Below are 57671 nucleotides of genomic sequence, written 5' to 3'. Positions count from 1 at the left end.
CCTGTTACGATTGGCGATAATGTCTGGATCGGTGCTGGTGTCATCATATTGCCAGGCGTAACGATTGGCGCAAATAGTGTAATCGGTGCAGGTAGTGTTGTTACTAAGGATATCCCACCGAGCACTTTGGCTGTCGGCAACCCTTGTACGGCGATCCGCTCACTTTAATTGTCACACAGACTTTATCATGCCGCATAAGGTGAAGTAGATACTTGTGATACGGCTCTCCGCGCTGTCTGTAACGGCAAGTTTTAGGGCCATCCTTTTGCGGGATGGCCCTATCCTTTTTCTCGACTTGTTCAACTATCGTACCCGTTAGCGGAACAATGTTCCCCTTTAAGTGAAAACGCTAATGGCGGAAATTGGCGCTATCATTTCATCCCACTCTTCATCGTAATCCACATCCTCAAGCTCAAAGCAAATCCCCGCAAAGCTCGTCAACGTCCGAGAGCGTATTTCCAATGCCAATTTTGTTATCGAATTGCCCGCAATGTCCAGTATTGAGCTTTTCAAAGTTCCATCCCAGTTGAAATATGCCTTATTCCTCCCCCAGGGACGATGTCTCCATGTTTCATAATATCCATTGGCATCACCCAGTTCGGTTTCATCGCTGATCTCTTGTACCCGATAGCTTAACGCCAAGTAGGGATAGCTTCCGCGGAGGACAACTGCTACTGAGTCATTGAACTAAAGTTCCTTCATCAGCTTAATTCTTCATTACCAAAGAAGCGTAAGTATGTATACATGCCATAAATTATTGCTTTCAAAGGAATAAATATTACTTCATCCCATGTGATGAGAGAAGCGACGACATGGCCTCGGCTGATTCTTGCATGCCACGACCAATCCATTCTTCGATCCAGCCATAAGTCCCGTAGGCGATAAAAGATGTAACATAGGCTGTCATATTGTCGTGCTCGGTTTTGGCTCCATATAGGTCGGTAAAAATGTTTAAAAACAGATAAAATAAATTTCTTTTTTTTAGTAAAAGATAAAAATCGCTATATTCTTTTAAGTGCTTAAACAAACTGCCGTATAGTTCTGCATTGGAATCATTATTTATTAGTTGATAATCCGCATCCCACTTTGAAATTAAATTCTTAATGTGCTTCAGTAAGATATCCTCTTTATCGACATAATTTCGGTAGAAAGAATTTCTGCTCACCTGCGCTTTCGCAGTGATTTGACTTATAGAGATTTGAGAAAGTTCGTATTTCATTAATAGCTTTAGGGTAGCTTCCGTAATTTGTTCTTTTACAAAAGTGTTTTTTTCTTCGTTATTCATGATGGTACATTTCCTCCTGATTTGTGCCATTTTTGTTGTAAATGTTGATCTTGCCAATAAGGGCTGGTACATTTGATACGTCGTTAGAGTACATCTGCTGCAGCAGATTGTCAAGGGCAAAGGATACGATTTTAAACCGCAGAGACAAAGGAGACACATATGACAAAACTTTTCACGATGAAACGAATCGTTATTCTCGCTGCAGTCATGATTATCGGGTTGATTTTAGGAAGACTGGCAGTGCGAATGCTTATTAATTTGATGGTTGGCGGATCATTGTTCGGAGGTAATTTTCTATGAGTAAAGGTAAACAGAAGGGAAACAAAACAGGCATGTTTATTCTGCTGTGTATAGGGGCGTTTATCGTTTCTTTTGCGGGGTCGGCTATCTTCAAAGTGACTTATACTTCTCCGGAATTAAAAAAATATTCGGTAGACTGGAACGATGAGATGGGAACGAGCTACACCGATATTGCTTACGGAGACGGCGAAGCCAATAAATTCGATTTATATGTACCGGCTGATCATACCAAAGAAGCCTATGGCCTTGTCGTATATCTCCATGCGGGAGGATTCACTACGGGTGATAAATCGGATGATGCAAGCATGCTGAAGTGGCTGGCTTCTAAAGGTTACGTGGCAGCAGGAATCAATTACACCCTTCGCGATGAAGTACACCCTGAGGCGAGCGTTTATTCACAGTCGATGGAAATTAAAAGCAGTATCCCCGCTGTTGTCGAAGAGGCTAAGAAGCTGGGATACAATCTTGATTCAATGGCCATATCCGGCGGTTCTGCAGGCGGGACGCTGGCGATGCTTTATGCATACCGGGATGCGGATGAATCACCCATTCCGGTGAAGATGCTGTTTGAAGCTGTAGGGCCGTCGAGCTTCTACCCGGAAGACTGGTCTGTATACGGTCTCGATCAAAACCCGGAGGCGGCAGCCAATTTGTTCTCAATCATGGCCGGTACTGACATTAAGGCAGATTTGCTCGGCACGGAAGCTTATGAAGAAGCAATCAAACCGATTTCAGCCTATATGTGGGTTAATGAACATTCGGTACCTACTGTCGCCGCCTATGGCGTATATGACAGAGTGTGCCCTTTTGATACTGTGAAGCATCTGATTAATGCCTTAGAAAAAAATAACGTAACCCATGAGTACATCGAATTCCCGCATTCGGGGCATGCACTTCAAAATGACAATGCTCTGTATGTAAAGTATATGGAAACAGTGGAAGAATATCTGGATACTTATCTACCAGTCGAATAATTTATCAAACAGAACAGCAATTCCGTTAGTCGCATGAAATTAGAGTGTGGAGGTAAATATAATGATGAAAACAATGACAGTGAATAATAGAAGTGAAAAAAGAAAAATTAGATGGTGGCGTATTCCAATTATTATTTTGGCAGTAGTAGGTGCAGGTTCACTTCTACTTAATGGGTGCGGGAAAGTTATGGAAAATATTCAGAGTGTCCCTGAAAATTACACGACAACAGTGAAAACAGCCGGTGAACTGGAAGCTAAATATATGGCTATGGGCAGCCATGAAGTAAGTTATTTTGAAAGCTATGCCATGATGTCGTTTCAAAAATACGAGATTTTTTACCCCTCAGACATTGCAGATATAGACAAGCAGCCTCCTGTGGTAGTTTTTGTCAATGGCACGGGAATCAAAGGTTCTAAGTATAAGGCTCTTCAAAAACATATGGCATCATGGGGATTCATCACAATTGCTACCGAAGAAGATTTCGCATGGAATGGTTTTTCCGCAGAAATGAGCGTCAGATTCCTTGAAAAGCTGAACAGTTCCGAACTATTCGACAACAAAGACAATGTTTTCTATCAAAAAATCAATTTAAATAACATTGGTATTACAGGACATTCACAAGGTGGTTACGGTGTTGTTAATGCAATTACCGTTCAAAAACATGCGGCAAGCTATAAGGCTGCTGTTATCCTCAGCTCAGACGCTTCTTTTAGCGGCAATGATTTTATGTGGGATGCTGATTCAACCCTTATTAAGACACCTTCGCTGATTGTTGGCTCTACAGGTGAATTTGATTCTGTTGTAGCATCTCTTGAAAATTTGCAGGGACTGTATTCAAATATACAGGATGGAACAACTAAAGTGTTGGCAAGAAGAAACGATGCCGATCATGGACAAATGCTCTACTATGCAGATGGATATGTTACTGCATGGTTTATGTATTATCTGCAGGATGATGAAGAAGCCAAAGCGGCATTCTTTACAAATGATGCTGAAATATTAACAAATCCACTTTACCAGAATCAGCAGATTTATCAGGCAAAATAACATAACTATTTGATGAAGAAAGAGCGGATATATATCAGCAGATATTAAAGGAAACGATACCGAAATTCAAAGAACAAGCTGGTGCACACTTGTTTATTTGGGATGGCTTACCATGGTACGATGATCCAAGAAATTTAACAATGCATACCATAATAGCAACACCTCATTTTCTTACCAAATTTGAAAATGTAAATATGTCCATATCCGAATGGGCAATGAATGCGGTTAATGGCAAGCTGGAAGATTACGGGCTGGATTTAGTTGACAAGACATACCCTTCGACTAATGAAGACTAAATAATGCAACAAGATATGTTTGTTTTTAGTCTTGCAGATATTTCTGCCGGGGTTTTCCAGACGTCTTTTGCAACATTATGCCAATCATCGTTTAAAAGTAAAGAAGCATCTACTAAAACTGTTTTACTTTTAGCTTTCGGATAGTAATTGGTAAATACATCATCGGCAAGTAAAGATGCTCCAAAGCCACCGGCACTATAACTTGTAACTACAACTGCCTCAGGGTTATCAATATTAGAACGCTCCATAACCTTTTGCATCACAGCACTATAGTTTTTATAACCGTAATGATAAAGTATCTTTTCTTTGCCACTTTTGTCTGTATACTTTAGCTCCCCGGTTCCTGCATGAAAATCACCTGTTGCATATGGAAATGCAATTACAGTCCAATCTTTGAAAGGATTTGAATCTGAATCAGTAGCAATCCCCCCCATATTCATAGTTAAATTTGCAAGCCTATCAATACCAATAACCTTTTTATTATACATATCTTCTTTAGCTGTTTCTGCACTAACGCTAACTCCACCACCTGCGAAATAAACAAGCACTTTATTTTCACTGCCTTTTTTGAAAAAGGCTCGATAGTGGCTACCATCCGATGATTTCATTTCACTACTAGTGACGCGATACCATTTACCAACTTCCGGGTTTTCTTTCAACTTTGGATATTGCAAAATAAATTTGTAAACCAAAAATAAAATAAGCAAAATAAAAATAATGATTATCCCTAAAATTTTCAAAACTTTTTTCATCCCTATTCCTCCACTATTTTTCTGTTGACATGTAACGGTCTAGATTTTCAGCCAACTATTAAGATCACCAGTGGCAGAATGAGTAGCCGATTCTATTCCATTCTCGCCAAAACCCTTTATTGACTATAACATCGCATATTGTTACACTTGTTTCGCCGATACAATCGTATCGGCGGATGGCATAACTGTCAACAGGAGGCGTGAAAATGGAACAAAACCTGCAAATTGTTTCACCGATGAGCAACCAAGGTCGAAACGCCTATGTCACTGAGCGTCTTACAAATACTCTTTTGGTCTTGTTACGGGATAAGCCCATTAGTGACATTTCCATCAGCGAACTGTGCGAAGGAGCCGGTGTAGGTAGAGTATCCTTTTATCGCAATTACACAGAAAAAGAGGATATTTTAAAAGCTTATATCGACCTGCTATTTCAGAGCTTTATGGATGAATATCATAATTACAGTGAGGGTATCGAGAGGCCGTTAAGTGATTTAATTCGCGCACTCTTCACACACATTGAAGACCATCTGGATTTTTACCGTTTGCTCAATGAAAGAGGACTTGTCTATCTCCTGAAGGATGTTGTCGTAGAAATCTGTGGATTGAAGCCTGAATCTTCTAAAATAGAGGCCTATTCAAAAGCCTTTGTTGCCTACACGTTATATGGTTGGGTCGAAGTATGGTTTCAAAGAGGAATGAAGGAATCTGCAACTGAAATGGCAGATATGTTTAAGAACTTAGGACTTTAAGAAAAATTCCAATCATCTTTTGAGGGATCTTACAGATCTATGGATGGCAAAGACTTTTCGCGTGCGGAAAGCATGATTTGGACAATCAAAAGAGCCAAGGAAACGGAGGGAACGTAAAAAAATGCGAACTCCGTTTTTTCGTGTTATGTATAGGAGCGTATAAACGGCAAGCAAGTCGGTGTGGCCACACTCCGAATTTTTTTGCTGGGTCAGATTCCACAAGTATACCATGCGGGGCATGCCTTGAACTTTTCAAGCTCGCTTCAACTTCAGTCTGTCGTCTTTTCATTTATGTTATAGAAAATATATGAGTGTCACTAATTACAATAAACGAACATTTATTACATTTTATTCTTTTTCCTACATCTCAGTTGCCCTTTTCGAGTCTATCTTCCCCATTTAATACTTGAAAGGAGATGGAATGATGCGAAATGGTAACAAAGATAAAGATGCAATACTAAAGGTATTTAGCAGCTATGTGAAAACATGCTTACGACGTTCAAGTGGAGATTACTTTAGAAAAAAATATACCATTCTTCGCATACGACTTTACTTGATGAAAAGAAAGCTCGAAATTATAGTTTCAGTGTAAATATTTAATTACCTTCTTTATTACAAGTTGAAGATAAACAAGCTATTTCGCAAATAATTCAAGAACTTAATTTAAGTCCTATAGAAAAGAAAATCTTGTTTCTAAAATATGTTAGGGATCAAACAGATACTGATATTGCTTACTTCCTCGGTATAACTAGACAAGCTGTGAGTAAAACCAAAGCTCATACACTGGTAAAAATAAAGAATCACTTCGACTTACACTTTTAAATCCAGATTGGCGAAAATTAATCTTCATAAGGGTGCCGAAGAATATCCTGATGCTTCTTCGTTTTTGAAGCATGGCCGTAGAGTTGGTCTGTTTTCAAATCCAATGTCACAAGCAGATGCTTGACTCCAAGCGGACGGTTGAAGGTCGCCCGCAGCCGGACCGGTCTTCGTTGTTGAAACCAACCCTTCCCGCGATAAGGTTGAAGAGAAAGCGGGCCAAATTCATCCATACAAATTACACGCCCATCCGTTGGTGGGTTCTGGTGGAGGCCTTCGATTCGTTTTTTTAGACTCAAAGTCTGGGTCATTTAAATCCTTCCATGTTTTTGTGTTTTGGTACGTAATCTTGGCTTCGCCTAGAATGACCCGGAGCATTTCAATGGAGATGGAAGATTTAGAAAAGCCCTTAAAAATTTTGAACAATTACATAATTTCCAAAATATAGTATTGCGTAACATAAAGAGCCATAAAACTATCCTCCCTCGCCATAATAATAAACCAGCCCATATTCGTCGAATTTCAATTAATCATTCACAGTAAAATTAAAACACGACAGCAATAAATTCTTGCTGTCGTGTATGTTAATAATATATCTAATTAAAATTTTGCAACGGAGGCGACTTTCACATCAATCCTCTATCCCCTTACCCGCACCGGCTATACCCGCAGTTGCTGCAGGTCTTGCAGCCTTCGATGTTGATCAGCGAGGCGCTGCCGCAGGATGGGCAGAGGTCGCGGGAGGCGGTGGCGTGGCTGTGCGCACTGTGGCCGCCGTGGCCGTCATCGGTGGAAGCTGCCGCCGGGACGCTGGATTTCAGCTCGGCGCTGAGCGCTTCGTTGAAATCCAGCTCCAGTGTGGCCGCGATTGGAGCGGGCACATGGTCGTCATGGGCGTTGTTCAGCACATGGGTTTCCAGGGCTTTCGCTACTGCGTCGGCAATGGACTCGACGCGGTTCGCGCCGAAGCCGATGGCGCCGGAGCCGCCGATACCCTTGAGATGCTTGATCAGCAGCTCAACCTTCTCGCCGTGGTCGCCGTAGCGCAGGAACAGCGAGCAGACACGGCCCAGCGCTTCGGCCATGGCGAAGACGTCGGAGCCGGCTTTGCCGACATTCAGGAAGATTTCGGCCGGAATGCCGTCCAGGTCATTGATGGTGATATACGCCATGCCGAACGGCGTGTTGATCTTATAGGTAGCGCCGCGCAGCACCTGCGGGCGTTTTTTGTATTGTTTGTCTACTGCGCTTCCCTGCGGCGCAGGAGCAGTGGCTGCAACCGCGCCAGCTGTTGCAGCCGGTTCAGCAGCCGGAGCTGCTCCTTCAGCTGCCGCTGCATCCTTCTTGTCTTCCTTCTTCGAGGTTTCCAGCACCTGTACGTCACGGCTGCCGTCACGGTAGATCGTTACGCCTTTGCAGCCCAGATCGAAGGCCATTTCATACAGCTCTGCCGTTTCCTCAACGGTGAAATCGGACGGGCAGTTCGCCGTTTTGGAGATCGAGCTGTCCACCCAGCGCTGGATTGCCGCCTGCGCCCGGATATGATCCTTGGCGGACAGATCCATCGAGGTCACGAAGTAATCCGGAAGCTCTTCACCGGGATGGGCTTCCAGCCATTCCTGGGCAATCGGCACGAATTGCTCGTCGTAGCCGAGACGGCTCTGACGGAAGTATTTGAAGGCAAAATAAGGCTCGATCCCGGTCGAGGTGCCGACCATGGTCCCCGTGCTGCCTGTAGGTGCCTGAGTAATAACGGTAACATTGCGCATGCCGTTCTTACGGATCGCTTCACCTACTTCAGGGTAGGTTTCGGTGATGTTTTTCATAAATCCGCTCAGCAGATATTTCTCTGTATCAAAGGCCTGGAAGGAACCCTTCTCACCGGCAATTTCGGACGAAGCCAGGTACGCTTCGCGGGCCATGAAGCCGTAGAGCTTGTCCAGGAACTCCAGCGATTCCGGGCTGCCATAGCGGATGTTCAGCTTGATCATCAGCTCGGCCAGACCCATGGTTCCCAGACCTACGCGGCGTTCCTTGCGCTGATTGGCTTCATTTTCCGGGAAGTGGTACGGTGTCTTGTCAATGACGTTGTCCAGAAAACGGACGGAATAGCGGGTAGTCGTCGCAAGATCAGCCCAATCCACATCATGATTCTCCGCATCATAGAATTTGGAGAGGTTGACGGCAGACAGATTGCACACGCCCCAGCCCGGCAGACCCTGCTCACCGCACGGATTCGTGCAGATAATCGGGTTGAAGTACCAGCTGTTGGACATCTGATTATAGTATTCCATAAATACGACGCCCGGCTCAGCCGATTTCCAGGCCGATTCAATAATGGTATGCCAGACATCGCGGGCCTTGACCGTGCGGTAAGGAATGACTGCGCGTCCGTCAGCCTTCCATTTATCCAGATCGCCGTCCCAGACTGCATCATAATCAGGATCGGTGGTATCCGGGAAGACCAGCTCCCAGTCCAGATCCTCCTTCACAGCCTTCATAAAAGAGTTGCTCACGCATACCGACAGGTTGGCATTTGTCACCTGACCCATGGTCTGCTTCACGGTGATGAAATCGACAACATCCGGATGCCAGTCATTGATCATCAGCATCAGCGCGCCGCGGCGGCTTCCGCCCTGCTCAATCAGTCCGGTTGTGTAGCTGAACAGTCCGCCCCAGGATACGGAGCCGCTGGATGAGCCGTTCACGCCTCTGACAATCGCGCGGCGCGGGCGCAGCGAGGACAGGTTAATGCCGACTCCGCCGCCGCGGGCCATGATTTCAGTCATTTCGGACAGCGTCTGCATGATGCCGCCCCGGCTGTCTTTTGGCGAAGGCACAACATAGCAGTTGAACAGTGTCAGTTCTTCGCTTGCTCCGGCACCTGCGGCAATCCGGCCGCCCGGAACAAGCTTCCAGTCATCCAGAATCGACCGGAATTTGCCTGTCCACTCTTCCTGAAGCTCAGGGGTAGACTCTACGGAAGCCATAGCGGAGGCAAGCCGGTCCCACATTTCTTCCGGGGTCTTCTCTATGTTAAGCGTCAGCTTCTCCACATCGGACTCTACAAGCTCGCCGCTGCGTGTTTTTACCGTTACGATACGCCCGGTACGTTCAACAATTTCTCCGACTTCCTTGGTAGGGAATTTCGGATCGTCTTTGGTCAGCACAAGCACCACATCGCCTACCTTGGCATTGTTGCTGTCCGCATCCTTCCAGGCGTAGCGGTCCAAAAATATTTTTTCGCTCAGACCCTCAAGACGCTGCTTGCGTTCCACTGTACTCAATAGAAAAACCTCCCGGATATTGTGATATGTAAACCATGAAATACAAGGATGCCTCATGGCGCTGATCTATAAATCCCTATATTTCAGCAGAAACTTTGCGGGAATCCGCCGCAGCCGGCGTGCACTCAGGAAGAATCCCTTGTCAATAAAAAATAACCGCAAAATGCCCGTTGTAATCAAAAATTTCAAGCATTTGTAACAATATATTGTGTCAGTCAGCTTTTCAACTATACCACATATTGTGTGGAAGGTCTTTTTCGAAAATAGGAGCATCTCGCCGAAATATCGGCAAAAGATGGCACTTTTACTCCCTCTTGCTCGCTATTTTACAACATCCGGCCGAAAATAGCAGGTTATGAATTCTCTCTTTTAAGAGCATACTACTGCTACGCGTTCGATATGAACCAAGCACCGGAGGAGGCTGCAACATGACGCAATTATTCCGCAATTCCCTGCCCGAAGAGGCGGGTACCTCGGCTCCCCTGCTTCCTGTTCCCCTGTCTTTTGAACGAAACTGGCTGAATGATTTAGAGTCAAGGCTGGACAAGGGCGGACCTTGGGGAGACTGGAGATTATCCAGGCTGGCCGTCGAGGGCGAGAAGTCCGGGCTTGTCACCAGCTTTGATGAGCTGCAGTGCATGAAGCATCTGTCCGGGCTGTCCCCGCTCCCCCACCAGCTTGATACCGCCCATAAGGTACTGTTCCAAATGTCAGGACGCGCCATTCTCGCCGACGAAGTCGGGCTTGGCAAGACGATAGAAGCCGGGCTTGTGCTGAAGGAATATCTGGTGCGGGGACTTGTGGCCAGAGTGCTCATTCTTGTTCCCGCTTCACTGGTGCTGCAATGGGTGCGCGAGCTGAATACCAAATTCGGGATCTCCGCTGTAGCCCAGAAGAAATCCTACTCCTGGAGCAATGACATTGTGGTCGCCTCTATGGATACCGCCAAGCGGGACCCGCATAAGGAAATGCTGCTGAACAATGAATACGACATGCTGGTTATCGATGAAGCCCATAAACTCAAAAACAAAAAATCCTCCAACTACCTGTTCGTTCAGCAGCTCCGCAAAAAATACTGCCTGCTGCTCACCGCGACTCCGGTTCAAAACGATCTCGGGGAGCTGTTCAATCTGATTACGCTGCTGAAGCCGGGCCAGCTTGGAAACCAGGGGGATTTTGCCACTAATTTCGTGGTGGACAAGCGCCAGCCGAAGAATGAAGTCCAGCTTCGGGATGAGCTCTCCAAAGTCATGATCCGCAACCGCCGCGGCGAAGGTCCGGTCACCTTCACGAAGCGCAAAGTGCGCAATATACCGCTCACGCTCTCACCGGAGGAAAAAGTATTATATGACGGTGTCACCGCTTTTGTCAAAGACCAATATCAGGAGGCTGGCGGCAATCTCAGCAGCATGCTCTCTCTGGTCACACTTCAGCGGGAGGTATGCAGCAGCCGGGATGCCGTATTCATCACTCTCGTCAATCTGATCAAAAAGCTTCCGGCCGATTCTCCCAAGCGCGACCGGATGATGGAGCTGCTTCAGACCATCCGCACGGTCAAAACCAACACGAAAGCGGAGAAGACCATGGAGCTGATCCGGGAAATGAACGAAAAGGTGATTGTGTTCACTGAATACCGGGCCACCCAGGAGTATCTCCTGCAGTATTTCCGCGATCACGGGCTCCAGTGCGTCACCTACTCCGGCGGCATGAACCGGGGCAAAAAGGACTGGATGATGGATCTCTTCCGCGGCCGCGCCCAGGTGATGATTGCCACGGAAGCCGGGGGCGAGGGCATCAACCTGCAGTTCTGTCACCATATGATCAATTTCGATCTGCCCTGGAACCCGATGCGGGTCGAGCAGCGCATCGGCCGGGTGCACCGGCTGGGCCAGGAGAATGATGTGGTCATCTACAATCTATCTACCGAAGGCACCATTGAGGAGCATATTCTCCATCTGCTGCATGAGAAGATCAACATGTTCGAGATGGTGATCGGCGGGCTAGACGTGATTCTGGAGCGCTTTGAGAAGAAGGAATCGCTGGAAAAAAGCCTCTATAAGATCATGCTCGAAGCCCGCAGTGACGAGGAGCTGCGCAGCGGCGTGGATCACATAGGCGACTCGCTGAGTGAGCTGACCCACGGGATGCGGGACGGACAGGAGGCAGAAGCATGACGCTCACCGCTCAGGAAATACGCAGGCATGTGATGGATTACCTGGAGGCGACGGAATGCTCGATTATCGAGGCGTCGCCGCTGCATGTAACGGTGAAGCTCTCGCCGCGTGCGGACCGGATGCTTACGGACCGGCCTTATTACTGGGGGTTTGTCGAGCGGACGGGCGTGGACCCGGAGACGCTGTCTTTCACCTTCGTCTTCGAGCCGGAGAAGTACGACAATCTGGCCGCTGCGGCGCAGGCGGCCCCTCCTTCCCGGCCGCTGCGCCCGGGGAACCCCGCAAGCGCTGCGGGTCTGCCGGCCGGAGCTGGAGCGGCCGGGATGGAAGCCGCCGCAGACACCGGCGGCATCACTGTTGGCGGCCCGCCAATGGGGCCGCCCGGGCTCCCGGCTGATCCGCAGGACAGCATTCTCGCCCGTTTTTTCGGGGTCGTTCCGGCGCTGCCCCGGATCGGTCCCGGCATGATCAGGCGCGAGGACATTATCTACGGCAGCAAGCGGCTGCGGCAGATCTGGGCAGCCGCCCGGGATGAAGGCAAATGCCTGCAGCTCTTTGAGGACCCGGGAAGCAGACAACGGATGACCTTATTCTCGGCTGCCTATGAGCCATGGCTCGCTGTCTGCTACAAGGTGGAGATGAGCTGCGATCTGAAGCGCGAAGAGCTGCATTTTATCGGCGTCTCCCTCACCACCGGGCTAATCATCCCGGACTTTGAAGCGAAACTGGCCTCCCGGGAACTGACCCCGCGCCTGCCCGAGAATATTCACATTCAGCCCTTCGAGCTGACTGTTGCTGACGGGGCCGGCCGGCTCGAAGGCTATTTGACCTCCAAGCTGGCCCTCATGGACTACAGTTGGGCCGAGGAGGCACGCGAACGGCTGCGGCTGGAGCTGGACATTGTGGATATATACTACCAGGAACTGCTCAAAGAGCAGGATGAGGAAAAAAGACTGGCCACCCTTGAACAGTACAACCGCCGCCGCAAGGAAACGGCTTGGCAGTATGAACCGCAGATTGCAGTTTCTGCCGTAACCTATGGCCTCTTCCACCTGCGGAGCACATAAGATGCGACCCGGCTCGCTAAAAGCAGGCAAAAAAACAGCGGAATTCCTGCACGCCCGCGCGACAGCAAGCAACAGTCTTTTTGAAGCTTGTCCCCTACAATAGAAGCAGGATGAACCGTGTGAAAATTTTTATATTTTAGGAAAGGTGAACGACAAATGAAGATAAAAGCAAGGCAGACGGACAGGCTCGGACGGCGTGTACGGCTCCTCCTCTGTCTGTGTCTGGGACTTACCCTTTATTCAGCGGGTTCCGCATTTCCTGCCGAGCTGTCCGCCACAGGTACCCGGGTAACCGTTACGCAGGCGGTCTCCCAACCCTCTTTGCCTTTACTTGAAATGAAATGGATGGCTTCACCGGATTCGGTGCAGGACTTCGCCCGTCTGACCATTAACAAGCTGTCTGCCGACCCGCCTTTCACCTCCTGGAAAAATGCCGGCACCGAATATTATCCCTTGGGACCGGGAACCCACAGCTGGCTCGTCAATGTTATGGACGGAGAGCAGCGGATCGGCTATTTAATTATTACCGCTAAGGATCAAGGCGGTTATATGCTCAGTGAATACGGAGCCGGAAGCTACGGCCTCCCCTACAGCTTGCAGGATCTGCGCCAGTTTCTGGCGCAGCAGGAACTTATCCCGTCCAACTTATCCGGACAATTGGAACTTACGGCACTCTACGCTCCCCTGCTGCCGTTATGGAAGTTAACGATAGACAACAAAACCCTGTATATTAACGCATCCGTACTGCAGGTTCTGCCATGGAGTATAAGCAAGGCAGAGGATATGCTTCATGCGAAATCTGCCGCTGCCGGCGCAATATCCAGCCTGGAACCCGGCCTTGCTCCCCTTCCCGCCTACCAGACTGGGGGGCAGGATGATCCCTATGCCGATTTGCTGTGGCTGTCAGCGCCTCCGCTGGCTCCCCTGAGCGGAAACCAATTCGCGCTTGCTCTCGCTTCCGGGGGCAGCCTTGCCTTTCAGTCTCCGGGCCGCAATGACGCGTTTGGAGGTCCGTTTATGATTACCGGCTGCCAGAACTGGGGCTTATCCGCCTCCGGCACCGGCACGGCAAGCGGCGGGGCGGCCATTGTGTATGCCGCTTCCGGTCCGGAAGGCAAGCGGTATCTCCCGCTGGCGGTGCTGCTGGACAGCGGTACCCTGCACACGCTGACTAAGGAACGCAGCCGCACTACTCTCGGTTCTGCGCCAGGAGCGGTTCCGCCCCGCAAATGATACTATTATTGCAATAAGCGCAAGCCAAAGAACCTTCTTTTGCCGTCGAACCGGCATGAGAAGGTTCTTTTTGTTGTAATTTCCGCTATATGAGTTGAACTGAAAGAACTTGAAAGTTTGGGATAAGTAATGTGGCTCATAATGAACCAGAGCGAAGTGGAAAAAGTAAAACTAATTTTCTGAAATCCTGGCTTCAGCAGGTTTTAGTTGGATTTTGTACACCTAATTCGTGCATCTTCATCCCATATAGCCGCTTTCAGCCGAATTAGTGGTACTTTTTCCAACATAGCAGCTTCCACAAGCCAAACCAGTTCAATTAGTGGTACTTTTTCCCACTAAGAATGACTAGCCCAGTTTTTTAATTTAATCGATATGGCGGCTTACTACGTTCCGAGTTTCTCCATGTCTTTATTTTTGTCTGGCGAAGCCGCCCGAGTCCTGTCGGATTTGCCGCCGCGGGCCCACTTGCTGCGCCATATAGACCAGCCAAGCGGAAGCATCCCGAACCATTTTTCCGCCCACGGCTGCTTCCCGGCCTTTCTGCGTTCCCGGCTGGCCCGCGGGTCTTCCATATAGACGACTACCTTCTCCGTAATAAACTTCACCAGATCATCTCCGCCGGAAGCCATCTTGGCACCTCCTGTTTCCTTTGATCGGTTATTCCCCTTTGTCAGCTATAAGCTTCATGTATCTAGTCTGCTCCAATCTGCCTCTCCCTAAACCATTGTCCTGTATTTCGTATAGGTTCGCCTGCGGCGGCGCACTCTAACATAGTATCCATCCCAAAAGATCAATATCCTGGGCAAGGAGGTCATTCAATTGAAAACACAAACCCCAGCGGCCCCCCCGGCAGTGCAGACCCGGCGTTTGTGGCTGCTTCTGACAACAGCAGGACTGCTGCTGTCGCTCATGTCAGGAACGGGAGCGGGGGCACAGGCGGTACCCGGGGAACACGGAGTTTCCGGGGTTACCGGGGCTTCCGGGACTTCCGGGACTTCCGCAACTTCCGGGACTTCCAGGGCTTCCGGGACGGAAGCAAGTCCGAAACGCCAGCAGATGCTGGGCCATGATCAACGGATCATTCTGATTGATGCAGGCCATGGAGGCATCGACGGAGGCACCTCGCACGGCCCCATTCTGGAAAAAGATATTACACTGGCGATTTCCCGCCGTCTGTTCCTGCTGCTGCGCAGCGATGGCTTTGATGCCATCCTGAACCGGACCGGCGACTATGCGCCCAGTGACGAAAACCGCTGGCTCCGCAGCTCCTCGCGGCATATGAAGGATCTGGCCCAGCGGAAAGAGCTGGCGGAGACACTGCCGGCGAACGTGGTGGTCAGTATTCATATCAATTGGGCGCGATCCCCGGCGAAACAGGGGCCTTTGGTTTTGTACCGCCAAGAAGGTCGCAGCTTCCTGCTGGCAAAGTCAATTCAGGACCAGTTGAACCAGCTCTATGGTGTAAAGGCGGAACCCATGGTAGGGAAACCCTTTTATCTGCTCAACAAAATAACCGCCACAACGGTTATCGTTGAGGCGGGATTCATTAGCAGCCCGAGTGACCGGAGCAGGCTGTGCAGCCCGAAAGGCCAGGAGGAAATTGCCGAAGCCATTGCGGTCGGCATTGCTGCCTATCTTATGGAAGTGTAACCCGGGAATTCCATTTCCATTGGTCCTTGACCAGCTCGGAGATTCCGACAAATTCAACACTGTCCTTCAATACGGCAATGCCGCTGCGGATACCTGCGGCGGTTTCTTTTCCGTGGATGCCGACATGTCCGATGGTTACACAATAGTTTTGATTCAGCGCCTTTTCCTGCACCAGCCGCATTTGCTTCACGACGTGGGCTGAGGTATGAACATCGTCCAGAAAAATGTGATTCTCCACCGGGGGCAGTCCGATCTCCTGCGCCATTCTTCCGGCAACGGACCGGTAATTGGTATGGCTGTCGACAAAAAACAATCCGCGTTCCTTGCAGACCGCCAGCACAATCCCCATGACCCGCTCATCCCCGGTTACCTTGGAGCCCATGTGATTGTTGATTCCGATGGCAAACGGAACATTATCCAGTGCTGCCTCGACCGATTTCCGGACCTCCGCATCGCTCATCCGGGTCAGGACGGCTCCGGGACCCAGCCATTCCGGTTTGCCCTGGCGCGGCTCCATGGGCAGATGCACCAGCACATCAAGCCCCAGCTCATGAGCCCTGGTGGCATCCTTCACCGAGGTCGGCAGGAATGGCATTACCGCTACGGTGAATTTGACCGGGAGCGCAAACATCTCGTCAGTCCCCTTCATACCGTTGCCGAAATCATCGATGATGATGGCTACACGGCTCCGCCTTGCGCTGTCCTCCGCAGACTGCACCCTGGAGCTGCGGCCGCCGTTTGGCGCAGCAGGCTCAGCCAGCAGGACAGCTGCTGCTTTGTCCCCCCCGCTGTGATGGACAGCCTGCGGAAGACCGGCCCCAAATGCGGGCGGAATTGCAGCGCAGAGGGCTAATATAAAAACTGCGGCAGGGTAAAAATACATCTTGATGCGCTTAACCATACGTTTGCCCTTCTTCATAGGGAACGCCTCCTTCGAGTTCTAGTTCTCATTGTTTGGAACACGAAGGATAAATATGTACTGTCCGGCTGCGCAATTATTAACAATCGTCAGGAAGCCTGCTGTCCCTGCCGGTCTGCCGCAAGCATAGCATCCAGCACCTGCTGCGGCGAAACGGCAAACGGCATGTTCCCCATCGGGTTATCCGCTGCACAGCTCGCTTCGGCGGCAATCATCAGCCTGTCCGTCTTTGCAGCGCTCAGGCCCAGCTCGCCCAGGGTTACGGGCAAACCGGCCATCCGGCAAAAAGCAGTGGCCTCTGCGATTTCTTCCGCAGGTGCCTGCTCCAGCATCAGCTGTGCCAATGTGGCAAATGCAACCTTCTCCCCATGCAGCATGTGGCGGCATTCCTCCAGCAGCGTAAGACCATTATGAATCGCATGGGCCGCGGCCAGCCCTCCGCTCTCGAAGCCGATGCCGCTGAGATAAATATTGGCTTCGACGATCCGCCCAACCGCTTCTGACCCGATCCCTTCCCGGCAATCCCGCAGCGCCTCCGCTCCATATGCAATCAGGGTGTCATGACAAGCCCTGGCCAGGGCAAAGGCGGCGATGGAGCTGCTGCCCCCGGCCTGGGTGACAGCACCTGCGCTACGGCAGGCCCGGGCTTCATAGTAAGTAGACAGCGCATCCCCCATACCTGCAGCCAGCAGTCTGGGCGGCGCTTTGGCGATAATATCCACGTCGGCAATCACCATATCCGGGTTGCGCCGCAAAGGGAGGTAGCAGTCCAATTGTCCGTCCTCCGTGTACAGCACCGACAGTGCGCTGCATGGCGCATCCGTAGAAGCCACCGTTGGAACGAGAACCACAGGAAGACCCGCAAAGTGGCTGACGGCTTTGGCCGTATCCAAGGTTTTGCCGCCGCCAATCCCTACAATGACATTGCTGTTAACCGCTGCCTGCGCTGCAGAGACAATACGCTCCACCTGCTCAATCGAACATTCTCCCCTGAATTCCTCCTGAACGAGCGCAACGGAATGCTGCTCAAAACTACGGGTAATCTCTTCTCCATACAGCGAGCGAACAAACGGATCAACGACAGCATAAACCCCTTTCGCCCCAAGCTGTGAGCAGTACAGTCCAAGCCTGGAAACCTCGCCGCTGCCCTGAATATATTTGAACGGAGCACCAATGATCTGCGTCATATGCAATTCCCCCTAGAAAGTTTGGCGTGCTTACACTTCCTGAGTATGTTCTCAATAGCGCTGCTTCGGAAGCCTATGCTTGCCAATTCCTTTCATTTTAAGCAGGCTGCGGGAAATCGTGCAATGAAAAAAGCCCCACCCCTAAAGGCTAGAGCTTCCGGGTTTTATCGGATTGTCCGCCGCACCGGCATCTTTTTCTGGCCAACGGTCAGCTCGCATTCCTGCGGTCCGAGGTAGTTCTGGTCAATTTTACTGTCGATCAGGTCTACAATCTGCTGCAGCGAGGCGATCTGATCCAGGATTTTCTGCTTATGATTCAGGATCATTTCATGCAGCTCGGGGTATTCGGACAGGTTGGAGTCCAATGACAGATCCAGATATGGACGCATGTCGTCCAGCGACATTCCTGTTTTTTTGAGGCAGGTAATCAGCTTCATGGTCTCAATATCGTTGTCGCTGTAGATACGGTGGCTGTTTCCCTTGCGCTGCGCCCGGGGGAGCAATCCGATCTTCTCGTAATACCGGATGGTATCCTCCGTAATTCCAGTTAGCTCAGCAGTTTGTTTAATGGAATAGCCCTGCACTATATGCACGCTGGTACCCGCTCCAGTTTCACTCATAGGATCACCTCTTGCGGATTATTTTAGACGATGTACATTCATTGTATAACCTGGAGCTGACTCCAAGTCAACTTTATTTTTAGAGACAACCATATTTCCTTCGTTCTCTTTTGTGCCCGTATACCGGGCTGGGGGTGGCGATGGGAAATGCCCCTGAGGAAGTAAAACTTCATGCGGATGTGGTCACCTTAGTCCATTTTAAACAATCCTAAATTCTCCTCTTGACTTGGAGTCGGCTCCAAGTTATACACTGAGCGCAATCACGGCAGGCCCAGAGTTATAATCCGCCAGCCCAGACTTAAGCCCAAAAGGAGAAATGACAAATGACTATAGGACAACAACACCGCGGAACTGCGCTTATTACAGGAGCAAACAACGGAATCGGGCTCGAATTGACCCGTAAAATGCTGGCAGAAGGCTGGCAGATTATCGCCTTGATCCGTTCAAGCTTTCCCGGTGACGATTCATTGGTCAGCGGGGCTGTCAAAAGCAAACAGCTGCGGATCTACAAAGCCGACCTCAGTGATTTCACCGCACTAAAACGCGCCTTGAATGAGATCAGGCTGCAGGAGCAGCAGATCGATCTGCTGTTCAACAATGCGGGCGGCAGCTTTCCTGAGCTGCTCTACTCCAAGCAGGGACGGGAGCTGCATTTCGAACTGCAGACCGTAGTGCCGTATATCATCATCATGGAGCTTCAAGAGCTTCTCCAAAAGGGACAGCTGAAAACTGTTGTCAATACTTCCTCCAATGCCGCTATGACCGTGAGGCATTTCGACCCGGAGACACTGGAGCATCCCACCAAGTTTAAAAAGCTGCTCGGCCCATATGCCGCCTCCAAGCTGGCCCTCTCCCTCTGGACCCGGGAGCTTGCGCCGCAGCTGGCCGCAGCAGGAATTATGATCCGGAGCGCAGACCCGGGAGCCAATAACACGCTGCGCAGCGGCAAGGACTCCGGATTGCCATTCTGGCTGAAGCCGGTCATGAAGCTGTTCTTCCCGCATCCGAGCCATGGCGCCGGACTGCTGTACAATGCGGCCTTGGGCCGGCACAGCAAACTGCCCGGCGTCTTTCTGATCAAGGATCAGATAACTGAGCTGAAGTTCGCAGAATACAGCTCCAGGGTCCTATCGAAGGTGCAAGCCATATATGAGCAGGAATTTGCCGCCGCCGGTAGGTTGGGTTGAGCGCAAACCGGAGCTTTTGCTCCTGAAAAAAACGATTTGAAGCATATACGGTCATATACGCGAGCTAATCTGCATTCAATTGTACTTTTTACAATAGAACCCCCCGAATCTAGCGGAAATATGGAATCTGTTGCACTCTGGAGACAATTTCATAATTCAAAACCCTTGCTAGGATTGGTTTTTTTGAGCATAGAAAAGGGAGTACCTCCCCAAATCTCGAAGATATAGGTGACCAAACCAACATCCGAGAATGAAAAGAGGTAATCCCCATGTATTCTATTCGGCAAGAAGAGCTGTTTTCCTTTGAGGATTTGTTGCTGATGCGACCGGAAGATAAATACAGTCAGATCTTTGAACACTTAAATCTCGCTCCGGTCTTGCACGCGCTTGGAAAAAAGAACAACCGTGGGCGGCCGGAAGAACTAAACGTACCCGCGATGATCTACTCGCTGCTCATCGCAAAAATGGAGGGCATCGAGTTTGTATCCGCGTTGGTCCGGCGACTTCGATTCAGCGAGGAATTTCGGGTGCAGTGCCGGTTCACCGGTTCCAACCGCATCCCGAGCGAAGCCTCGTACTCCCGTTTGATTCATGTGCTTGAGCAAACGGGCATGCTCGAGGACCTTCAGGATACTCTGGTGCTGTCCGCCCTGGAGGAAGAGTTCGTTACGGGTATGCATCTCGCTTTGGATTCCTCTATCGTTGAGGCTTGGGATAGCCTATTTAGCGAAGCTGCATCCAAACGCCGCGCGGCCCGCCGTGCTAAAAAGCCAAGTGATGCTCCGGTGGCTCAGCAGCTGCAGCTAGAACTCACCGAGCCCGAGTCCGAGCCTGTGGACGAGCGGCCCAAAAAACCCGTCTACCCGCCTGGACGTCCTTCTGCTGAAGAAAAGGAACGTCGGCGCAAGGAACGGGAAGCTTATGAAGAGAGCCTAGGACCGTTTGAGAAAACCATTGAACAGATGCTGCCCTACACGTACGATGAATTGCTTGCAGCATTACCCCGGCATGCCGCGCGTTGTGACAAGAAAAATGCGAAAGGTAGACTTACCAGTTATTACGGGTTCAAGGCAAATCTGCTGGTCGATGCGGACTGTCAGTATATTCTTAGTGGCTTATGGAGTTCGGCGAATTTGAATGACCAGCGCATGGCGGTTATCCTTCTCAAAGGCCTGCTCCTGAAGTTTCCTAGGTTAAACGTAAAGCATGTCTTGGGAGACAAAGGGTACGACAGCGCAGCCATCTACCAGTTGATTCATTCGTTAGGCGCCTATCCTACGATTCCAATGATTCACCACAAAGAGCCGCCCAAGGGAATGAACTCGGACTACAATCCCGTATGCTCACAGGGGCATACCTACCGCTACGACAGTTTTGATGCCAAGTACGAAACGCTGAAGTATACCCAGCCGAGCCAGTGCAAAGACTGTCCACTTTCCGGTTCCGGCTGCCAAAAGGTGTTTAAAATCCGCATACAAACGGATTTACGCAAGCACACCTATCCCGCAAGAGGTAGCGAGAGCTTTACAGAGCTGTACAAGAAGCGTACGGCAGTGGAGCGAGTTTTTGCATATCTTAAAGAGTATTTTGGCATGAAACGTACGCGTCACCGCGGCGTCCGGGCAAGAGTTGATTTCCAGCTCAGTACACTAGCTTACAATCTCAGCAAGTTTGCGCTAGACAAGTTAAACCAGCGGTTACGCAACTCCCAGCAAGTGGCCTGATTTTTTAAAAAATGACCTTAGATTTTGGCCGAGTCTTGCTATTCAGCAAACTGAATTATGAAATTGACTCCAAAATACAGCAGAATCTGGCGAAAATGGCGCTTTTGACTCAAAATCAAGAAATCTACTGCACGAAATACAATAGAATGCAGTTTAGCGCAGAATAATAAGCATTCTGTTGCATAAAGTGCAATCAGCAAATTCATCTTATCGACAATGAAAATTACGGAGTTCAAGTTAATAGGAGGTTTCATTATGAGCGAGGATTTCTACTGTGACGAAGTATTCAGCGGAAAAACACCTGTCAATAAAGTAATCGAAACTGATCATGTATTAGCCTACTATCATACCAAGCCATTCTATCCCATTCACATCGTCGCTGTCCCCAAGCGGCATATCTCTTCATTACTTACGCTGCAGGAAAGTGACAATGAGACGCTTCTTGAGCTGCTAGGAGTGATTAAGCAGGTTGCCGCGATGGTGACAGAGAAATACGGAGCCTGCAGAGTCTCTACCAATCTGGGGGATTATCAGGATTCCAAACACCTGCACTGGCATATTTATTTCGGAGAACCGCTTCGATAGCTCCCCGGTCTAATGCTTCGATCAAGCGCTGTGTTCCAGTTACCCCCCCCATAATCGTATCTCCCCTTCGCCTGCTGATTCAAACTGCCCGGTTGAGTTAAATATATCCGATAAGCATATTATAGGATAAGCAGAGGAGGGCATTATGAAGAAAAGCGCCGCCGGAAGAGCATTTTCTTTTTCCAGACAGCTGTACCAAAAGATGAAACTGGATGATGTGCAGGGGATCAGCGCGCAGCTTACTTACTACTTGATCCTGTCCTTGTTCCCTTTTCTGATTTTTATTATGACCCTGATTGGCTATGCCCATATTTCAGTAGAGGACAAAATTCGTGATCTGGAGCAGATCATGCCTGCAGAGGCTATCTCGATTATCGAGGAAATTCTGAAGGATGTGGCAGAGGGCCGCAGCCAGGCCTTGCTGTCCTTCGGGATGCTGGGCACGTTATGGGCGGCTTCCAAAGGAATCAATGCTATTATCAAAGGCCTTAACCGTGCCTATGATATCGAAGAGAGCCGGGTGTTCTGGAAAATACGCGGCATTGCCTTTCTGGCTACCCTGTTCATCGGATTGGTGGTGCTGCTCAGCATTCTGCTGCTGGTGCTTGGCACCTGGCTGAAAACACAGGTTTTTCTGCTCATCGATTTGCCCTACGGCTTCCAAAAAATATGGGACCTGCTGCAATATGCCGTCCCGCTGTTTGTCATGTTTCTGGTGTTCACCCTGCTCTACTGGATTGCCCCCAGCCGCAGGCTCACGCTGAAAGAGGTTATGCCCGGCGCGATGTTTGCCACCCTCGGCTGGATCATAACCTCTATCCTGTTCTCCGTCTATGTCAACCAGTTCAGTAATTTCACCGAAACCTACGGCAGTCTCGGCGGAGTGATGATCCTGCTGATCTGGCTGTATATCAGCTCCATCATCATCCTGGCCGGCGGGGAGATCAATGCCATCCTGATGAAGCGTTCACTCAAGCGGTAGATCAATGGTGTTTAAAGTTTCCGGCTGCGGTTGCATCTGCCGCTTCAGCTTCGGTCAGCGGCAGATATGCGCCTTCCTCCCGCAGACGTCTGCGGAGCGCAGCGATATCTACTGCGTGGACGTCAGGCGCTGGCTGTGCGGAGGCCATGGCAGCCGCGATTCCGGCAGCTTCACCCATGGCCAGACAGACCGGCATCACTCTGACACTGCCCTGCACCTCGCGTACACAAGAAATGGAGCGTCCGGCAACCAATACATTTTTCAGAGATCGGGGTGTCAGGCAGCGGTAAGGAATACCGTGCGATTCCCCCGGACCATAACGTTTAATGACTTCCGGTTTGCCTCCGGCCTGCTTTTCTTCCTTCTCCGTTCCATGAATATCAATGAAATAGCTGTTGCGGCAGATTTCATCCGCAAAGCTGCGGCGGGCCACATAATCTTCAACACTAAGCACATAATCTCCGGTAATTCTCCGTGTCTCCCGCACGCCCAGCAAAGATCCCGTATTGGCTACATATGAGCTTCCAAAAGAAGCCGGTATAAATTCAGCAAGCGCGTCCCTGTAGGCTGCAGCCAGCTTGCGGCCCTGCATCAGGGCCTCCGATATGGACCCGGCATCCGTATTATCCACTTCCCATAAATGTCCGGCGTTGAACCCCACCGTTCTGGGGGCGATCATGTTGTTGCAGATATGCGCATCAGGAATCAGGGGATAGCAGCCTGATTTGAGGATGTCATAGATCGGACTGGTTTTGTTGTTGCTGTGCAGCAGCGGACCATTGAGATAAGCGTATTCATCCACATTACCCAGGGTGAAGCAGTGTGTGGCAGGCATCATCTCACCGGTCTGCGTATCTCCCTTGAGATATTCCGCTCCCGCCCAAGCGGCAACATCCGCATCACCCGTACAATCGATATACACCTTGGCCTGGAGAGCCTGAAGTCCGTTCTTGCTGGCCGTAATCAGCGCCGTCACCTTGCCGTTGTCATCTGTATCTACCGCCCCAAGCTGTGTCATGAACTGAACGACTGCCCCCGGCTCCCGGACCAGGTCGTCATAGATAACCTTCAGCTTCTCCGGGTCATCGGTACCCAGTCCATAGCATCCTTGCGGACATGCGGCATCTGCGCCTTGAGGGACTCGAACACCTTCACAGCCAGCCCCCGGTAAATGATCTGCTCCAGATCAGAGAATGGGCACCACGCCGGGACAAGTCCCGAGGTCCCCATTCCGCCCAGGCTGCTTGTGGCTTCAACCAGCAGGGTTCTGGCCCCCTCCCGCGCCGCCGCGGCTGCGGCGGTGCATCCGGCCGGGCCTCCCCCCACAACAATAACATCCCATGAATCCTGAAGCGGTATTTCGCTGTTCATTCTGTAACTGCCCATGCGCTTCCCTCCCGGCTATTTCTTCACCGAAGCATACCATTCATTGACTTCCTTGCTGCTGGCTTCTCCGCCGGCGGCGTTGTATTTCTCGATGAACGCCGCCACGGCGTCGGTAGATTCCTCGCCCACAATCACTTTGACGGCAAAATCATTGATCATTTGATTCAGCGACGCGTTGTTCTTCGAATATTCCGGTAAGGACGGCGCCAGCGCCAGCGGATCGGAGATCCGGTATTCTGCCGGAATTTCGCTGTTCAGGAAGGTGAAGCCTGCGAACAAACGCGGGTCTTTCTGGACACGGGCCTGCCAGTAGACGGGATACAGCTTTTCATCAATCCCGGTCAAATAGTTGCTCGCAAGCCCGCGCTCATCCGTGAACAGGGGCAGAATCGGGCTGTATACACCGTCTTTGTAGGTGAAGTGCTTGCCTTCTTCGCCAATGGCGATCAGCTTGAAGGTGTCTTTATCCAGCTTGGCGTTGATCCACTTTATCGCGTCTTCCGGGTGCTTCGAGGATTTCGGAATAAACGTCAGCCGGTCGAAGCCGCCGCTCATCCCCAGGCCTGCCTGCCCGTTCTTGCCCTTCAGGGCGGGAACATATGCATATTTGGCATCCGGGAAGTTCTTGGTCAAGGCATCGGCAATGCCCGGGATGTCATACCACGGAAGCGGAATCACACCGACCCGGCCACTGGTGAATTTCTCCTTCAGCGTTGCGTCCTTGTTCACGGCAAATTCCTTATCCAGCAATCCCTGTTTATACAAGTCAGCCGCATAGCTGAGATATTCCTTGAACCCCGGCTGCAGCGGCGCCGCGACCAGCTTGCCGTCCACCTCGCTCCAGCCCGTGGCAATGCCGAAAGCTCCGGTTACATTAGCCATCGTAGCCTGTGCGCCGTCAATGGAGAGCGGAGCGCCTTTATCGCCGTTGCCGCCGGGGTCTTTTTCTTTAAAGGCTTTCAGGACTGCGGTTAATTCATCAAGTGTTGCGGGCATCTTCAGGCCGAGCTTATCGAGCCAATCCGTGCGGATCATCAGACTGCTGCCAACGAACTCGGAGGTCCGGTTCGGAATGGCGTAAATTTTGCCGTCCACCTTCATGGCCTCGAAGGATTCCGGAGAGATGGAAGCTTTGATATTCTCTCCATACTTATCAATCAGCGGCGTCAGATCGACGAGCGCGCCCATTTTGGCATAGTCGGTATAGGCGGCCTTTTCCCCTGTGATGGTAATGACATCGTATGGCTCGGCGGAGGAAATCAGCAGATTCAGCTTATCCATCGCCTTGTCGGCAGGCAGCATTTCATATTTAACCTTATAGCCCGTTTGTTCCTCCACCACCTTAGCCAGCTTATACGTGTTATAATCATCCTTTGACCATATATTAAGCGTTTTCAGCTCCGGTTTGGAGCCGCCCTCTGTTTGCGCACCGGCTGATTGCTCCGCTGTACCTCCTGCCGCCCCTTCCTTGTTCGTATTGCCGGATGAACCGCAGCCGGCGATCGATGCCGCAAGCCCCGCACACAGCACAAGTGACAACCATTTTCTATTTATCATTATCATATGAATTAAACCTCCCCATAAGTTCTAAAATCCGCAGGTCAACCCTTCACCGAACCAATCAGCACCCCTTTGATAAAATACTTCTGCATAAACGGATATACGAGCAGGATCGGCACCGTGGATGCGACGACTGTGGCTGCGCGGATGCCTTCAGGCGACATATTCATAAGATCATCTATACTTTTATTCGTGAGATTCGCGTTGTTTGCGTCCATCACCACATCCTGCAGGTAGAGCTGCAGCGTCTTAAGCGCGGTGTCATTAATGTAAATCATCGGGCCGAAATAATCGTTCCAGTAGCCCACGGCATAGAACAGTGCAATAGTAGCGATCACGGGCATACTGAGCGGAAGAATGATCCGGAACAAAATGGTATAAGTCTTCGCTCCGTCGATCCGTGCCGATTCCTCCAGCGCTTCGGGCAGGCTTTCATAATAGCTTTTGATCACCAGCATGTTGAACACGCTGATCATTCCCGGCAGAATCAGCACCCAGAGATTGTCTACGAGGTGCAGCTGGCGCATCAGCAGATAATTGGGAATCAATCCGCCGCTGAACAGCATCGTAAAGATGAACAGCACCATACAGAAGGAAATGCCGGGAAGATTGCGTTTGGACAGCGGATAGGCTGTAAGCGCCGTCATAAGAATAGAAATTATGGTCCCAACGGCGGTAACACCGACAGATATACAGAAGGCCCTGATGAACACGGATGAGGAAATGACTTGCATCAGGGTATCGAGCTGGAACCCTACGGGCAGAATGCCCACTTTGCCGGAGGTGATCGCCCACTCTTCGCTGACGGCTTTGGAGAAAACACTCGCCAAGGGCAGCAGCATGATCAGTCCCAGGGCAATCAGAAACGCATATACCCCGATATCCAGCAAAAGATCGCCTTTAGTCCGTTTTGTCATAGTTGTGCTGCTCCTTTCTTCCTCACCAGATCCCGCGCTTCAGCAGCTTGCGGCTGATATAGTTGCCGGAGACAATGAGAATAAAACCTACGACCGAGTTGAATAATCCGACTGCCGTGCTGAAGCTGTAGTCCATTTTGCCAAGGCCGATCCGGTATACAAAGGTTCCGATGACATCAGCCGTCTCGTAGACTACCGGATTATACATTGTTAGAATCTGTTCGGTCCCGGCATCCAGAACGGAGCCCAGGCGAAGAATGAACATCAGCACCACAGTAGGCAGAATTCCCGGGAGCGAGATATGCAGCATCCGGCGGATCCGGCCTGCCCCGTCAATGGAAGCGGCTTCATATTGCTCCTGGTCAATCCCGGCGATAGCGGCAATGAAGACAATGGCATTCCAGCCCACCTCCTTCCACCCGGCAGTGAAGACCACCAGACTGCGGAAATACTGGTTGCTGACAAAAAAACTGACCGGCTCACCGCCAAACCACTGGATGATGTTGTTGACGAGCCCCCCTGAGGTGGAGAGAATCGTCACGAACAATCCGGAAATAATAACCCAGGACAGAAAATGCGGAAGATAGATAATCGTCTGGATCGTTCGTTTAAAAAACATCAGCCGCACCTCGTTCAGTACCAGTGCGATGACTATCGGAACGGGAAACAGCAACACGATTTTATACACGCTGATCAGCAGCGTATTCATGAATACCTGTCCGAACTCTTCGGACTGGACCAGCTTGTGAAACTGCTCCAGCCCCACCCATTCACTGCCTCTGATGCCGTCAAAAATATTAAAGTCCTGAAAGGCGATCAGTACGCCATACAAAGGCGTATATTTGAACAGCAGCAAAAACAAAAGACCGGGTATCAGCAGCACATAATAGTCCCTGTTCCTCCAAGCGATTCTCCACTTGCCTGCGGACCTGCTTCTGGCTGCGGCTGCTCTGCTCTTCCGGTTCAACTCCGTAGCACCTGCGCCCAAGATCACTCACCCCCCATATGCTTGTGAGTTGATTATACCGGGGAACGGGAAACGGCTTGTAGAGGGTAATCTGATTATTTCTGGTCTCTGGCGACTGTAAATCCGAAAGCGCTTAGCGGGCAGGAAAGTTGAAAATGGAACTTAAATTTAAACGTAGAATAACGTAGAATATTTAATGTAAATTCGGATAGCTAAAAATTTGATAACAGACAGGAGTCAGATACGATGATCAAAGGTTTCGGAGGAATATTTTGGAGAACCAGGAATCTTGAAGCTATAAAAAAATGGTACAGTGATGTGTTGCAGGTTGAAATAGAAGATTGGAATGGGACTGTGATAAAACCCCAAGCAGGAAATGAGACGATCTTTTCGTTCTTTAGCGAGAACGACAGTTATTTTCCGACAGAACAACAAGTGATGTTAAATTTCCAAGTCTATAATCTAGACGAGACGATTAAACATCTTGAACAAATTGGTGTACCTCTTGCAAAGAAAAAAGAGAGCAGTGAATTTGGACAGTTTATTTGGATTGAAGATCCTGAAGGCCGGCTGATCGAACTTTGGGAAAAATAATGAGCTTACGGCTGCGTCATCCTTCACCGGACAACGCTGCGTTGTGGATTCCAGTTTAGCGTTTCCTTGAGAGCCCCTTATCAATCCTTCGGCAATTCCAAGTGGAAAAAGGATAACTAATTTCCCCATATCCCCTATTCTTCGCAGGTGAAGTGGAAAAAGGGTCACTAATTCAGCTCATTTCGCTCCTGAAGAGGGAATGACGCCCAATTAAGTTTCCTTTTTCCACTTAAATCTCACAATTGTTGATTTTGGGGAGAAATTAAGTTCCCTTTTTCCAACTATACCTGAGCCCACCGTGCCAATTCCCGCCTCCAGGAAAATTATTGAATGATTGGCATCGGTGCAACAAATACTTTATTTTCTTAAAACAGCCTTTACAGCAACCCTTACAACTGTGCCCTTGCCCGGTTCCGTTTCGATGGACAGGCCATAGCGGTTTCCGGCAAAATAACGGATTCTTTCCTGCACATTATATAATCCGAACGAGCCTTCCATTCCATCCGCCTGCTGTCCGGCGGCGGGTTCAAGCAGCAGGCGGTTCGCCTGCTTCGGGTCCATCCCGATGCCGTCATCCGCCACAGTCAGGACAACATCGCCGTTCTCCAGACGCACCGAGATTTCAATCGTTCCCTGCTTGGATTTCGTCTTGCGTATGCCATGCAGCAGCGCATTCTCTACCAGCGGCTGCAGCGTCAGCTTGGGGATGATATAAGATTCCAGGCCAGGCTCGGCCTGGATGGAGAACGTGAAGGTAGAAGGAAACCGGTTCTGCTGAATCTCCAGGAACACCCGCACCAGCTCCAGTTCATCCTCAATGCTGACATTATCACGGCCTTTGTTCAGACTTAGCCGGAAATACTGGGCCAGCGCCTCGATCATTTCGCTGGTATCCTCGGCATTATGGGAAATCGCTGACCAATTAATCATATCCAGGGCGTTGTAGAGAAAATGGGGATTGATCTGGGCCTGCAGCGTCCTCAGCTGGGCTTCACGCTCCTGTATCTTTGCCTGATAGGATTCCTCCACCAGGTTGTTCACCTTATGAATCAGATGATCAACACTGCGTTCCAGCAGGCGGAAATCCCCGTCCGGCATCGACCGGCGCTCCTCCAGCCACCCGATCCCCTCCTTGCGGATCATCCGCAGGATCATCTGCACCCGGCGCTGCACGCCCTGGATCATGAACATCAGCAGCACAAACACCAGCACAAGGAACATGACCGTGATCCCCGCCAGGGTTGCAATACTGGTGAACTGGCCAAGCGCCGTGGCGCGGTGCGAGATTTCCGCTTCCGATACCTGTGCAACCAGCTTCCAGCCTGTCGTGCCAACAGTCGTGTATACCACATTTACGTTGTCGCGGCCAATGGTTCTTTTAACAACTCCTTCTTCAGAATGGCTAATCGCGCTAAGCACGTCTTCGGGAAGCTGGTTCATCTTTTGCTCGGAGCCTGCTGCAGCATCGGATTCCACACCTTCAGGTCCAGTTGTTCCATAGATCAGCTTGCCGCGCCCGTCAAGCAGATACGGTGCATACTTCTCCGAGAATTGCAGCTCCGACACAATCTCCTGTACCAGCGTTTCAGATACATCCATCACCAAAACGCCGACAATCTCCTCATAGTCCCGGGGGTTGCGCAGCAGCCGGGCGGCAGAGAAAATCTTCTTTTCCCCATAATCGTTATAGATTTCCGGATATACTCCCGTCCAGACAATGCCCCCGCCAGCCTCCTTCACAGCTTCGTACCAAGGGTATTGGTCCATATCCGCCAGCGGATACAGGTTAATCCGGTCACCGCCGTACATCCGGGAAGCCTCAACAAAAAACCGCAGCCGGAAAATATCCTCATTCTCCTGGGCGGTTTCGGCAAGATTCCGCAGTTCCCTGATCTGGCCCAGCTGATCGGTAATCTTGTCCTTTTGCAGCAGATTGTCGTACAGGATCTGGTTCATGAAGACGGAGTTGCTGCTGTCGCGGATATGGTTCAGCTTATAGGTCAGGTTCATTCCCGCTTGCTTCAGGGTGAGCTGCATCGTGCGGGTCACTTCCTTCTCCAGAACCTCATTGGAGCGCTGATAAAAGGTGCCGAGCATAATCGACACAGGCAGCAGAATGAGCAATACATAGGCAAGCAGCCAATTTTTCGCAGAGAGAATCCCCTGACTGAGTCCAATCAGATAAGCCCAGGCTTTTTTCATAATTCACCCCCCCCGCTCTGCCCGGCTTGTTCCTGCAAGTGTTCAGGCAGCCTCATTTCAGCTGCTCCCTGTATGCGCTTGGTGTACATCCGGTTATTTTTTTGAACAGCTTGCTGAAGTGGCTGGGATCGGTATAACCCACCGCATAACAGACCTCATACAATTTATTCTGCGGATCTTTCAGCAGGTTTTTGGCCTGCTCTATCCGGACCTTGGTCAGATATTCAAATAAGGTTTCTCCGGTTTCCTGCTTGAACAGCAGTCTGACGTAGGTAGGGCTGAGATATACGCCTTCAGCGATGTCCGCTGCGCTTAAATTCTCGGAATATCTCTGCCCGATCAGCAAGCGTACCCGTTCAATAACCTCGCTGGCTTTTCCACTACGCTTCAAACGGGAGTAATCGCAAACCTCTTGCAGATATGCCGCAGTATACTGCAGCAAATCATGTATCGTTTCCTGGCGCATTACCTGCTTCCAGGCTTCCATCTCCTTCTGCTCCCACTCCTCTGACATCCCGTTCAGCTCAAGCATAACCTGCCCGGATTGCAGGATCAGATGCAGGCTGACATTCTGGGCATAACGGGAGCCCTGCCCGCGGTTCTGCTCCAGCCTTGCAAAAATCTGCTCCAGCTCGCTCAAGGTGCGCTCCCGGTCTCCAGACCTTAATGCCGTGAGCACCCGTTCACTCCACTCCGCTTCATAGCGGTACCGCAGATGCTCAGCAGATTCCAGCTTGTCCATCGAAAGGATGCGGTTTTTGCCCAGATACCATTTCTGGTCTGCCGCACCTCTCGCCTGCTTGTAGGACAACGGCAATTCCGGCAGGCTGCTGACGCCTTCGCCCACCCCGATGGTCACACTGAGCTTCAGCCATTGCCGCAGATTGTCACGGATGGATTCCGCCAGCAGGAGAAGCTCCTGCTCGGGAGACTGAACCTCCTCAGCCTCTTCCGCATCTCCGTCCTCCAGCTGCCGGGTCAGCAGAATTCCCACATACTCTCCGGGCTGCTTCTCAAAGGTAATGCCCCGCATCTGCTTGTCGATTAACTCCTGTATAATATTCAGCACCGTGTAGGAAAGCAGCTGCTTATCCTGCTCGCTGCGGGTATCCAGTACCTGCGGCACATCATCAATCATAATGACGATGATGATGTAATCGCTTGCAGATAACAACGTCAAATCCAGAAACTCCAGCTTCTCCCGGATATGCGCCGGATTGATGCGGTCACTGATTACAGACAGGAGAAACCGTTCACGCAGCAGTGGCAGACTCTGGGCCAGCTTGGCCTGCATCTCTTTCACACGGCTGCGTTCCCTTGCTTCCGCATCGAGCGCTCCCGTCACCTTGCCCATGACAGAGGCCAGCTCTTTGCGGCGGATGGGCTTCAGGAGGTAATCCACCGCATGGATCTGCAGCGCAGACCGCAAATATTCGGCATCGTTATGCCCGCTGATGAACACGATTTTAGTGAAAGGCAGCACCGCACGCACTTCCGCCGCCATCCGGATGCCGTCCATCGCCGGCATCTGCACATCGGTCAGTACGATATCCGGCTTCAGCGCCTTGATCATCTCAAGTCCCGCATCTCCGTCATCCGCCGTGCCAATCAGCTCGATCCCCTGCCCCGCCCAGTCCACATAGCTCCGCAATCCGTTCAGCACCGAAGGCTCATCGTCAACAATGACCAGTGTTTTCATTGGAATGTTCCTTTCTGTAACTGTTATATTGGCGCTACAAAAATTTCTACAAACTATGGCATTCTCCTTCTTCAAGTGTAAATTCTGATGTCAAAAAACGCCCGGTTTCCCAGGCGCTCTATCATTATCTCTATTTAGCTGTCAGATCATATGTGAAGCAGGCAGCAGCCTCCACCTGCTTAAAGCCCTCTGCGATATACAGCGCCTGGGCCCGCTCATTTTCAGCATTTACACATAATACGGTTTGCGTGTATGACTGCTCCTTGGCGAACTGCAGTGCCGCTCTGAGCAGAATTCTTCCAAGCCCCTTCCCTTGATATTCCGGCAGTACAGCCAAAGGGCCAATGTTCATGATGGGTGAACCTTCGTAGTCATCATCGGCTCCACGGACAATTCCGACCGCCCGGCTGTGATGGTAGAGGATTAATAAGCCGTTGGCAATGTAGTCTTTGCCGGAGATCATCTTAGTTACCATCTCCGGGGTGGCCGGCGTTTCACTTCCTTTTAGTTTGGCAAAGCCGGCATTTCTCACCTCACACCAGACAGACTCATCGGCACCAGGGCGAAAGGGCTTAATTTCGTACCCGGCGGGCAGGCTGAACTCAGGAATTTTCTCTTCATCTCTGACGAGTAAATAGGAATAGCGTTCCACAGTAAATCCGGCAGCCAGCATATTGTTTGTCTCTCTTGTATTAACCGTCGGCACAAATATATCCAGCCTATCCAGACCTGCCGTATGCGGTAGTATGGCTTGCAGCAGCTCCCGGTAAACCGCCTGATCAGCTGTATCCGCCTGGAAAATCCGAAACCGGCCTTTCCGCCCTCTGCGGTTATAATCATTCAAAATCAGCGAAGCTGCTGCAACCAGCGTTCCCTCTGCATTTATCGCAACATATGTGGGGTTCTCTTCAGACAGTTCAAACTCAGCAAGGTCCTCTTCATATAAAAAGGAGTCATCCACCTCCGCCCGGTATTTCCGGCAAAAATTCAAAAATTCGTCTCTTCTGTCCTGACTTAACGCTTCAATTTTCATTAGCTTGTCATCCTTCCAGCCTGTATCATTGCTTCTTCAAGTTAGCAGAAGTGAATTCAACCGGAAAGGGAAAAAACGATTATGGACCATTCTTGGATTTATCCACAATGTATTATTTCAATTTTATTGTCATTAAAAAAGTAATAAATATGATACAACAGCCTGCTATGAATGGCGCGAACATATTTATATCAAATAAAAATCCCGCTAAAGTTGGACCGGCGATATTCCCTACACTCATATATGCATTATTCATACCAGCTGCATAACCTTGTTCAGTTCCAGCCCGCTTCGATAAGAGTGTATTAAGCGCCGGGCGAAGCATTGCATTAGCAAAAAATATACCAGAAGTAATAAAAAAGATACTCCAGAACTCTTTTGCCAGCAGCAATACAGCATACCCCAACGAGATAATAAGAAGTGATCCTTTTATCACCTTCTGCTCACCAAAAATCTTAATAACCTTAGCAACAACTAACGCCTGCATACCCACTCCAATAACAGCACCTGCGGTAAGAATAATGGAAATATTTTGTGGTGTGAATTGGAAGCGGTTCGTTACATATAAACCAAAAACAGTTTCAAAGTTAGCTAGTCCAAAGGTCATTACCAGAACAAGTGCAAAGAGCATCACATACTTTGATCTCAACGATTTCGCATACTGTTCGAATATTGATTCCTTTGGGGCAACCTTTGCCCGCGCAGCATTCATTTGTTCTTTCGATATACTTTCAGGTAAACAAAATATTGAAAAAACTACTGCTATAACAGCCGCACCAGCCGCTGCATAGAGCGGCACTCTTGTTCCAAACCCTGCAAAAAGACCTCCAAGTCCGGGCCCCAATAAAAATCCGAATGACATAGCTGCGGCCAGAAGACTGTTTCCTTTGGCGCGTTCTTCAGTTGTTGTAATATCAGCCACACATGCCATCATTGTCGGAATAATTAAGGCTGCTGCCACTCCTTCCAGGAGCCTTGAGGTATATAACATCCATAGCGCATTTCCAATAGCAAAGATAAATTTTGCTGCAGCAAAGACGATGACACCCGTAATGATGAATGTTTTCCTCCCGTATCGGTCCGACAGTTGCCCGGTAATTGGAGACAGCAGGAATTGTGTAAGGCCATAGGCTGCCACTAAAAAACCAATGGACTGTCCGCCCGCTCCAAATTCGGTAATCAGTTTTGGCAGGATAGGTGTAATTAAACCAACGCCCAGCATTACAATGAATATATTGATCATTAGAATCGCGAGGATTCTTTTATTATTGGTTAATGTAAACATACGGAGCCTCCATCTTTTTGATTAAATAAATTTTTTTTGAGTTCGACAGATGTTCCTTTATTTGCACACACAAAAAACCTCCTTATCCGGAAGTTGCTGGATAGGAGGCAGACATACAGACGAAAAGATACACTGCTCCCGTCAAAGAAACAGCGATCTTAACGTTAATATTAAAAGCCCGCACTAATCCTATCCAGAAAATTCGTAAGATTACGATTTTTTCTTTTGTGGAATAGGATTAGTAGATCATTGGCTTGGAGTCACCCTTTCGATACTTATTGTTAATTACCATATCATAAGGATTTGTATAAGGTCAATAAACGGACTCCAAGGCGTTATTCGGATATTTTCACATTGGAGAATGCAGCCTCGCCGTGCTCGACGAACAATCCGAAGCTGCCGGGCTCGTAATTGTATGCCCGTGTCGCAAGCGCCGTGTTGTTCACATAGATGATTATGATATTTCCGCTGGCGACGATTTTTATGTCGGCCCCGGAGCTGCCGTCCAGTGGAAGATAGCGCTCCTCCACGAACAAATGATGGCCGTCAAATTTGTTGGAGCGGTCGAATATAAGTCTGTTGCGCTGAGGCTCCAGCCGGACCTGACACCATTTCTCCAGCCCGGCTCCGCTCGTATGCAGCATAATTCCGCAGGCTTGCGTATCGCTTGACCACTGGACCGAAGCTTCGATCAGACAGTCGCCAGCCATGCGGCCGAGCTCGGTCCACCCGAATCCGTAAGGCTCCTTCCCGGTAATCGCTGCTGTGTCCGAATCCCACACGCCCAGATGGGCGGCAGGGGCTTGCGGCAGCTCCTGCCTGAAGCTGTCCTGAATCGCGGGGATCAGCTGTACGCCAAGCGTTCCATCGGGATGCTGGACCAACTCATGCACCAGTGTGCTTCCGCCCCATTGATACGGACTCATGTCATCCATATTCGAACGAATGGCTTGCCAGCCTACAAGATACCGGTTAGTCCCATTGGAAACTGTCTTGGCCGCATAGAAGCCTCTGCCGTCGAACATATCATCATACGGGGGGATGAACCATGGGCCTTCCGGGCTTTTCGCCATACGGTAACGGGTTTCCCACCAGCGCGTATAATTGGAGAACACCATATACCACCAGCCGCCCATCTGAAAAATATCGTGGCATTCATGTGTGGCATAAGAACGCGGCGCATAGATCATCTCCCCGTGCTTCCACTGCTCCAGATCGGCGGACCTCATAATATGCGTACAGCCGCTGCGGTTCATAGGGCCGTCCTTCTCCGTTGTGGTGACGGCCATCCAATATTCACCCGCCTGATCATTCCAGAATACCTGCGGATCTCTCCAGTGCAGACCGCCGTAACGCTCCGTATAGGGCGGGACGAAAAAGGCGGGGTCCTTCCGCCATTGGATCAGATCATCGCTGATTGCGCGCATAAGCACTTGCTCATGCTTGCCTTCCGTATCCCGGTTGTTCTCATTGAAACCTGTATAGTAGAAGTGGAACACACCGTCCCGCTCTACAACGCTGCCCGTGCCGATATGCCAATCCTGCTCCTCCGGACTGCCGCAGACGACAGCAAGACGGGGTTCCCCGTAGCTGACAAAGTCCTTTGTCGCTACTTCATAGATACAGTATTTATGCAAATAGTACAGATGGTACACGCCTTCATGATAGAACGGCATGAAATCTCCGCACGTATCTATTCCCGGCATGTTCTTGCGCTCTTCCTCATGCATGTAGAATCGTTGTCTGCTGCCTTGTTTCATAGTGCTTCCCCTCTCCCGCCTTTAATTTCCAAAGGTGCTGTTATACCATTCATTCACTTCTTCCGTAATCTGATCGCCGCCGAGCTTTTTCCAGTTTTCAACAAAAGTATCATAATCGGATACCGGCGCGCTTCCTGTCAAAATTTTAATAAAGGTTTCTTCCTGCAGCTTATCCAGCGTGGCGCCTTTCTGGCTCATCGTCTTGGTCGGAAGCCCGAACCAGGCCGAGCGCTCAAAAAGGTTGTTCTCACGGTAATAGCTAATTATTTTCCATGAGCTTTCCGGGCCGAGAAACTTGTAATAGTTCCAGCCGAGCGGATCGGCTCCCTTATCCATGCCCTTGTCTATATAATTTTTGATCGTGTTGTAATAACGGACCGCCTCGGGATGAATATTGTCCAGCTGCTCTTTTCCTTCCAGCACATCATTGATTTGCTTGTAGTACATATTCGGCTTATCCTCCGACGGGTCCAGCCCTCCGAAGGCGTAGGCGGCAAAGTTGATACCGCTTGCAGGATCAACGCCAAACTTGTTCAGCATCTCCATCGTCGTCTTGGGATTGTTGATTTTGTCCTGGAACAGATTGATAATTTTAATGAGCGCCTCGGGATATTGAACATCCGCCCGGACGGCGAAATAGCGTTCCATCGTCACATTGGTTGCAGGTTTGGCCGGCTTGCCGTCCGAAGATACGATAGGAACCGATATCCATTCCGCCTTCGGATTGTTGACAATCGCATCCTTGGCGCTCATCCACGGCAACCCTTCTCTTCCGTAGAAAAGACCGATTTTTCCCGCCGCGATATCTTCACCGACCTTCTTCCAGTCCTTAATTCCGAACTCGACATCGATCAGGTCCTCTGCAAACATCTCCCGCAGCTTAGCCAGAGCGTCCTTCATTCCCGGTTTAATCGCTCCATAGGTTATTTTTCCGTCTTCTCCACGGATCCAGGCTTTCCCGTAAGCATGGTAAGCGGCGAAAAATCCCTCAAAGCTGCCGGTTGAGCTGGTCAGATCCTTTTGGAAGCCGATGCCGAAGGTATCCTTGACGCCGTTTTTGTCAGGATCGTCGTTTCTGAACGCTTTGGCTATTTCAATCACATCGTCCAGCGTTTCCGGCACAGACAGGTTCAGGTTTTTCAGCCAGTCCTGACGGATCCAGATCATATCCGCCGTGGCGTCTGAGCCTCCGGTCTGGGGAATCCCGTATAATTTGCCGTCTACATAAGCGGTTTTCATCTGTTTGCCGCCGTCCGCATTTAATGTCGATTTCAGCGTATCGGAAGCATATTTGTCAAAATACGGTGTCAGGTCGGCTAATTTTCCGGCCTTGGCCAATGTGAAATAATCTTTGGCGGGAAGCGTCATAATATCCGGCAAATCGTTGGAGGCGATAGACATCGTCACCTTCTGCTGGAAACCTTCCCCCGCAACGGCCCATTTGTAATTGACCTTAATGCCTAACTCATCCTCATAGGCGCGGGTCCACACGTTATTGTTGAGATTATCGCCCGGCAAATAACGCTCGTCGCCGTACAGATTCTTCATCGCAGTTAGCTCAATCTCAGGCTCGTATTTAGCCAAAGGTCCGTCGTTTTCGGGCCTTACAGCCGCTGTGCTGTCATTGCCTGTAGGCTGCTCCTTCCCGTTCGTGTTATTCCCGCAAGCGGCAACCGTGATCATCATCAGGACAAGCGCCAGAATTAGAACTGTGTGTTTACCTTTCCGTTGTACCATGCAAAATTCCCCCCTCATCATTTTCCATACCAGGCTGATTGTGCCTTATCCTTTGACGCTGCCGAGCAGCATGCCCTTGACAAAAAATCTTTGCAGAAACGGGTATGCCAGCAGAATCGGAAGTGTACAGGCCAGAATCATCGCCGATCGGAGAGACCGCCCCGTTATTTCCAGCATCGACGGATTGTTGGCCAATGCCGTGGAAGACAGCTGCGACAGATCCAGATTCAGCACCATCGTCTGCAAATAAGTCATCAGTGGATATTGATCCGGCAAATTCATGTAGATCAAGCCGTCAAACCATGAATTCCAATGTCTTACCAAAATAAATAAGGTGATCGTCGCCAGCGAAGGCAGGCTCAAAGGCAGATAGACTCTCGTAAGTGTTACAAACCAGCCGGCGCCGTCCATTAATGCGGCCTCCTCCAGTTCATTAGGAATCGCCCGGAAAAAGTTCAGCAGCAGCAGTACATTAAACATGATGATCGCTTCCGGCAGAATCAATGCCCATATGGAATTGACCAAATGAAGCTCATTGACGACCAGATAGGTAGGAATAAGCCCCCCATTGAACACCATCGTCACCATAAAAAACCAGACGTACATGCTTCTGAGCCGAAAGACTCTGTTCGTTTTGGATAGTGGATAGGCTACCAGAATTGTCAAGCTTAACTCGACGATCAAGCCGAAAACCGTTCTCTGAACCGTAATCCACAACGATTTGAAAAATTGCGAATTGCTGAAAATGTACTCATAGGAGCTTAGGTTCAATCCCTTGGGCCAGAGGCCGACCTGATTCGCTTCAACCACCGAACGCGAGCTGAAGGATACTGCAACCAGATTCAAAATCGGCAGCAGACAAAGGAATGCCATGAAAGTGAGTACAATGATGTTAAAGATCTGAAAAATCCTCCTCGAAAGATTCGCTGTTTCCATTGTTGCAACCCCTTTCATAAAAGGCGGCTAGAAAATCCGGTACCCGGTCCATCGGTGGGCCAGCCTATAACCTGTAACGATTAAGATAAAGGAAACGACCGATTTGAAAAATCCGACTGCCGCAGCAGGGCCGAACTGCACATCCACAATACCGATCCGGTAGACAAGCGTATCAATGATGTCGCCGGTGCTGTATACCTGCGGACTGTACAAATTGTAGACCTGGTCAAAACCGGCCTGAAGCACATTGCCGATTCCAAGCACGGTGAGCAGGATAATGACCGGAGCCAGCGCAGGCAGCGTCACATGCATTGTCTGCTTCCATCTCCCCGCCCCGTCGATGATCGCCGCCTCGTACTGCGTCGGATCGATCGTTGTGATCGCCGCCAGATAAATAATCGTCCCCCAGCCGAATTCTTTCCATACATCTGTAATGACGAGCGTGTAAGGAAATATATCCGGGTTGCCGAGGAAGAAGATCGGCTTTACTCCGAAAAAACCGAGCACATTGTTCAAGATTCCTGAAGATGGCGACAGAATATCGACCAGAACGCCGGCAAGCGCAACCCAGGATAAGAAATGCGGCAAATAGAGCAGCGTTTGCACCGATTGCTTGTACCGTTTGTGCCGGACCTCATTTAGCAGCAGCGCAAACGCAACGGGCACAATCAAATTGCCGAGAATCTTCATGACAGCAATGAAGAAAGTATTCCACAATACGTTATAAAACCCGGGAAGGTTAAAAATATAGGTGAAATTGTCCCACCCTACCCATTCCTGATCGAAAAAACCAAATACCGTCTGATAATCCATAAAAGCAACGGACAACCCGCCTATCGGCACATAGCGGAAAATAATCGTAATAATTACGGCAGGCAACAGCATGGCATGAAACGGAAGTTCCTTGATAAACCATTTTTTCTTTGCTCTACCGGACGCACTGATGTCGATCCCCTCCTTGATTAAAGCGTTTTCTTTGCGATCGCATCTTAATTATTAAATTTTTCCGCTCCTATTGGAATGCTAACATTTATACTTTTACTTTCATTCCTTTACTCGTTGGCTACAGCAGATGGTTAGTCCTGGCAGCGGTATTCCTGCGGCGTTTGTCCGGTCAGCAGCTTGAACGTCCGGATAAAATAATTGGAGTTGTCGTATCCGCTTTTTTGGGCAATTTCGTAAATCTTCATATTTGTGTTCATCAAAAGTGATTTGGCAAGATTGATCCGGCAATCGGTAATATAATCATGCAGTCCGGTGCCTTCATCCCGTTTGAACATGCGGGAGAGATAAGAGGGATTGAAGCCCGTTGCTTTGCCTAGCGCAGTCAGCGAAAGATCAGACGACAAATGCTGATTAATATAATCCTTTATCCGGGCAATTGTCGATTCGGTATTGTCTTTACGCACTATCTCTGCCGCATCGCATAATGCTGCCGCTGTTTTGGACAGAAAATGAGCCCGTTCAGCCCAATCGGTCATGGAACCAGGGTTGTACAGCAGCGACAAATCGAGCCCGGGCGATAATTTGCCGCTTAACTGATTCTCGTTAATATAGGTCAGAAGAACTCTGCAAACGGACAGATACAGCTCCATGGCATGCAAGGAATGGCGGCTGAGGATGCCGGACAGCACTTGACACAATTCGTTCATCATCTTTAGAAATGACTCCTGATGCCCGTTTTGCAAATGCGCCTCCAATATTCCAACCCGTGGCAGCATACGGGCAAGCTCCGGATATTCCCTTTCTTCCTCCATCGCGGCTTTCCCCTGATAGAATGCGCCCTCTACAACGATACTTTCCTGGCGTTGCAGATTGAACTGGACCATGATCCTTCTAAGCGTTTGATATTTCCGGCCAACTTCAAGCCAAGTCACCTCTTCGCTCGCTACTGCGAAGGATACCGGGCAGCCTGCCTGATTGTTCAGAATCGATTGCGTGTCCTCCAGAAGCGAGACAAGAACCGATGGCATTACCATTTGCTCCTGACCGACAATGAACCAGATAATATCCTCCAAGTAGGGAATGCTCACAATCCGGTACGATTCGGACAACTGGGTTTGCAAAATTTGTTCTACCGTTAATTGAACGATACCCCTGGTCGCCAGCGGCAGCCGGTCTGCGCCGAAACGGCCCAAAATAAGGAGCACCTTCCGGCCGGGCTGAAACATCTCATCGATTTCAGCCATTGAAGGCGCCATTTCCGGCAAGTCAGGCATTTGCTCCCCAAGTAAAGCAACAAGCAGGTTCTGTCTGAAGACGGGGTACATGCTGGAGAGCTGGATTTGGGCTTGGCGATATTCCATCTGCAGCTTCTGTTCATATTCAAGCCGGTCGAGAGCGGCCGTGACGGCGGCGATGACTTTATCGTCCCCTTCCGTCTTAAGCACATAATCGAAAGCGTCCTGCTTGATCGCTTTATAGGCATAATCGAATTGGTCATAGCCGGTGAGGAATATAATTTTGACTTCCGGATGGAAACTTTTCATCCGCCCGGCCAGCTCCAACCCGGATATTCCCGGCATTTGAATGTCGAGCAGAACGGCATCCGACCGCAGCCTTTCGAATAATTCGATAGCTTCCGTGGACGAACAGGTCGCCGATACATCCAGCTTTAATTGTTGCTGCTCTTCGAAAAGCATTTGGAGACCACCGGCAATAACCGGCTCATCGTCAACAATTAACAGCTTGCGGTTATTTGATTTCATTCGGTTTCCACCGTCCTTTGTCCCGGAATATGGATTTCAACGCGAAAACCGCCAAGATCGGACTTGACAATCGCAAGACCGGATTCAGGGCCGAAAAATATTTGCAGCCGTTTATGAATGTTGGACAAAGCCGTCACTTCGCCGTCCCGGTTTCCTCTCAGAATGAGATTGCTTATTTCCTGAATGGTATGCTCATCATCATCCCCGCTGTTCTCAACACAAATGATCAGTCCTTTATCAACCTGATGAAAAGAGATGCGAAGAATATTGCCACCGCTGGAGGATACCTTCTCAAAGCCATAGTGGAAAGCGTTCTCAAGCAGCGGCTGAATAATTAACCGGGGGATCAGCTCATACGCCCAGTTCTCCGGCAAATCGCCGAATTCAACACGGACGCGGTGCCCGAACCGGTAGCTCTGAATGGCAGCATAGACGCGGGCATGCTCCACTTCTTCGCGGAGCATTTTCTCATCCTCTCCGTCCCGCGTAATATATTCATAAAACTTGCCGAGATGCTCGCATAATAAAACGCTATTCTCGTAATCCCTCATCTTGATCATGCGGTAAAGAAGATAATAGCTGTTGTACATAAAATGGGGGTTGATCTGGGCTTGAAGATGCTTGAGCTGGGCATGGCTGATGAGCAGCTGCTGCTTCAAATCCTTTTCAATCAGGGTGTCTATACGGCTAACCATCTCATTGAAGCTGCTGTACAAAGGAGCCAGATGCGACTTCTCGTATTTCGTAATTCTATATTTGAAATTGCCCGCCCTGACCTGCTGGAAGGCATCTTCCAGCAGAATCTTCAAAGGATTGTACACACGGCGGTAGGAATCGAGAAAGCCGGACAAAATAATGAGCCCGATGATGACGATAAAAATGAGCAAAATCGTCAAACTAATGCCTACTGCAACTTGATTCGTATTATCGACATAGAGCCAGAACAGTCTGGTTTCCAAAAAGCTTGATTCGCTTTGGATCACTTCATATTTCTGCCCGTTCAGCTTGATTTGCTTTTGCAATTCCGGGGTATCCTTCAGCAGGGAGTAACCGTCAACAGTGCTGGACACGATAATATGATGATGCCGGTCCGCTAAAGCGATAATATCCTGATCCGTTAATTGAGCATATTTCAACTGCTCCTCAATCGCCATCTTATCCAGATCGACGATAATGACACAGTCGGGAAGCCCGCTGCCGGGTGATTCTGTAAGCGCTTCCTTAATGATGAGCCGGTCATGATAGTTCTGGACGGGGGAGGAGTCTGTAAATAAATCACGCCCGATATCCTTCCATACTGCGGGGTCCAGATCATTGATTTCATCGCTGCCAATGACTTTGTTGACCGATTTAAAGTAAATTTTGGCATCGGCGACAAGCCTGCTGCTGTTCTTCAAAGCTTCCATTTGACCCCTCATCGCTTCCATCATCTCATAGCGCTCAAAAAACGTGCTGGATTCATAGAAATACCGGATGCTTTCAATGCTGTCATTCATCATCACATTGTACTGAACCCGTTTAACAATTTCGATCTCATTCTCAATGCTTCTATTGACGAAACCTAATCGCTCTACTTGCTTGTTATAAATAACGTCCGCGTAATAGCCCTGACTGCGGAAGAAAAGCATCACTCCAAGCACGATGCTTATCGTCAGAATCGCAGCGATGATAAGAAGAAACCGTTTGTAAATCATTCTGAACACCAGATTGCTGTTGTTAGGCTTTGCTTTGATCATGATGTCCGCCCCCTGTTATTGCTATGTAGTGTAAGGTTGATCATAGCACTATATTATGAACGTTTCTACAACTTGACTTTTGATAAAAGTACGTGAACATAAACTTAAACAGCCCCGATTATGGGGCTCTCTTTGTTTTGTCCAATCAATCCGCTGGGTAGCATCGTAAGATAAAGGATTAAATACTTTTTTTCATTTTGGGGTGATAGCAGCTTGGGAAAAATTAGAGAACCTAACAAAGGAAAAAAGATCATTGGGATCGGTTCGAGACGGATTGTATATGACCTTGGTAACGGTAACGTAAAGAAAGTTGCGAAAACAAAGTATGGCGTATTAAGCAATAGGAGGGAAATAGTAACATACCGTTCATCTGCACCTTCTGTAAGAAAGCATCTTGCCAAAATTATAGAATCCGGGGATGAGTATAAATGGATAACTATGATAAGGTATAATCGGGAGTTCCCGAAAACTAAAGAATATCATCAGAAACTTTACAGACTGTGGGGAAAGTTTAGGAAAAATGGCATTACTCCATATGAAATTCTGACTCGTCAGGGCAGACCCAATTATCAAAATATGCGTTTGAAGCAAAATGGAGAGATTGTTGTAATTGATTATGGCAATTTTAGATTCCGGGGTAAAAAAGGATAACCAAAAATTGCAACGGGAAGCATACTAAAGACTAGAACAGCAGATAAATACGAAAAGAGCATTGTCTTATTACCAAAAGTGCATTGGGACCGGTGTTGTGCTAGCAAGGACTGCCGCATAATTTGAATATGAGGATAGTCCTTGCATAATCCTATCTTTCGATAAATAAAAGATAAGGAGCAATCATAATGGAGTATGCTAAAAGCCAAAAGTACAATAACCCCGAATTACTGGCTAAAATCATGGGGCCTAACCCGTTCAAATTGCAGGAAGAAATGCTGCTAAATCATAAAATCCCCGCTGGCAGTCTCGTCTGCGACCTTGGAAGCGACCCTTGAACAAATTACTCCCGTTAAGACTGACGTCACCGCCTTGCCCTTTGAAAAGGAATTTTTCGATGCGGTAGTCAGTACCGATTCGTATAATTACTGGGGCCGGGATGCCGAAGTAGTTACCATATACGAGATGGAAAGCAACGAGGAAGTTTGGGCAGATTGGCTGATCCAGGAAAATGAGATTGCGGTCAATGACCGCAAAACAATGGGCGCAGGCGGAGGGAGATATCTGAACTTTATCGCTTTTGTCTTGAAAAAAATAATTGAGCCGGACGCCGCTGTCAATGAAAAAAGCTCCTGAATCTCCGCAACAGGAAATTCAAGAGCTTATTCTTTGTTAAGCTGATGCGGTCGAGAGGACTCGAACCTCCACGGTATTGCTACCACACGGACCTGAACCGTGCGCGTCTGCCAATTCCGCCACGACCGCATATCATTGGACTCGCTTTCGCGGCCACAAGATAGATCATACCATGTAGGATTCATGGAGTCAATATTTTTTCGCAATTATTTTTATTTGCATAAATTTCTGTATAAATATTGCTTTTATTTGCTTGTTAGGAGTATAATGAGAACAAAGGTTCGCATACTATAAATGAGGTGATTTATATGGCGACTACCAAGAGAAGTACACTAAATACACCATTGATCCCAGAAGATATAACCAAAGACGAAAAGTCACTTGTCCGAAGCTATTTGCTGCTGACGTTCATTCATAAAGTATTTGAACGCGATTGCCGGGTCATCGGCAAGAGCGGATTGTTCAAGACACCGCAGCTGTATATGGAGCTGGTGTCTGGTGCAACGAAGAAGACTTCTCTTATGCTGCAGGAGGTCACCCGTGAGCTCACCGCGCATAATCTGAAGATCACAACCGTCCGCCAGGACCAGCGTGGTGTAGAGGCCAAGTATTCCTGCCGCGGCTATGCCGGAGAGATGAATATTCCATGGCCCGGCTTCCGTAATGAAATGATGCTGCGGATGCGTGCCTATCTCGGTCTGAATCCTGAGCTTAATGTACTTCCCAGGGAAGAAGCGGTGGAGCAGATGGCCTTATCGATTTAAGACCTGCCCAGCAGCACTAACAGCCCCGTCCTATAATCGGACGGGGCTGTTAGTGTATATTATATATCTTCCGGCTCTTGTCTGGGTTCGGCGAAGGGCTGGTAGATATAGTTGCGGTCCAGCTTCACAATCCGCTTATTGGGCCGGCGGATCATCACCTGAGACTCGTCCCAAGCCAGCACAATCCCTTTTACATCATTGCTCTCCAATCCGTCGCGTACAACCCGTATTTTCTCACCGGAAATCCGGTACGCATCCAGCTGTTCATCACTGATCATAAGCCTGAAGTCACCTTTCCTTTCCAACACATCCATTCCCTAATCCACCCGTGAAAAAGACCCAAATGAGTAATCATCCGGGTCTAGTTGCTTGCAGATCAATCCTTATATCTTATGAAGTTCTATATCAGCGCTTCATTCTTCTCAAACCAGAAGTCAAGAACTTTAGCGGACATCACACGTTGCTCCAAATACTCCACCTGATGATCACTGAATTTCTGTCTCCAATTGAAGGACAGCTCTTCACACAGACTTGTGATGGTCAGAAGTTCAGACCAAGCGACGTAACGTTTGTACCAGAAAAACTGAGGATGTTCGATCATATAGGGATACAGGTCGTCGAATTCCGTATGTTTGCAATCCAGCGCACGTTCGAAGTGATCCTTGGCCTCGGTTAGTTTATCAATAAAAAATTGCTCTGTCACCGGTTCTTTCCCCATCGTGACGCCTCCTCTCTCATGTCTAATGTTTATTATAAAGGAAAAGTTATAGAGTGGAAAGAAGATGTTTTAAAAATAGGCTAACTTCCTCTAATTGTCACCCTTTATTCGTCAAAGACAATTTTCCCTTCACTCAATGACATAATGCGGACAAGCGACTCCAGCCGGATCCCCTGTTCCCGGATGGTTCTGGCCCCTGCCTGGAAGCTTTTCTCCACAACCACACCAAGTCCGGCCAGTTCGGCACCGGAACGGTGGATAATTTTGATCAGACCACGCGCAGCATCGCCATTAGCAATGATATCATCGATAAACAGCACCTTGTCATCCGGGGAGATAAACTGCCGGGAGAGCATGATGTCTGTAACGATGCCTTTGGTGAACGAAGGAACTCTTTCACAGAGTGCATCCGGATCAGCGAGCAGCGTTTTTTTGCGGCGGGCAAACACCAGCGGCACCTTCATTTCATAAGCGGTGGCAAATGCCACGGCAATACCCGAGGATTCCACGGTAACCACACGGGTAACTCCAGCATCAGCAAATCTCCCGGCAAACTCCCGTCCCATTTCCATCGTCAGCATAGGATCAACCTGGTGGTTGAGTAAAGCATCCAGCTTCAGCACCTGATCGGAAAGGACAACCCCTTCCTCCAAAATCCGTTGTTTCAATAATTCCATGTTATGAACCTCCATTACCCTTTATAATTCCAGACATTCCGCTGTAATCACTTCATATAAGTCTTAGGCGGAAGTCATGTCCTTCTGCTCAACATCATAACCTGTACTATATGGACTGCACAAGGCTATCCTTTGGTATAGCTATTTTTATCTTGGCAGCACTTTTAAGGAGGGAGCCATGAAATCCCATGTCCGCACACTGCAAATCGCTTTCACCTATATTGGTACTATCGTAGGCGCCGGTTTTGCTACCGGCCAGGAAATCCTCCGTTTCTTCACACGTTATGGACACTGGGCGGTGCTGACCATCCTGTTTTCCACCGTCCTGTTTATCTGGCTGGGCACCAAAATGATGATTATCGCCCGGCGCGTTCAAGCAGAGTCTTATGAGGATTTCAACCGCCATCTTTTCGGTGAACGTGCCGGGAGAAGCATCAGCCTGTTCACCATGATTATCCTGGTTGGCGTGAACAGCATTATGCTGGCCGGGGCCGGGGCTATTTTTCAGGAGCATCTCGGAATGCCCTATCAGGCAGGTCTGCTGTTGACCATTCTGGGTTCCTATCTGCTGCTGAAGCGCGGAATTTCAGGTATCCTGCAGATCAACAGCCTGGTGGTGCCGCTAATGCTTACTCTGTCGCTAATTATTATTTTTAATACACTGGGCGTGCCTGGTGCGGAACGATTTTTGTTCCTTCCGACGGATCACAGCTTCTTTGGGGCCTGGATGTCCCCCCTGCTCTATACCGCGTTCAATCTCGGAATGGCTCAAGCCGTACTGGTGCCGCTGGCCCGGCATACCAATGATGAACAAGCTCTGCTGCGGGGCGGCATTCTCGGAGGAATAGGCATCGGCTTCCTGCTGCTCGCGGCACATTTTGCCATGAGCTCGCAAATGCCGGGCATCCTTCAGTATGAGATCCCGATGGGCACCATCGCCATCCGCCTTGGCCCCGCCGTACAGAGTATCTATCTGCTGCTGATTTTCATGGAGATCTTCAGCACTTTTGTAGCCGACATCTACGGTGTCAGTATACAGCTTCAGCAGCGCCTGCCGGTCGCCCCCGTCCTTGTGACTCCACTCCTGATGCTGATCTGCTACGTGTTCAGCCAGTTTGGCTTCAGCTCGCTGCTGTCTATATTTTATCCCATCTTCGGTGCGGTGTCGCTGGTATGGGTCATAATGCTGCTGCGTGCCCCGATGTCCCCGCCCCCGCGCCCGGCAGATCCCCCCGGTAAGGACGGTAAGGGGATCACTATCGTCGCTGTTAAACCCGTGATCCGGATTACCCGGAAATAACGGCTGCTGCGGGAAGCGAACCCGCTCCGTACAGATCCTGGGAAATGATAAGGATCAAATCCGGGAACCGTATAGGCGGAATCAAAGGTATTTTTACCTTTGATTGCGGCGATTCCTGCGGGCGCGGCAGGTTCAAAGGTATTTTTACCTTTGATTGCGGCGATTCCTAGTGTCAAGAAGGTTGTGTATTGAGAATAAGTATCTTCCCGGCGCTTCGTTTACTGGTAAGGTGGAAAAAGTATCACTAATTTGTCTGAGCATCAGGCAACCCGGGCAGCTAAGTGGAAAAAGTATCACTAATTCAGCCTACTTCGCTCCAAAGAAGGGAATATTACTGAATTAAGTTCCCTTTTTCCACTTAAACCTCATGATTGTTTATTTCTGAGGAAATTAAGCTCCCTTTTTCCACTTGGCCATCCCCACGGCTGAAATCAAAAGCACTTTTACCTCTCATTTCACTCACTAGCTTACTTCTAGCGATATCAAAGGTACTTTTACCTCTCGGTTCCCTTGCGGCGCTCCAACAACCGTATCTCTACTGTTGCTTCCACCTCCCCCCTCTGATTCCTAGGGTCGAAGCCGATTCAAAGATACTTTTACCTTTGATTACGACGATTCCTGCGGGCGAGGACGTGACTCGAAATATGAATTTTCTAAGGCGCTTTTTATCGCACGATGGTAAGGTAAGCATGGCTAGACGGAAATAACCGACGCTGCGGGAATGATCTTGGCTGCCGCATCAACCACATGCCGGTGGCAGGTCATCATGATAATCTGCCGGGTAGCAGACAGCTCGCCGAGCAGGGCGAGTGCCGCATACAGCCGCCGTTCATCGAAATTAACAAACAGGTCGTCGAACAGCAGCGGGAGATTCGCCTGCCGTGACATCGTCTCCGCAAGCGCCAGCCGGATAGCCAGGTACAGCTGCTCCGCCGTTCCCCGGCTGAGCAGGCCGCTGTCCAGCAGCCCCAGGTTTCTGTGCTCCGCTTTTAGCTCCTTGTTGCCGAGTGTCATTACTACCCGCCGGTACTCCCCTTCCGTCAGTTTGGCAAAATACTCGGAAGCCAGCAGCAGCACCTGCGGCTGCTTCTCCTGCTCGTAGATACGGCGCGTTCTGCCCATAAGCTCAGCCGCCAATGCTGTTACTGCATATTGGCCTGCAATTACCCGCAGCGCCGCCCGCTGCTCCTCGAGCTGCTGGAGGACTGAATCCTCCATCCCGCGCTCCAGCAAATATTCACGCTCCTGCAGCAGCTTGCCCCGATGCTGCAGCATAGCATTGCGCTCATCTTCAATACTAACCGCAGTCTCCTCCGCAGCATTCCGTTCCTGTTCCAGAGTGTATGCATCATGAGTCTCCAGCAGTGTCAGCAGCTCCGCAGCAGCTTGATTCTCCCAGCCCCCAAACATGGCCAGCTCCCATTGGCGGATCGATTTCGTCAACTCAACGCGCTGCAGCACAGCCGATGACCGCCGCAGAAATTCCTCACCGTCAGCAGCCCCGCCTTCGTGCAGCAGCTCACTGGAACGGCGTGAGAGTTCCTCCAGTTCCCTGCCGCTCACTGCCAGCTCTTCCTGCAGTTCCAGCAGCCGGGCGTTCATTCCTTCCCGGCGCAGCAGTTCCACCTGCAGAAGATCCCACTCCCGCTTTCTCAATTCCAGCCAGCTGAGAAGAGATAAACCCGCAGCTTCAAATTGCTGTTGAAGCGGAGAAGCTGAGGCAGCGGTAGTCTTAGAATCCCAAAATGGATGTTCAAGACCGGCTGCCGCAGCGGCATTGGGCATATCAGACCGGTCGGGAGCAGCAACACCGTCCGAGCTTCGAAAAGCTTGAACAGCTCCGGCAGAATGGTCCAATCCATTCACCGGATCTTCCGCAGACAAGTTATGGTGGCCTGCTTCAGCAGGCGTATCCAAATCCATTCCAGCCCGTTCCATCTGCCCGGCTCCAACACCAGCTTCATTCATTAATGCTGATACTTCCCGCTCAAAGGAAAAACACGCGGATTTCAGAGCACTCAGACGCATAGCAAGCTTATGCTCCTGACGCAGCAGTTCGTTGCCTTGCTCCACCAATGAGAAGATATCCGGGAGGCTCTCGGGCGAGAGGCCTTCAGGCAGCTTGCATTCATGCAGCCATTCCTCATAACGTCCGGCCAGCGCTGTGAAATCAGCCTCGGCCTGCTCCAGTTCTGCGGCAAGTGCATGCTCCTGTCCCGAAAGCGAGTCCAGCTCCACCCGGCAGGCCTCCCTTTCGGCAGCCAGCCTGTCCATGCGCTGCCGCCATGCGTTCCAGGCGTCCATGAGCCTGCGAAGCTCCTTCATCCCGGCCTCCAGCCCGCTGGCATCAGGGCTAACGCCTCCCGCCGGCCGCTGCCGCTGCCCCGGCCGGCCAAGCCCGCTCTCCGGCTCCGCGCCGGAGAGCAGCAGCCCCCGCAGCCGCCGCATCTCCGCTGCGGCGGCATCGCCCTCCCCGCCGTGCCCCGGCGGGGCCGCGTCCGCCCTGCGCTCCGCGCGCAGGGCGGCCCACAGGGCCAGGTCCGCTGCGGCCAGCAGGCCGAGCGCGGCCCAGGCGCTGACCGGCGGTGCGCCGGTCAGCCACAGCGCTGGCGGCAGCAGCAGCGTAAGCGCTGCGCCCGCCAGCAGCATGCGCCGGTAGCGCTGCGCCCGGCGCCCGGCACTGCCGGTGCCGCTGCCTGCGGCGCCGCGGCCGCGCAGCGGCTCACCGCCGAGCTGCGCTTCGCGCCAGCGCTCGGCAGCCAGCTGCAGCTCGTCCCAGAGCTGCAGCAGTTCACGCGGGCTGCGCTTGGCTAAGCCCGCGAAATCGGCGGCACCGGCGGCGTGCTCGCGCGCCAGGGCCCGGTCTGCCGCCTGCAGCGAAGCGGCGGCAGCAGCCAGGCGGGAGCGCAGTGTCTGCCGCTCCGCTTCACGGGCTTCCATGCGGCGGTCATACGCGCTGAAGCCTGCCGCAAAACGCCGTGCAGCTTCACGGTCTGCCGCCGTAGCGGAGAAGCCTGCCAGCTCGGCCTTGCCCCAACCTGCCCCGATTCCGCGCAGAATGCGTTCCAGATGCTCTTGCAGCGCCTCAAGTTCAGACGCAAGGCGCTCCGCTTCGGCTTTCTTGTCTTCATAGCTGCTGCGCCGGCGGTCCAGAGCTTCGAGCTGCGGTCCCTGAGCTTGAAGGCATTCATCCGGCGGCTGCTTCGCCAGTTCAGCGGCAAGTTCGCGGTGCTGCCTCTGCAGACGGAATACCACTCCTTCGGCATTCTGCACTTCTGCCTCCAGGGTCCGCCAGCGGGAGGCCCCGTCCTCAGGAAAAGAAGCGATAACCGGAAGCTCCGCCAGCTCCAGCTTGGCTTCGCTCCATTTCAGCCACAGTTCACGGATCTCCTGGGCTTTGCGCAAGTGAACAAGCCTGCCGGCAGCGATCCGCCGGCGGTCTTCCAGCTGTGTCAACTGCAGCTCTACGGCTTCCTGAGCCGCAATATTCTGGTTATATCGCAGCAGATAGGAGCGGCTTTCGGCCACCTCCCGCTCCAGCTTCTCAATCGACTGCAGGATTTTGGCTGCTTCCTGCACCTTTCCGCGCGGCTTGTAGAGCTTCTCCGCATCCTGCTGCAGCCGCCGCTCGGCCCGCATAATCTCACCGCCGCCCCCCATACCGGCATGGAACAGATAGCTACTCATTTCCTCGGACTGCAGCGCGCCAAGCTCCTGCAGCTCATCCAGCGACACAGCAAACAGCTGGCGGAACATACTGCGGGAGATGCCGCCAAGCAAACGCCGCTCCATCTCCGTTTGGCCTGCCTCTTCGGTTCTTCCATCGGGATGACTAACCGTAATGTGCAGCTTTTCGCTTCTGCCCGGTGTCTCTCCGCCTGTCATATACCGGCGGATTCTCCACTGTCCGCCTTCGCTGTCACGCGCTGCAAGCATTCCGCCATGCTGCCCCCCTTGCGCAGGCTCATAGCGCTCCTGGGGATTCACTCTGCCCGGAATGCCGAAGAGCATAGCGCGTATGAACTGCAAGGTAGTGCTTTTACCGGCTTCATTGCGGCCATAGAGCAGGCTTACCCCGCTGTCCAGCTTCATTTCACGGTTATGCAGGCGGCCATAACCGCCAATCTGCAGCTCCTCTATTTTCACCCGGCATCCCCCCGTTCCTCCCGGACAGGCTTCACCGCCTGAGTCCGTGCCGTTTTATCTGTACCTTCCTGTAATAACTCTTTGCCGTTCTCCTTCTGCAATATGCTTTTGGCCTCTGAGACAGAAGACACATCTAGCCGGTCTGGCAGTATTCCAGCATCTGTCTGGAGCTGTTCTTGACGATTATTGTCCTGCATCTGGTTTCCGCCCCCGGCCGGCATGGCTCCGGCATACTCATCCATCCCTGCAAGCAGGGAAATTCCTAGCTCGGCTGCATTTCTCAGCCAGCCCAGCTTCTCCTCCGGTGTGACAGAAGCAAGCATTCTGCGCAGCTCACGGCTCTCCATCAGCGGCTTGAGCGCACTGTCCATCAGCTCATCCAGCCCGGCAGAAGATTGTTCACTCCGCCCGGCCAGCCGCAGCATTTCACCAAGAAAGCTGTCCTCCTGAACGAGACGCCCGCGGTCAACGGCCAGTCCTGTCTCCAGTGCGAAGCCTTCTGTCCAGACCAGACCTGCGTACGCTTTGCGTTCTGCGCGCATGGCCTCCCGCCGCTGCAACTCAGCGAGCAGATCCTCTGCCGCGCCCTTCTCAGCCAGCGCTTTGTGTACAGCGCCTCGTCCTGTCAGCCTGAAGCGGACCACCGACATCAGCTCCGGAAACGCGTCCCTGACCTCTTCCACAGCCTGTTCCACGGCCCCGGCCCACTGCGCTTCATCCGCCAGGCCCTCAATGGAGAGTTCACGGACATGCCAGCGGACAGCATCCAACTCATGAAACTTGAGGGTTGCCTGACCTGCCTCATTCACATCCACAACATAACAGCCTTTAGGTCCGGTCTCTTTAACACTGCGCCCCTGAATGTTCCCCGGGTATACAATCGGCGGCTGCTCATGCAGAACCCTGCGTTTATGTATATGCCCGAGCGCCCAGTAGTCGTAACCGCGCCCGATCAGATCTTTGCGGCTGCAGGGGGAATAAGTCTCATGCTGGGGATCTCCATCAACGTTCCCGTGCAAAAGAGCGATATGATACAAATCGCTTCCCGGCCTGCGTTTAAATTGCAAGGCGGTGTTCTCTGTCACCTTGGCGGTAGGATAGGAAATCCCGCTGACTACAGCAACCTCCCGGCCATCACTGCGGCGCCGGGCAACAGCTTGTCCCGGTTCACTGCCGCCGAATACGGTCACATGCCCCGGAGGCTCAGTGCTAAGGCGGGGGCCGTCCAGCGGATCATGATTGCCATGAATCAGGAACACTGCTATGCCGTGTTTTCCCAGTTCCTGAAGCGCCTCCTGAAAGCGCAGCTGTCCCTGCAGTGAAGCGTCCGAGATATCGTAGACATCCCCGCTGATGACCACAAAATCGGTTTTTTCCTGAACCGCTACGCTAACAAGCCGCCCGAGGGCGGCAAAGGTGGACTCCCTTAAGTAGGAGCGTATAGCCTGCGGAAGCTGCGCCAGTCCGGCAAAACGGCTGTCCAGATGCAGATCTGCGGCATGCAGAAAACGAAAAGGAATCATCGCCTCACCCTTTCGTTCCCGGCTGATACTGCAGATAGGTTTTTTTGAGCTCATTGGCTACACGTGTTAATGAATATAAGCTCTTCGCTTTATCCCAGGCTGAACGGGACAGCTCGTAGCGGTACCCGGGATCGCTGATCACTTTTTCCAGGGCATCCGCCAGGGCTACTTCATCATCCGGATCAACCAGCAGGCCGTTCACCCCGTCTTCAATCTGTTCCGGAATTCCGCCTACATTGGTGCCTACCAGCGCCAGACAGCTGAGTGCCGCCTCCGCAAACACCGACCCAAAGGCCTCCGCGCGGGATGGCAGCACAAAAATATCAAAGAACGGCATAAATTCTTCCGGATGCAGCGTATAGCCGTAAAAGATTGTCTCATTATAAATGCCCAGGCTCTGCGCCAGATGCTCCAGCTCTGCACGGGAAGGGCCGTCACCGATAATATGCAGCACATATTCATGATTGCGTTTTTTCAGCTCGGCGCAGGCTTTGAACAACGTGTCTATTCCTTTGGCCGGTACCAGACGGGTTACGGTTACCAGCTGCGGGATGTCGTTGTCGTGCGGCACCGGCTTGAATCTTTTCTCATCAAAACCGTTCGGAATCACTCCGATCCTGTCAGGCCGGTCAATGTATGGTGCCAGGTAGTCGGCAAAAGAGCGTGACACCGTCATGAGCCGGTCGCTGACATGCTCCAGTTCGCGGTAAATCGAGACAAGAAATTGATGCTCCGGCCCGCCCTCAAGAATAACGCCGTTCAGAATCAACTCGCGTTCATAGCTGGAATGCAAAGTTTGAATCAGCGGGACCCCGGGATAGATTCTTTTCATCGCCAGTCCCGCAATCGGATGATGGGCATGGATCAGGTCATAGTTTTTGCTCATACGCAGCTTGGTCCACCATATATAATCCTTGTAGGTCTGAATATATTTTTGTACCACAGGACTTTCGCCATAGAGGGTCCAGTCAAAGGTTTCAAAACTGACCTCTTCACGCCCCTTGCCGCGGATGCGCTTGGGCAGCCAGAACAAATCCATATCCCAGCGGCTTGAACGAAAGCGTTCCTGCAGATACGGAATCATGGAAGATACACCACCGGGTTGCTCCGGCGGGAAGAATAGCGCTTGCAGCAAGTTCATAAGGCATTCCCCTTTACAATTGCCCCTTTACGATGAGACCCGGCAATTATGATATAGTTGTATATATGTACATTTACAGGTACGCTTAGTTCCCATACCTTGATTTTATCGGTATCCAACTGAAACAGCAACTAAGAAGAGCCTGAAATCTATCTTTGATTTTGACATGAGGAGAAATGATATATGAATGAAGAACGGCTCCCCGCCGCTTATACTGCCGCTATTAGAGAGATGCTGGGGCAGGAGGCGGACGCTTTTCTGGAGAGCTACACTGCGCGGCGGACCCAGGGTCTGCGGTTCAACACGCTCAAAAGCAACTCGCTTTCAGGCCGCGCAGCGGCTGAACACACAGCTGTCCGGTTTGACCTGACGCCAGTCCCCTGGTGTCCTTCGGGATATTATTATGAGGAACCCGTCCGGCCGGGACGGCATGCTTATCATACCGCCGGATTATATTATATTCAGGAACCCTCCGCAATGTCCGCAGCTGAACTGCTGGCCCCCCGCCCCGGTGAGACGGTGCTTGATCTTGCAGCAGCTCCCGGCGGCAAAACATCCCATATCGCTGCTCTGATGCAGGGCCAGGGGCTGCTCGTTTCCAATGAGATTCATCCGGAACGGGCAAAAATTCTGGCGGAGAATGTTGAACGTCTTGGCATCTCCCACGCCGTTGTAACCAGCGCAGCTCCGGGAGAGCTGTCCCGCCGTTTTCCGGAGGTTTTTGACCGGATTATGCTGGATGCGCCCTGTTCGGGCGAAGGAATGTTCCGCAAAGACCCCGCCGCCATCGGCGAATGGTCCCCGGAGCATGTAGAGATGTGTGCGGCAAGGCAATGGGATATTCTCCAGGATGCCTATATTATGCTGAAACCGGGGGGCAGCCTGGCCTACTCTACCTGTACTTTCAACCGCAAAGAGAATGAGGAGACGATATCACGGTTTCTGGACCATTACCCTGATATGGAGCGGATTGCTGAGAAGCGCCTATGGCCTCATCTGGAAAAAGGCGAAGGCCATTTCGTCGCGTTGCTCCGCAAGGCGGCCTCTGAAGAGGAAGCACCAGGCCGCAATAAACGCGGCAGCGGTCGGGGCAAAACCAGCCACAAGCTGCCTGCCAACGCCAGCGATGCCTACCAGCAATTTATGAGCTGGGCAGCGGACGAGCTGCCGGGATTTGCCGGACAGGGCGTGCCTCTGCTGTTCGGAGAAGCCCTGTACCTGCTGCCGGAAGCGTTCGGCGCCAGCTTGCATACAAGCCTCTTGGAAGGGCTAAAGGTACCCCGCGCGGGGCTGCACATTGCACATCTGAAAAAAAACCGCATTGAACCGGCACATGCCCTGGCGATGGCTCTCCAGCCGGAACAAGCGGCGCGCAGTTACAATCTCGCGGCTGACAGTCAGGACATTCAGGCTTGGCTGCGCGGTGAGAGCCTTCCGGTTCCCCTTGAACTGCACGGCTGGACCCTGGTAACTGTGGACGGACTGCCAGTCAGTTGGGGCAAAGCCAGCTCCGGGCAGCTAAAAAACCATCTGCCTAAAGGGCTGCGGATTATCAAAGCCCAGACTGACGGGCAATAGGCAGCTGAACAGCCAAAGGGACCTCCCTGCGCATATGCGGTTACGGCAGATGCGGACAGGAGATCCCTTATAGGAGCGGATTAGTCCGTTTCAAATATTTACACAAAAATCCGGAAGGAGTTATTCCCACCGGATTTATCCGCTTCATATCAAATGTATAGAGGCCTAGAGCAGAATATCAGGGCAGGATCTCCCCCTCAGGACAAGCAGTACTTCACCAATGCGTCGCGCACGCCATGATCATTGTTGCTGCCCGTGACCGCATCCGCTGCCGCCTTGACCTCCAGCGGGGAGTTGTCCATGGCAATGCCAAGACCGGCGTAGGTCAGCATGGATATGTCATTATAATAATTCCCAATGGCCAGAACCTCTTCTTGTGCAATCCCCAGCTGGGAAGCCAGATTCATCAGCGCGTTGCCCTTGGAAGCTTCAGGATGCATGAAATCAACGAAAAATTCCCCGCTGCGCACAATATTATATTGCTGCGTCCAGGTGCTCCATTCGCGCTGGGCTTCGTCCAGAATATCCGCTTTAGTAAATACCGTAAATTTGACAACCGGTTCGCGGAAATCCTCCCAGGCCGGGAGCGATGCAGGCGTAATCCGGAAATGCTCATACATATACGTCGCTTCCTGGGTCAGGTTGGCCACATTGTCCACATACATGTCAAAAGCAGTATTCACATCATAATGAATATCACGCGCGCGGCAATAATCAATATAAGGGTCCAGTCCGCGGGCATCCAGCCCGTAGATATGCAGCACCTCGCGGTCCTCCACCCGAACGGTAGCCGCTCCATTGTGTCCCAGCACATATCCGGCCAGCCCCATCTCCTCCATTAAAGGAATCGAATTCTGCGGGCTGCGGCCTGTACACAAGACGATTAGCCCGCCCTGCCGGGTCACCTCGGCAATAGCCTCCCTGTTTTCCGGGCTTAGCTTGTGGTCGTCATTCAGGAGCGTCCCATCCACATCCAATGCAATCAGTTTGTATTTCATACCCCACCATCCATCCTTGTCAGTCTTAAGCAGTATATTTTATGGTATCTAAAATCTGTTAACCGGAGCCGCTGCTTTAATTCAACCTATATAAACTGAACATGTGATTTTTCTATTTGGGATTAGTCGTGACTCCAGAGAATGTTTGGACTTCCGGCTGTTCATCCCCTTAAGCTTCAGC

General features: G+C 50.8%; 53 protein-coding genes and 1 tRNA gene (2 of these 54 cut by a window edge). 21 read left to right on the top strand and 33 right to left on the bottom strand.

The window, feature by feature from the left end:
* Positions 1-168: the 3' end of a sugar O-acetyltransferase gene (locus PRIO_RS12970; protein WP_020434198.1), read on the top strand. 384 nt of this gene lie to the left of the window's left edge; only the last 168 of its 552 coding nucleotides appear in the window; its start codon lies beyond the left edge, outside the window; it ends in the stop codon at positions 166-168.
* A gap of 168 nt (positions 169-336) precedes the next feature.
* Here the strand turns inward: PRIO_RS12970 and PRIO_RS12965 are convergent, their stop codons facing one another.
* Complete coding sequence (locus tag PRIO_RS12965) at positions 337-642, bottom strand: hypothetical protein (RefSeq protein WP_020434197.1); 306 nt, start codon at positions 640-642, stop codon at positions 337-339.
* A gap of 136 nt (positions 643-778) precedes the next feature.
* The gene (locus PRIO_RS12960) at positions 779-1285 is read right to left on the bottom strand and encodes a TetR/AcrR family transcriptional regulator (RefSeq protein ID WP_046502759.1); all 507 of its coding nucleotides are present in this window, start codon (positions 1283-1285) and stop codon (positions 779-781) included.
* Between the two features lie 296 nt (positions 1286-1581).
* Between PRIO_RS12960 and PRIO_RS12955 the strand changes: the two genes are divergently transcribed.
* Positions 1582-2559 carry an alpha/beta hydrolase gene (locus tag PRIO_RS12955; RefSeq protein WP_020434194.1) on the top strand — a complete coding sequence of 326 codons (978 nt, stop codon included), beginning with the start codon at positions 1582-1584 and terminating at the stop codon, positions 2557-2559.
* A gap of 61 nt (positions 2560-2620) precedes the next feature.
* Positions 2621-3607 (top strand): poly(ethylene terephthalate) hydrolase family protein, encoded by a 987-nt coding sequence (locus PRIO_RS12950; RefSeq protein ID WP_144412104.1) that lies wholly within the window; start codon positions 2621-2623, stop codon positions 3605-3607.
* A 292-nt stretch (positions 3608-3899) separates the two neighbouring features.
* On the opposite strand, the gene PRIO_RS12945 is transcribed toward PRIO_RS12950, so the two are convergent.
* A complete protein-coding gene (locus PRIO_RS12945) occupies positions 3900-4655 on the bottom strand; it encodes a pectin acetylesterase-family hydrolase (RefSeq protein ID WP_052741448.1) in 756 nt (251 codons plus the stop codon).
* Positions 4656-4861: 206 nt separating this feature from the next.
* On the opposite strand from PRIO_RS12945, the gene PRIO_RS12940 reads away from it, so the two are divergent.
* Positions 4862-5404: a TetR/AcrR family transcriptional regulator gene (locus PRIO_RS12940; RefSeq protein ID WP_020430761.1), complete on the top strand. Its 543-nt coding sequence runs from the start codon at positions 4862-4864 to the stop codon at positions 5402-5404.
* Positions 5405-6243: 839 nt separating this feature from the next.
* On the opposite strand, the gene PRIO_RS12935 is transcribed toward PRIO_RS12940, so the two are convergent.
* Complete coding sequence (locus PRIO_RS12935) at positions 6244-6534, bottom strand: hypothetical protein (protein WP_052741447.1); 291 nt, start codon at positions 6532-6534, stop codon at positions 6244-6246.
* 336 nt (positions 6535-6870) lie between these two features.
* Positions 6871-9510 (bottom strand): adenosylcobalamin-dependent ribonucleoside-diphosphate reductase, encoded by a 2640-nt coding sequence (locus PRIO_RS12930; RefSeq protein ID WP_046502754.1) that lies wholly within the window; start codon positions 9508-9510, stop codon positions 6871-6873.
* Positions 9511-9938: 428 nt separating this feature from the next.
* On the opposite strand from PRIO_RS12930, the gene PRIO_RS12925 reads away from it, so the two are divergent.
* The 3 genes from PRIO_RS12925 to PRIO_RS33855 all read left to right on the top strand — a co-directional run bounded on the left by PRIO_RS12925 (position 9939) and on the right by PRIO_RS33855 (position 13984).
* Entirely contained in the window at positions 9939-11684 is a 1746-nt protein-coding gene (locus PRIO_RS12925; protein WP_020433580.1) for a DEAD/DEAH box helicase, read from the top strand.
* Positions 11681-12751, top strand: coding sequence for a YqhG family protein (locus tag PRIO_RS12920; protein ID WP_046502747.1), 1071 nt, complete (start codon positions 11681-11683; stop codon positions 12749-12751). Before PRIO_RS12925 ends, PRIO_RS12920 begins: the two co-directional genes overlap by 4 nt.
* A gap of 156 nt (positions 12752-12907) precedes the next feature.
* Entirely contained in the window at positions 12908-13984 is a 1077-nt protein-coding gene (locus PRIO_RS33855) for a hypothetical protein (protein WP_020433583.1), read from the top strand.
* 383 nt (positions 13985-14367) lie between these two features.
* Here the strand turns inward: PRIO_RS33855 and PRIO_RS12905 are convergent, their stop codons facing one another.
* On the bottom strand, positions 14368-14613 hold the full coding sequence (locus PRIO_RS12905; RefSeq protein ID WP_020433584.1) for a YqzE family protein: 246 nt from the start codon (positions 14611-14613) through the stop codon (positions 14368-14370).
* A gap of 190 nt (positions 14614-14803) precedes the next feature.
* Here PRIO_RS12905 and PRIO_RS12900 point away from each other — a divergent pair, with 190 nt between their 5' ends.
* A complete protein-coding gene (locus PRIO_RS12900; RefSeq protein WP_052741446.1) occupies positions 14804-15634 on the top strand; it encodes an N-acetylmuramoyl-L-alanine amidase in 831 nt (276 codons plus the stop codon).
* On the opposite strand, the gene PRIO_RS12895 is transcribed toward PRIO_RS12900, so the two are convergent.
* From PRIO_RS12895 to PRIO_RS12885, 3 genes are all read right to left on the bottom strand, one after another.
* Positions 15621-16553 carry a divergent polysaccharide deacetylase family protein gene (locus tag PRIO_RS12895; RefSeq protein ID WP_046502740.1) on the bottom strand — a complete coding sequence of 311 codons (933 nt, stop codon included), beginning with the start codon at positions 16551-16553 and terminating at the stop codon, positions 15621-15623. The two genes, PRIO_RS12900 and PRIO_RS12895, sit on opposite strands and share 14 nt — an antisense overlap.
* An 89-nt stretch (positions 16554-16642) precedes the next feature.
* Complete coding sequence (locus tag PRIO_RS12890) at positions 16643-17740, bottom strand: glycerol dehydrogenase (protein ID WP_020433594.1); 1098 nt, start codon at positions 17738-17740, stop codon at positions 16643-16645.
* Positions 17741-17904: 164 nt separating this feature from the next.
* Positions 17905-18360, bottom strand: a complete 456-nt coding sequence (locus tag PRIO_RS12885; protein ID WP_020433596.1) for a MerR family transcriptional regulator — start codon at positions 18358-18360, stop codon at positions 17905-17907.
* A gap of 110 nt (positions 18361-18470) precedes the next feature.
* On the opposite strand from PRIO_RS12885, the gene PRIO_RS37460 reads away from it, so the two are divergent.
* The 5 genes from PRIO_RS37460 (at position 18471) to PRIO_RS12860 (ending at position 22838) form a co-directional block, all read left to right on the top strand.
* Positions 18471-18572 (top strand): HAD hydrolase family protein, encoded by a 102-nt coding sequence (locus tag PRIO_RS37460; protein WP_141639228.1) that lies wholly within the window; start codon positions 18471-18473, stop codon positions 18570-18572.
* 111 nt (positions 18573-18683) lie between these two features.
* Complete coding sequence (locus PRIO_RS12880; protein ID WP_020433598.1) at positions 18684-19547, top strand: SDR family NAD(P)-dependent oxidoreductase; 864 nt, start codon at positions 18684-18686, stop codon at positions 19545-19547.
* Between the two features lie 269 nt (positions 19548-19816).
* Positions 19817-21271, top strand: coding sequence for a transposase (locus tag PRIO_RS12875; protein ID WP_046501121.1), 1455 nt, complete (start codon positions 19817-19819; stop codon positions 21269-21271).
* A 255-nt stretch (positions 21272-21526) separates the two neighbouring features.
* Entirely contained in the window at positions 21527-21856 is a 330-nt protein-coding gene (locus tag PRIO_RS12865) for an HIT family protein (protein WP_020433811.1), read from the top strand.
* A 145-nt stretch (positions 21857-22001) separates the two neighbouring features.
* Positions 22002-22838, top strand: a complete 837-nt coding sequence (locus PRIO_RS12860) for a YihY/virulence factor BrkB family protein (protein ID WP_046502724.1) — start codon at positions 22002-22004, stop codon at positions 22836-22838.
* Between the two features lies 1 nt (position 22839).
* Here the strand turns inward: PRIO_RS12860 and PRIO_RS12855 are convergent, their stop codons facing one another.
* The 5 genes from PRIO_RS12855 to PRIO_RS12840 are packed head-to-tail and all read right to left on the bottom strand — an operon-like array spanning position 22840 to position 27689.
* Entirely contained in the window at positions 22840-23889 is a 1050-nt protein-coding gene (locus tag PRIO_RS12855) for an FAD-dependent oxidoreductase (RefSeq protein ID WP_269451296.1), read from the bottom strand.
* A 17-nt stretch (positions 23890-23906) separates the two neighbouring features.
* Positions 23907-24224, bottom strand: coding sequence for an FAD-dependent oxidoreductase (locus tag PRIO_RS37200; protein ID WP_197545418.1), 318 nt, complete (start codon positions 24222-24224; stop codon positions 23907-23909).
* Positions 24225-24239: 15 nt separating this feature from the next.
* Positions 24240-25787, bottom strand: a complete 1548-nt coding sequence (locus PRIO_RS12850) for an extracellular solute-binding protein (RefSeq protein WP_052741445.1) — start codon at positions 25785-25787, stop codon at positions 24240-24242.
* A gap of 38 nt (positions 25788-25825) precedes the next feature.
* Complete coding sequence (locus tag PRIO_RS12845) at positions 25826-26701, bottom strand: carbohydrate ABC transporter permease (RefSeq protein WP_020433808.1); 876 nt, start codon at positions 26699-26701, stop codon at positions 25826-25828.
* Positions 26702-26723: 22 nt separating this feature from the next.
* Positions 26724-27689, bottom strand: coding sequence for an ABC transporter permease (locus tag PRIO_RS12840; RefSeq protein WP_020433807.1), 966 nt, complete (start codon positions 27687-27689; stop codon positions 26724-26726).
* A 225-nt stretch (positions 27690-27914) separates the two neighbouring features.
* On the opposite strand from PRIO_RS12840, the gene PRIO_RS12835 reads away from it, so the two are divergent.
* Entirely contained in the window at positions 27915-28262 is a 348-nt protein-coding gene (locus PRIO_RS12835; protein WP_046502721.1) for a VOC family protein, read from the top strand.
* A gap of 357 nt (positions 28263-28619) precedes the next feature.
* Here PRIO_RS12835 and PRIO_RS12830 read toward each other — a convergent pair whose 3' ends face one another.
* The 10 genes from PRIO_RS12830 to PRIO_RS12785 all read right to left on the bottom strand — a co-directional run bounded on the left by PRIO_RS12830 (position 28620) and on the right by PRIO_RS12785 (position 43358).
* Positions 28620-30464, bottom strand: a complete 1845-nt coding sequence (locus PRIO_RS12830; protein WP_020433804.1) for a cache domain-containing sensor histidine kinase — start codon at positions 30462-30464, stop codon at positions 28620-28622.
* Positions 30465-30516: 52 nt separating this feature from the next.
* Entirely contained in the window at positions 30517-32163 is a 1647-nt protein-coding gene (locus tag PRIO_RS12825; RefSeq protein WP_020433803.1) for a response regulator transcription factor, read from the bottom strand.
* 130 nt (positions 32164-32293) lie between these two features.
* The gene (locus PRIO_RS33850; protein ID WP_020433802.1) at positions 32294-33196 is read right to left on the bottom strand and encodes a GNAT family N-acetyltransferase; all 903 of its coding nucleotides are present in this window, start codon (positions 33194-33196) and stop codon (positions 32294-32296) included.
* Positions 33197-33308: 112 nt separating this feature from the next.
* Complete coding sequence (locus PRIO_RS12815) at positions 33309-34481, bottom strand: MFS transporter (RefSeq protein ID WP_046502715.1); 1173 nt, start codon at positions 34479-34481, stop codon at positions 33309-33311.
* 335 nt (positions 34482-34816) lie between these two features.
* A complete protein-coding gene (locus PRIO_RS12810) occupies positions 34817-36241 on the bottom strand; it encodes a glycoside hydrolase family protein (RefSeq protein WP_020433797.1) in 1425 nt (474 codons plus the stop codon).
* A gap of 21 nt (positions 36242-36262) precedes the next feature.
* Positions 36263-37978, bottom strand: coding sequence for an extracellular solute-binding protein (locus tag PRIO_RS12805; protein WP_020433795.1), 1716 nt, complete (start codon positions 37976-37978; stop codon positions 36263-36265).
* 45 nt (positions 37979-38023) lie between these two features.
* Entirely contained in the window at positions 38024-38914 is an 891-nt protein-coding gene (locus PRIO_RS12800; RefSeq protein ID WP_020433793.1) for a carbohydrate ABC transporter permease, read from the bottom strand.
* Positions 38915-38941: 27 nt separating this feature from the next.
* Complete coding sequence (locus PRIO_RS12795) at positions 38942-39799, bottom strand: ABC transporter permease (protein WP_020433791.1); 858 nt, start codon at positions 39797-39799, stop codon at positions 38942-38944.
* Positions 39800-39990: 191 nt separating this feature from the next.
* Entirely contained in the window at positions 39991-41622 is a 1632-nt protein-coding gene (locus PRIO_RS12790) for a response regulator (protein WP_046502706.1), read from the bottom strand.
* Positions 41619-43358, bottom strand: a complete 1740-nt coding sequence (locus tag PRIO_RS12785; RefSeq protein WP_020433782.1) for a sensor histidine kinase — start codon at positions 43356-43358, stop codon at positions 41619-41621. Before PRIO_RS12785 ends, PRIO_RS12790 begins: the two co-directional genes overlap by 4 nt.
* 213 nt (positions 43359-43571) lie before the next feature.
* On the opposite strand from PRIO_RS12785, the gene PRIO_RS12780 reads away from it, so the two are divergent.
* From PRIO_RS12780 to PRIO_RS12775, 3 genes are all read left to right on the top strand, one after another.
* Entirely contained in the window at positions 43572-44009 is a 438-nt protein-coding gene (locus tag PRIO_RS12780; protein WP_046502701.1) for a hypothetical protein, read from the top strand.
* 188 nt (positions 44010-44197) lie between these two features.
* Positions 44198-44347: a hypothetical protein gene (locus PRIO_RS36730; RefSeq protein WP_231869877.1), complete on the top strand. Its 150-nt coding sequence runs from the start codon at positions 44198-44200 to the stop codon at positions 44345-44347.
* Positions 44331-44645 (top strand): class I SAM-dependent methyltransferase, encoded by a 315-nt coding sequence (locus tag PRIO_RS12775; protein WP_051010712.1) that lies wholly within the window; start codon positions 44331-44333, stop codon positions 44643-44645. The genes PRIO_RS36730 and PRIO_RS12775 overlap by 17 nt, the downstream gene beginning before the upstream one ends.
* Positions 44646-44690: 45 nt before the next feature.
* On the opposite strand, the gene PRIO_RS12770 is transcribed toward PRIO_RS12775, so the two are convergent.
* Positions 44691-44774 (bottom strand) — tRNA-Leu (locus PRIO_RS12770).
* Positions 44775-44953: 179 nt separating this feature from the next.
* Between PRIO_RS12770 and PRIO_RS12765 the strand changes: the two genes are divergently transcribed.
* Positions 44954-45409 carry a YhjD family protein gene (locus PRIO_RS12765; protein ID WP_046502698.1) on the top strand — a complete coding sequence of 152 codons (456 nt, stop codon included), beginning with the start codon at positions 44954-44956 and terminating at the stop codon, positions 45407-45409.
* Between the two features lie 59 nt (positions 45410-45468).
* Here the strand turns inward: PRIO_RS12765 and PRIO_RS12760 are convergent, their stop codons facing one another.
* From PRIO_RS12760 to PRIO_RS12750, 3 genes are all read right to left on the bottom strand, one after another.
* A complete protein-coding gene (locus PRIO_RS12760; protein WP_039791026.1) occupies positions 45469-45687 on the bottom strand; it encodes a hypothetical protein in 219 nt (72 codons plus the stop codon).
* Positions 45688-45809: 122 nt separating this feature from the next.
* Positions 45810-46127, bottom strand: a complete 318-nt coding sequence (locus tag PRIO_RS12755) for a hypothetical protein (RefSeq protein WP_020433779.1) — start codon at positions 46125-46127, stop codon at positions 45810-45812.
* A 104-nt stretch (positions 46128-46231) separates the two neighbouring features.
* Entirely contained in the window at positions 46232-46804 is a 573-nt protein-coding gene (locus PRIO_RS12750) for a xanthine phosphoribosyltransferase (protein WP_020433778.1), read from the bottom strand.
* Between the two features lie 178 nt (positions 46805-46982).
* Between PRIO_RS12750 and PRIO_RS12745 the strand changes: the two genes are divergently transcribed.
* Both PRIO_RS12745 and PRIO_RS37195 read left to right on the top strand, forming a co-directional pair.
* A complete protein-coding gene (locus tag PRIO_RS12745; RefSeq protein WP_020433777.1) occupies positions 46983-48104 on the top strand; it encodes a YkvI family membrane protein in 1122 nt (373 codons plus the stop codon).
* A 44-nt stretch (positions 48105-48148) separates the two neighbouring features.
* Positions 48149-48274, top strand: coding sequence for a hypothetical protein (locus PRIO_RS37195; RefSeq protein WP_020433776.1), 126 nt, complete (start codon positions 48149-48151; stop codon positions 48272-48274).
* Between the two features lie 523 nt (positions 48275-48797).
* On the opposite strand, the gene PRIO_RS12740 is transcribed toward PRIO_RS37195, so the two are convergent.
* From PRIO_RS12740 to PRIO_RS12730, 3 genes are read right to left on the bottom strand one after another with little or no spacing between them, the layout of a single operon-like run.
* Positions 48798-52250, bottom strand: a complete 3453-nt coding sequence (locus PRIO_RS12740; protein ID WP_046502693.1) for an AAA family ATPase — start codon at positions 52248-52250, stop codon at positions 48798-48800.
* The gene (locus tag PRIO_RS12735) at positions 52247-53827 is read right to left on the bottom strand and encodes a metallophosphoesterase family protein (protein WP_231869876.1); all 1581 of its coding nucleotides are present in this window, start codon (positions 53825-53827) and stop codon (positions 52247-52249) included. Before PRIO_RS12735 ends, PRIO_RS12740 begins: the two co-directional genes overlap by 4 nt.
* Positions 53778-54914 (bottom strand): glycosyltransferase family 4 protein, encoded by a 1137-nt coding sequence (locus PRIO_RS12730; protein ID WP_020428895.1) that lies wholly within the window; start codon positions 54912-54914, stop codon positions 53778-53780. The genes PRIO_RS12735 and PRIO_RS12730 overlap by 50 nt, the downstream gene beginning before the upstream one ends.
* Positions 54915-55097: 183 nt before the next feature.
* On the opposite strand from PRIO_RS12730, the gene PRIO_RS12725 reads away from it, so the two are divergent.
* Complete coding sequence (locus PRIO_RS12725; RefSeq protein WP_020428897.1) at positions 55098-56492, top strand: RsmB/NOP family class I SAM-dependent RNA methyltransferase; 1395 nt, start codon at positions 55098-55100, stop codon at positions 56490-56492.
* 197 nt (positions 56493-56689) lie between these two features.
* Here the strand turns inward: PRIO_RS12725 and PRIO_RS12720 are convergent, their stop codons facing one another.
* Positions 56690-57490, bottom strand: coding sequence for a Cof-type HAD-IIB family hydrolase (locus tag PRIO_RS12720; protein ID WP_046502686.1), 801 nt, complete (start codon positions 57488-57490; stop codon positions 56690-56692).
* A gap of 176 nt (positions 57491-57666) precedes the next feature.
* On the bottom strand, positions 57667-57671 hold the 3' portion of the coding sequence (locus tag PRIO_RS12715) for a pseudouridine synthase (protein ID WP_020428901.1). The gene runs 754 nt beyond the window's last position; 5 of the gene's 759 nt are visible here — the last part of the coding sequence; its start codon lies off the right edge, out of view; its stop codon occupies positions 57667-57669.

Origin of the sequence: Paenibacillus riograndensis SBR5, from assembly GCF_000981585.1 — a bacterium.
In the GTDB taxonomy this organism is placed as follows: Bacteria; Bacillota; Bacilli; order Paenibacillales; family Paenibacillaceae; genus Paenibacillus_AQ; species Paenibacillus_AQ riograndensis.
Note: the sequence above shows the minus strand (reverse complement) of the source record. Positions and strands in the feature narration are given on the sequence as shown.

What these genes read in the sequence shown, in the direction of transcription:
- PRIO_RS12960 (WP_046502759.1), bottom strand. Translation starts at nt 1,285, where the DNA reads ATGAATAACGAAGAAAAAAACACTTTTGTAAAAGAACAAATTACGGAA.
- PRIO_RS12955 (WP_020434194.1), top strand. Translation starts at nt 1,582, where the DNA reads ATGAGTAAAGGTAAACAGAAGGGAAACAAAACAGGCATGTTTATTCTG.
- PRIO_RS12950 (WP_144412104.1), top strand. Translation starts at nt 2,621, where the DNA reads ATGATGAAAACAATGACAGTGAATAATAGAAGTGAAAAAAGAAAAATT.
- PRIO_RS12945 (WP_052741448.1), bottom strand. Translation starts at nt 4,655, where the DNA reads ATGAAAAAAGTTTTGAAAATTTTAGGGATAATCATTATTTTTATTTTG.
- PRIO_RS12940 (WP_020430761.1), top strand. Translation starts at nt 4,862, where the DNA reads ATGGAACAAAACCTGCAAATTGTTTCACCGATGAGCAACCAAGGTCGA.
- PRIO_RS12935 (WP_052741447.1), bottom strand. Translation starts at nt 6,534, where the DNA reads ATGACCCAGACTTTGAGTCTAAAAAAACGAATCGAAGGCCTCCACCAG.
- PRIO_RS12925 (WP_020433580.1), top strand. Translation starts at nt 9,939, where the DNA reads ATGACGCAATTATTCCGCAATTCCCTGCCCGAAGAGGCGGGTACCTCG.
- PRIO_RS12920 (WP_046502747.1), top strand. Translation starts at nt 11,681, where the DNA reads ATGACGCTCACCGCTCAGGAAATACGCAGGCATGTGATGGATTACCTG.
- PRIO_RS33855 (WP_020433583.1), top strand. Translation starts at nt 12,908, where the DNA reads ATGAAGATAAAAGCAAGGCAGACGGACAGGCTCGGACGGCGTGTACGG.
- PRIO_RS12905 (WP_020433584.1), bottom strand. Translation starts at nt 14,613, where the DNA reads ATGGCTTCCGGCGGAGATGATCTGGTGAAGTTTATTACGGAGAAGGTA.
- PRIO_RS12895 (WP_046502740.1), bottom strand. Translation starts at nt 16,553, where the DNA reads ATGAAGAAGGGCAAACGTATGGTTAAGCGCATCAAGATGTATTTTTAC.
- PRIO_RS12890 (WP_020433594.1), bottom strand. Translation starts at nt 17,740, where the DNA reads ATGACGCAGATCATTGGTGCTCCGTTCAAATATATTCAGGGCAGCGGC.
- PRIO_RS12885 (WP_020433596.1), bottom strand. Translation starts at nt 18,360, where the DNA reads ATGAGTGAAACTGGAGCGGGTACCAGCGTGCATATAGTGCAGGGCTAT.
- PRIO_RS12880 (WP_020433598.1), top strand. Translation starts at nt 18,684, where the DNA reads ATGACTATAGGACAACAACACCGCGGAACTGCGCTTATTACAGGAGCA.
- PRIO_RS12875 (WP_046501121.1), top strand. Translation starts at nt 19,817, where the DNA reads ATGTATTCTATTCGGCAAGAAGAGCTGTTTTCCTTTGAGGATTTGTTG.
- PRIO_RS12865 (WP_020433811.1), top strand. Translation starts at nt 21,527, where the DNA reads ATGAGCGAGGATTTCTACTGTGACGAAGTATTCAGCGGAAAAACACCT.
- PRIO_RS12860 (WP_046502724.1), top strand. Translation starts at nt 22,002, where the DNA reads ATGAAGAAAAGCGCCGCCGGAAGAGCATTTTCTTTTTCCAGACAGCTG.
- PRIO_RS37200 (WP_197545418.1), bottom strand. Translation starts at nt 24,224, where the DNA reads ATGGGCAGTTACAGAATGAACAGCGAAATACCGCTTCAGGATTCATGG.
- PRIO_RS12850 (WP_052741445.1), bottom strand. Translation starts at nt 25,787, where the DNA reads ATGATAATGATAAATAGAAAATGGTTGTCACTTGTGCTGTGTGCGGGG.
- PRIO_RS12845 (WP_020433808.1), bottom strand. Translation starts at nt 26,701, where the DNA reads ATGACAAAACGGACTAAAGGCGATCTTTTGCTGGATATCGGGGTATAT.
- PRIO_RS12835 (WP_046502721.1), top strand. Translation starts at nt 27,915, where the DNA reads ATGATCAAAGGTTTCGGAGGAATATTTTGGAGAACCAGGAATCTTGAA.
- PRIO_RS12830 (WP_020433804.1), bottom strand. Translation starts at nt 30,464, where the DNA reads ATGAAAAAAGCCTGGGCTTATCTGATTGGACTCAGTCAGGGGATTCTC.
- PRIO_RS12825 (WP_020433803.1), bottom strand. Translation starts at nt 32,163, where the DNA reads ATGAAAACACTGGTCATTGTTGACGATGAGCCTTCGGTGCTGAACGGA.
- PRIO_RS33850 (WP_020433802.1), bottom strand. Translation starts at nt 33,196, where the DNA reads ATGAAAATTGAAGCGTTAAGTCAGGACAGAAGAGACGAATTTTTGAAT.
- PRIO_RS12815 (WP_046502715.1), bottom strand. Translation starts at nt 34,481, where the DNA reads ATGTTTACATTAACCAATAATAAAAGAATCCTCGCGATTCTAATGATC.
- PRIO_RS12810 (WP_020433797.1), bottom strand. Translation starts at nt 36,241, where the DNA reads ATGAAACAAGGCAGCAGACAACGATTCTACATGCATGAGGAAGAGCGC.
- PRIO_RS12805 (WP_020433795.1), bottom strand. Translation starts at nt 37,978, where the DNA reads ATGGTACAACGGAAAGGTAAACACACAGTTCTAATTCTGGCGCTTGTC.
- PRIO_RS12800 (WP_020433793.1), bottom strand. Translation starts at nt 38,914, where the DNA reads ATGGAAACAGCGAATCTTTCGAGGAGGATTTTTCAGATCTTTAACATC.
- PRIO_RS12795 (WP_020433791.1), bottom strand. Translation starts at nt 39,799, where the DNA reads ATGCTGTTGCCTGCCGTAATTATTACGATTATTTTCCGCTATGTGCCG.
- PRIO_RS12790 (WP_046502706.1), bottom strand. Translation starts at nt 41,622, where the DNA reads ATGAAATCAAATAACCGCAAGCTGTTAATTGTTGACGATGAGCCGGTT.
- PRIO_RS12785 (WP_020433782.1), bottom strand. Translation starts at nt 43,358, where the DNA reads ATGATCAAAGCAAAGCCTAACAACAGCAATCTGGTGTTCAGAATGATT.
- PRIO_RS36730 (WP_231869877.1), top strand. Translation starts at nt 44,198, where the DNA reads ATGGAGTATGCTAAAAGCCAAAAGTACAATAACCCCGAATTACTGGCT.
- PRIO_RS12765 (WP_046502698.1), top strand. Translation starts at nt 44,954, where the DNA reads ATGGCGACTACCAAGAGAAGTACACTAAATACACCATTGATCCCAGAA.
- PRIO_RS12760 (WP_039791026.1), bottom strand. Translation starts at nt 45,687, where the DNA reads ATGATCAGTGATGAACAGCTGGATGCGTACCGGATTTCCGGTGAGAAA.
- PRIO_RS12755 (WP_020433779.1), bottom strand. Translation starts at nt 46,127, where the DNA reads ATGGGGAAAGAACCGGTGACAGAGCAATTTTTTATTGATAAACTAACC.
- PRIO_RS12750 (WP_020433778.1), bottom strand. Translation starts at nt 46,804, where the DNA reads ATGGAATTATTGAAACAACGGATTTTGGAGGAAGGGGTTGTCCTTTCC.
- PRIO_RS12745 (WP_020433777.1), top strand. Translation starts at nt 46,983, where the DNA reads ATGAAATCCCATGTCCGCACACTGCAAATCGCTTTCACCTATATTGGT.
- PRIO_RS37195 (WP_020433776.1), top strand. Translation starts at nt 48,149, where the DNA reads ATGATAAGGATCAAATCCGGGAACCGTATAGGCGGAATCAAAGGTATT.
- PRIO_RS12735 (WP_231869876.1), bottom strand. Translation starts at nt 53,827, where the DNA reads ATGAGCTCAAAAAAACCTATCTGCAGTATCAGCCGGGAACGAAAGGGT.
- PRIO_RS12730 (WP_020428895.1), bottom strand. Translation starts at nt 54,914, where the DNA reads ATGAACTTGCTGCAAGCGCTATTCTTCCCGCCGGAGCAACCCGGTGGT.
- PRIO_RS12725 (WP_020428897.1), top strand. Translation starts at nt 55,098, where the DNA reads ATGAATGAAGAACGGCTCCCCGCCGCTTATACTGCCGCTATTAGAGAG.
- PRIO_RS12720 (WP_046502686.1), bottom strand. Translation starts at nt 57,490, where the DNA reads ATGAAATACAAACTGATTGCATTGGATGTGGATGGGACGCTCCTGAAT.